This window comes from Providencia sp. PROV174 (genome assembly GCF_028480685.1).
GTDB lineage: Bacteria > Pseudomonadota > Gammaproteobacteria > Enterobacterales > Enterobacteriaceae > Providencia > Providencia rettgeri.
Map to the genome: position 1 here is coordinate 57,672 of NZ_JAMPOT010000010.1, position 57,671 is coordinate 115,342.

Genomic DNA, 57,671 nt, shown 5'->3' on the forward strand with positions numbered 1-57,671 from the left:
TTAAGGATGGGAAAAAAAGTCAATATCAGCTTAATAACTTTCGAGCCAACAACGATATGATGAATAAATTCCATATTAATATTGAACACGATTTAATCCCAATTGAGGCTAAATTGTATATTAATAATAAAATGGTTCACTCAAGACCGATTGAAATTAAAGAGAATCGGTTTCTCACTACGATTAATGGCACTATTGTTGAATAAATAATCCAATCCTGTCACTGGTTATATCCTGCAACCAGTGACATCTTGATGTATCAATAAAAATAGTTGTTTAACGTGCCTTAGCCATTGAATGGCTAGCAAACGATAAACTCGTTTTTCTTGCTATTAGCCCAAACAGACAACCGACTAACATCACTATTGCTAAGGATAATTTTGGGGCAATGGGCAAACCGATTGCACAAAGCCCAAGAGTTGCCCCTCCGGCCATTTGTACAAAACCCACTAAGGCTGATGCGGTACCTGCTTCATTACCAAAGGGTTCTAAAGCATAACTGGTTGCCGTTCCCATCATAAAGGCCAGCCCTGTACAAGCACAGGCGACAGGTAACATATAGACTAACCAATGGCTTTGTATTTCTACCGGCAATACGACAAAACCTAGCAATAATCCTAAGCAACCAAATGCCATCATTAAACTGCCAACTAATAAACAGGTTGGTCGCCCTATTTTATGAATAAAATAATTAGCGATATAACTGGCGAACATAATCCAAAAACCATTAATACCGAATACAATAGAAAACGCTAGCGGAGATAACTGCGCATCCCCCATCAGTACAGTTGGTGCAAGTGACACATAAGTTAATGCCATACCCATCGTGCCTGCGTTCACTAAGGCAAAAATAATAAATTGATAATTTCCTAAAATTCGCCAATAGGTTTTCAGAGGAATAATCTTTGCTTTAGGTAAATTAACTGGGCGTGTTTCCGGTAAAAAAGCAACAATTAGCACTAATATAACCAACGCATACAAAGCAAGAAACCAGAACGGTGCCCGCCAGCCCCATGCCTCTGCCAGCAAACCTCCAAGTAGTGGAGCTAACGCTGGAACAATATTTAATGTCCCATTTAAGAAACCAAAAGCGCGAGCTGCCTCCGTACCATTCATCCGGTCACGTACACAACTAAATGCCACTACCGAAGTACAACAAACCGCAACACCTTGCAATAAACGCGATGCAATAAATACAGTAGGTGTTGTAGCTACAATAGCAACACCTGCACCGATGATGTATAACAGCATACCCGCAATCGCGACAGGTTTTCGTCCATATCTATCGACTAATGGACCCGATATCAATTGCCCTAGCCCCAGAACAAGAATGAACAGTGCTATCGTTGACTGGATCACCGACTCACTGCTACCTAAATCCTTCGCAATATCAGGTATTGTTGGTAAATATAAATCAATCCCTAATGGACCAAGTAATACTAATAAAAGTAATAAGATAAGAAAATTACGCATAAACTATGCCTAGACTCGATAAAATGTAATTTAGAAAATATTCACTGTTATAAATTATAAAAAAGCTAAATTCGCTACCGAATTAACGAGTTACTCATAATTATAAATCCAACATTTTACGGTGCTTAAAAGTCAAAAAAGGCGCTAAACCTAGCGCCTTTTGTGTTATCAAAAATTAATGATAACGAGTTTTATTCCATCCACTCAGTATGGAAAACACCGTCTTTATCCGTACGCTTATAAGTGTGAGCACCGAAGTAGTCGCGCTGCGCTTGGATTAAATTTGCAGGCAATACGGCTGAACGGTAGCTATCATAATAAGAAATAGCGGCTGAGAATGTTGGTGTCGGGATGCCATTTTGTACACCATAGCACACCACATCACGCAGTGCTTGCTGGTATTCGTCAGCAATTTGTTTGAAGTATGGCGCTAACAACAAGTTGGCAATTTTTGCATCTTGGTTATACGCATCGGTGATTTTTTGCAGGAACTGCGCACGAATAATACAACCTGCACGGAAGATTTTTGCGATTTCACCGTAGTTTAAATCCCAATTATATTCTTCTGATGCCGCTTTCAGCTGTTGGAAGCCTTGTGCATAAGACACAATTTTACCTAAATACAATGCACGGCGAACTTTTTCAATGAACTCTTTTTTATCGCCTTCAACCGCTTTGAGGGTTGGACCTGTTAATACTTTAGACGCCGCAACACGCTGATCTTTTAAGAAAGAAATATAACGTGCAAATACAGATTCAGTAATTAACGTCAGAGGGATACCTAAATCCAGCGCACTCTGGCTAGTCCATTTACCGGTACCTTTATTAGCCGCTTCATCAAGAATCACGTCAACCAGATATTTACCATCTTCATCTTTTTTCTTGAAGATATCTGCTGTGATTTCAATTAAATAGCTACTCAGTTCACCTTTATTCCATTCAGCAAAGATGCCTGCTAATTCTTCGTTGCTCAGGTTCAATGAACCTTTTAATAATGAATAGGCTTCTGCGATTAATTGCATATCACCGTATTCAATACCGTTGTGAACCATTTTAACATAGTGGCCCGCACCATCCGCACCAATATAGGTCACACAAGGTTCGCCTTCTGCTTGTGCTGCAATTTCTTTTAAAATTGGAGCAACCAGTTCGTAAGCTTCTTTTTGACCACCAGGCATAATTGAAGGGCCTTTCAGTGCGCCTTCTTCACCACCAGAAACACCTGTTCCAATGAAGTTAAAACCTTGCGCTGATAATTCGCGATTACGACGGATAGTATCAGTAAATAAAGTATTACCACCGTCAATTAAGATATCTCCTTTGTCCAGATGAGGAGTCAGCGAGGCAATTGTTTTGTCCGTTGCTTCACCCGCTTTTACCATCAACAAGATGCGGCGAGGTTTTTCCAGAGAGTCAACAAACTCTTCAATTGTATAGTTGGGAACTAGCTTTTTCCCTGGATTTTCGGCAATCACTTCGTCTGTTTTATCTTTAGAACGATTAAAGATGGACACTGAGTAACCACGGCTTTCAATGTTAAGCGCAAGGTTACGCCCCATGACTGCCATTCCGACAACACCAATCTGCTGCTTTGACATGAACAACTCCTGTCTGATTAGGACCAAGTCAGCCTCGACCGTGCTGACATTCTGTTAACGGGATCACATATTAACCTAGGATTGTGTTGCATGGTAGTTATTGATGCAATCGATGACATATACAAGGCCATTTTTGTCAAGAATTGCCCAACTATACCCCAAATGATTCGAGTTGCAGGTAGGCGACAAGCAAAGATAGACGGGGGCACAGATAAACTAAGTAACTCGGCTAGCTGAGTGCAGTCAACACCGCTGCAACTTGAAGGATTTCGAGTATAAAGTGAATTTTTATTGATATTTCGTTCAATAAACCCCATTATTCACTCGTCGGTATAAGCCGTCATATCAGAAGGTAAAACAAACTGTATGGAATGGATCGCAGATCCTTCGATTTGGGCGGGCCTCGCTACCCTTATCGTTCTAGAAATCGTTCTTGGTATTGATAACCTCGTCTTCATCGCCATTCTGGCCGATAAGCTCCCGCCAAAGCTGCGTGATAGAGCCCGTGTAACTGGACTTTTATTAGCCCTGATTATGCGTGTTGTGCTTCTATTTAGCCTGTCATGGCTCATTACCCTCACGAAACCGATATTAACGCTCTTTGATCACGCTTTTAGTGCTCGAGACCTAATTATGTTGGTGGGTGGTTTATTCCTCTTGTTTAAAGCCACCATGGAGCTAAACGAGCGGTTGGAGGGGAAAGACGAACACACCAATACCCAAAGAAAGACATCTAATTTCTGGGCTGTTGTTGCACAAATTATTGTTCTTGATGCCGTATTCTCACTGGACTCCGTGATCACCGCTGTCGGTATGGTTGACCATATCGGTGTAATGATTGCAGCTGTGACCATTGCAATGGCATTAATGATTTGGGCAAGTAAACCGTTAACGAGCTTTGTTAACCAGCACCCAACCATTGTCATACTGTGTTTGAGCTTCTTACTAATGATTGGTTTCAGCTTAGTTGCCGAAGGGTTTGGCTATGCCATACCGAAAGGTTACTTATACGCTGCAATTGGCTTCTCTATCATGATTGAAGTCCTAAACCAATTTGCACAATTTAATCGACGTAAATTTCTTAAAGGCTCACGCCCACTACGTGAACGTACAGCAGAGGCGGTATTACGTATTCTTAGCGGTAATAACGAGCGTGGAGAATTAGACCCACACACTTCTGATCTTATCGCTGATAATCAATCCGTTTTTGACCCACAAGAGCGTTTAATGATTGCTCGAGTGCTCGGTATGGCGCAGCGTAACGTAGAAAGCATTATGACTTCACGCCATGATGTGGATTACCTCGACATTAATAAATCTTCTGCCGATTTATTGCAATTAATGGAGAAAAATCCACATTCGCGCCTTGTAGTCATTGATGAAACCATTAGTGACGAGCCAGTCGGTGTTGTCCACGTCATGGATTTAGTTAAACAACAATTAAGTGGTCAGCCGCTAAATTTACGAGCGCTAATTACCCAACCGTTGATCTTCCCTGAAGGGTTATCACTGTTAAAAGCGTTAGAGCAATTCCGTAAAGCGCATACCCACTTTGCCTTTGTTGTGGATGAATTTGGTTCTATCGAAGGTATCGTGACATTGACCGACGTAATGGAAACAATAGCAGGTAACTTGCCCGTTGGTGATGAAGAAAATGACTCACGCCACGACATTCAAAAACTGGATGATGGTACTTGGATTGCCAACGGCTTTATGCCACTTGAAGACCTGATCATGTTTATCCCGATGGAATTAGACGATAAACGTGAGTATGAAACGATTGCGGGTCTTTTAATGGAGCACCTGCAACGTGTTCCTGAAGTGGGTGAACAAGTGACAATTAACGGTTGTATATTCCAACCTCTTGAGGTTAACAGCCACCGAGTCAATAAAGTGCTAATCACTCCACCAGCCCCTGAAGGGGATGGTTATGAGTTTGAAGATGACTAACCTTTAGCGCTAATACAAAAATGCCGGCCTCTGCGTCGGTATTTTTTTGTCTTTTTCTTAGAGAAAAATGACGATTTAATAACTGTAAATAAAAAACTGCCATCGTTTTTTAAAAGAAATAAACATTGAAATGCTGAATAATTCATAGCAATTAAATACACCCAAACTCTAATAAAGGTCATGCTATGCGAGTAAATACCCAGCCTCTAAATGTAAATACATTAAAAACATCAAATATTAATAAAAGTGCTGATAAATCATCAGGAAAAATTGCAGTTACAGCAAGTCGCATTCAAAATAATGCGGAGCAATGCCCAGTAACCTCTAAAAAGAAAGTCTGCTTTTCAGACGTCAGCCAAATGAAAGAGTTTTTTAGTAAAGACGCTCCTATTGAAGTTTCAAAAACTCAATCTATGAGTACCCTCACTAGAACAGATGAAAAAACCGTACACAATCAAGATATTAAAAAATTGAGAAATGAAATATCTAAGAATTTATCAACTATCGCAAAAAAAATAAAAAGTATCGGTACCTCAGATGGACGAGGATGTAAGGTCATCTTATCTAAAAATACAATGACTACATTGAATAATCAGCTCTCAAAATTAAAAGGTAACATTCAAAGCTATAGGAATGAATTAAAACGTTCAACTTATCAGCACAATAGTAAAAAAGAAAATGCACTCAATGAATTAGAAGGTAAAATAAATAATACAACAGCAATATTTCATCAAGGTAATGCTAAAAATAGTTTTTTATCTGGAGAATACTCGATTGATAAAACTTCAAGAACCTCTGCAGATATACAGAAAAGAAAAGCAGACTATAAAACAGGAAATGGCTACTATTGATTTTCGGCTGATAACACAAAGCGGGAAAAAACACGCTTTTATCCCGCTTTGTCAACAACCTCAAACGCCCATTTAAGGGCGTTTTGTTGTCTTAAAGGGCATTCAATAAATCATTGAGTCCTTTATTTTCTTCTTTCTTTAAAAAATTACCAAGCGCTTCTTTAGCTTGTGTACGTAACTCATTACGCAGTAATTTTTCGATATCTAATTGGTATTTCAAATTATGCCAATTACCATAAATTCGCAGTGGAATGGTCATTGCTTGCAATTGTTGAACTAAACGTGAATCCCCACCCCAGCCATTGGCAATATTAACCCCTAAATTGACATCAATGGTTTCATTAGGGATATTCATACGGCCTTGCCCACTGATGTTAACTAAGGATGACATCGCATTCATAGAGGAAATGTTCAACGTACCTTTATTTAATTTACCTGCCACAGTGAAAGAATCAACCTCAGTGACGTTCCCCGTATTCACGGGCGCATTAATTTTATTGGTTACTCTGGAAACCGATTGCTGAATTAATAACGGAATATTCAACCCCTGTAGTTTGGCATTTCTTAACTCAAAATTAACAGGCCCTTGCCACTGATTTTTCACTGCATTGTCATCATAACCCACACCCGATAACGCCGCATTTAACGAAATTATTCCACTTAATTTTTGTGGCATATCGAAGGCTTTTAATAGTGGTGTTAAGTCGATATTTTTTAAATCTGGCTTTGCTGAAACATAAGCAGGAGTTGAACTGTAATTAAATGTCACCGGTAATGAAAAATCACCACCAAATGCCTCACCTTGTAGTTTTGAAACAGTCAAACGAGGGGTTTGGTTTTGTGCCTCAAAAACCACGTCACTGACTACCATTCCACGATAAATTAACTGGTTAATGGCTAAATTGAGATTGGCGGAAAATGCCTGCAAGCCTGATAAATCATACTGTTGAGGATTAGCCCCAGAAATAACCGGCTTAACACCAACGCGGTTATTATTCACCTCTGATGAAGCGTTGGTACTGGCAAATGCCGTCCCTAATAGATTATCTAAGTCTAATTTCTCGGCCACTAAACTAACCATAATTTTAGGAGTATCAGATAGTTGGATACTGACATTCCCTGATAGAGCACTGTCATTAGCCGTTATTGCTAAATTGCTTAAACTCGCACTTTCTACTTTCCCTTTGGTGTATAGAAAATCACTCGTTATTTGCCCTTCAATTCCACTTTCAGGTAAATCGACACCACTCAATTTATAATCAAATTGGGTTAAATTCCCGTTAATCTTTTGATTAATATCTGATAAATCGATATCTGCACGTAGATTAAATACAAATTCTTGTTGGTTTTTATTTAGATTTCCACTGAATTTAACTACGACCTGTTTTTTATCACTTTTCTTCAGTGATAAGTCAATGTTACGCAGGTTAAATTCATCTTTAGCTGTTTGCCAAATAACTAAGCTATTAGAAATATTAATTTTTTCTATATCTAATAACCAGTCACTTTTCTCTTGTGCAGAGGTTGATGTTGGTACACCACCGGGTGCTACAGGGGCGTTACGGTGAGTTTGGATTTCGCTATCGGGTGTTTTGCGAATAACAGCACCATCGATAACAATTTGCTCAACAGAAAGCTTATGGGAAATGAGAGGCCATAATTCAACATCTAAGCGCATATTATCTGCACTTAGGATGGGTTTAGCGGCATTCGGTGCAGTAAGGGAAACAGGCCCAGTAATAATGCTTAAGGTTGGCCACACATGCCAACGCATATCACCGTTGAATTCAAGTTGATAACCACTTTTTTTCTCTACTTGTTCAACAATATAATGACGGAAATCATTCGGGTTCACTAACATTACAAGTGTTGTTAACCCTGCAACAATCACCACAAGTAAAATAATCAGTGTCGTCAAAAAACGTTTCATCCTTCCCTCTCTTAAATTCCGCTTGCGCTCGCCACAAAAATGAACTCACACCTATCCCTGAAAATGGGCGGAAATTACCGGTTTAATCTCCATTAAACACAACAACTTCCGCAAAGTTCACCGGTTATCAGTCTTCACTGATACGGCTACCAACAGCACCTTGTTGGTTTTTATATTTAGCATCTTGTCGGCTATTATAAGGGCGATCAGCACTACCTGATAACGGCTCAAAGCTTAATGCACCAATCACCATGCCAGGACGCAATGCTAATGGTAATTTACCTGAATTATAAAATTCTAGCACGATTTGCCCATGCCAACCGGGGTCAATTCGATGTGCGGTTACGTGCACCATCAAACCTAATCTCGCTAATGAAGAGCGCCCGTCCAACCAACCTACAAGGTTATCAGGGAGCGTAACAGACTCAAGCGTCACTGCAAGTGCTAATTCTCCTGGGTGCAGGAAAAATGGCTCATCCTCATCAAGAACAATTTCATCGCTCATGACGCGATCTAATGCGGCATTAACCTCATCTTTAGGGCCACTAAGGTCAATAAATGCAGCCGTGTGTCCTCGAAAAACGCGGAATTGATTTCCCAAACGAACATCTGCAGTTGCACCATTGATTCGTTCAACTGGTGGGCGTGGGCTAATAACTAATTTACCATCATCCATCCATTGAATAATATCGCGGTCACAAAGACGCATGGTTGTTTCCCCCTTCATTATTTTAATTTCTGCGCGGTTTAATCTTGACAGAATTCGCCAATTTTCGCTTTCAAGATATCAATCGCTACACGGTTTTTCCCACCGCGAGGAACAATGATATCGGCATATTGCTTTGATGGCTCAATAAATTGCAAAAACATTGGGCGAACCGTTTTATTATATTGGTCAATAACGGAATCAAGTGTTCTGCCCCTTTCATTTACATCACGTTTAATACGGCGCATCAAGCAAATATCAAGTGGTGTATCAACAAAAATAGAAAAATCCATTTCACCACGTAAGCGTTTATCTGTTAATAACAAAATACCTTCAATGATAATGACTTTTTTAGGTTTGAACGTGATGGTTTTTTGTTTACGTGTATGAGCGACATAGTCGTATTGCGGGATTTCTACTGCTTGGCCACTTTTCAGTGATTTGAGATGTTCATAAAGCAAGCTGTGGTCCATCGAGTTAGGATGGTCATAATTTACTTTAAGGCGTTCTTCCATTGGGACATCGGCTTGGTCTTTATAATAACAATCTTCTGGAATAACACCGATATTATGATCACCGACCTGTTCTCTTAATTCACGGTATAACGTGCTTGCAATTAAGCTTTTGCCAGATGCAGAGGCTCCCGATATACCTACAATGGTACAGTGATGCGCTATGTCAGTCATAAAATGATAACCTGGTTAAATATTTAGAAATGAGATACACAACAGAAAAATGTTATGTTGGCGGAATTATAGGGGGTAATGGCGTGTTGTTCCAGCATACCTCAACAAAGTTCGCTAAAAAAACACCCATTGGATAGGAAATGCCGTAAATCGGAGCGTACAAAATGTCATTTATACACTAAAATTGTTTTTTTCCTTCTAATACCGCAATGCGATTTTCAATCGAAGGGTGAGTAGAAAATACAGAATCGCCTTTATTAAAAATATAAGCGGCCTTGCGGTAAGCTTGCCCTGTGGTACTGTTATCATATTCATGGGTTTCATGATTACCGGAGATTTTTTTCAACGCACTTATCATGGCTTGGTTATCTGAAGTCAAATCCACTGCCGCTGCATCAGCCATATATTCACGGGTACGAGATAAATAAAAATAGAGTATTTGGGTTATCCACGGTAAAACAAAATTTAGAACCAATAGGATCATTTGCGCTTTATTAGCAGCATTATTGCGGCTGCGCCCTGCTGTTCGGATAAAAATCTGACTAAATAAATTCGTTACCGTTAAAATCACGTTTGCCAAAATCCCCACATACAGCGTTAATTTTGAATCGCCGTGAATAATGTGCCCAACTTCATGAGCGAGAACGGCTTGAACTTCTTGCCGATTAAGTGTTTGTAACAAACCTCTGGTTACCCCCACAAGTGCATTACGCTTATTCCACCCTGCTGCAAAAGCATTCGGCTCATCCGTTTCTAAAATATATAAACGGGGAATATAACCTAAACTAGCACTTAAGCTTAATTCTTCAATAATATTAAAAAGTTGCTTTTCTTGAGGGCTACTCGCATTTTCTTGGGTGATTTCTCTGGCATTCATCCCAGCTAACATCATTTTATGGCCTCTAAAATGAATATAAATCAGCCCAAGAAAGGTTAAACCTAAAACAATAAAAGTGGCGATAGGTAATTCATGAAGTGTCACAAACATCATCGCATTATCGACTAAGTCCAATTGCTCATTTGGATGTGTTGCAATATCTGCCAATAAGCCAATAATTAGCATTAAAAAAATATAGCTCATCACCACCAAACGCGTGCGAAGATTATTTTTACGAATGACGTTTCTAAAATCCATAATGTGACCTGCTATCTACCACTCATATAATATCGGAACACCATAAGGCATTCCGATGATTGATAACTTCAAAGGTAAGAGATTTTTAATCAAAATTAATGCGACGTGATTCCTCAGTCTTAATAGTTTCTTCATCAAGACGCCAATATTCCTTTGAAATTTTTAAGCTAGGAATAATGCCAACAATTAGTGCCGCGGGCATAGACGCAATATACGCATTATACGTTTCTAATGAGCGGTTATAACCACGTTTAGCAAATGACAGTTTATTTTCTGAAGAAACGATTTCTTCTTGTAAATTTGCCATAATTGCATCGGATTTTAGCTCAGGATAAGCTTCAACTGCGACATTAATCGCCCCACTGGTCACCATTTTTGATAATGCATCTTCGGCTTCGCGGGCTTTATCTCCTGTCGTATTTTGTGCTTGTGTCCGTAGTTCAGTAATTTTGCTGAACACCTCGGTTTCATGGCTTAAATATTTTTTAACTGTTGCCAATAAGCTATCAAATACTTTTCCACGACGGTCTAATTGAACTGAAATCTCTGTTTCACTCGAAATAACAGCTTCTCGCAATGCAACGATACGGTTATAAAAATAGATAACGATCAGCACCACGACAACAATAAAAATTAAAAATTTCATAGTCACCTTTTCGGGTTACCCGCAGGTAGAAAGAAAACTGATTAAATAACAGATGCGGCTATTCTACGCGAACATGACGCAATAAAGAAATATTCCGAGAACAATTCAGAAAAATAGAAGGTATAGAAGGTTAAAGTAGGCGTGTTTAGTAAAGAAAGGGTTCAACAATAAATAAGGCTATTTAGAGATAATACTAAATAGCCTTTTTGCTCTATAACCGATTAAACTGCACGGAAAGAAATTTCTGTTGGGATTTTATCCCCTTCCCAATACATCAAGGCTGAAATTCCTGAAGCAATTTCACGGTAGATATCGGCAAATTCACCTTCTGGATCACGCATAACAGTAGGCTGGCCACGGTCAAGGTCTTCACGTAAAGAGATATGCAGAGGAACCTGTCCCAATAATTTAGTATGGTATTTTTCTGCTAATTTCTCAGCACCACCGGTACCAAAAATCGGTTCTACATGCCCACAATTGCTGCAAATATGTGCACTCATGTTTTCAACAACACCCAGTACTGGGACATTAACTTTCTTAAACATCACAATGCCTTTCATGGCATCAACCAAGGCAATATCTTGTGGAGTCGTCACCACAACAGCACCGGTTACTGGAATATTTTGAGAAAGCGTCAGCTGGATGTCACCTGTTCCCGGTGGCATATCGATAACTAAGTAATCCAAATCCGGCCATAACGTGTCTTGTAGCATCTGCATCAATGCTTTGCTTGCCATTGGGCCACGCCAAACCATCGCGTTATCATCGGTCACTAAGTAACCGATTGAGTTTGTTGCCAAGCCATACGCCATGATTGGGGCCATATGCTGACCATCTGGGGAGGTTGGGCGCTCTAGTGTTGTGCCTAACATATTTGGAATTGATGGGCCGTAAATATCCGCATCAAGGATCCCCACTTTCGCTCCTTCTTGTGCCAGCGCAAGCGCTAAGTTCACAGAAGTACTGGATTTACCAACACCACCTTTACCCGAACTGACGGCTAAGATATTACGAACACCATTAATACCCGGCAAATCATTTGCACGTTTTAATGTGGTGATGTCATGACGCAGTTTCCATTCAACAGCATGAGCGCCTGTTTGTTGCTTCAATTCAGCGGTTTTTTCGCTAATTAAAGTTTGAAACGGCCCTTTCCAAACGAATGGCATAACTAATTCGACATGCAGCACGTTGTCCAACATTGCGCAATGATGTAACGCTTTGATAGAAATCAAATTACGTTGCAGTGTTGGGTGTGTAAATGAAGCCAAAACTTTGGAGACTTGTTCAGTCAGCAGTTCTGGTTTGTTCTGCTCGGGGGATTTATCGTTCATCCCGGCTCCTTTATTTATATTTTTGAACTAGGTACATCCTGAATAATAAGCTACATAAAATTAAACAGATATACTTTGACTGAGATTAATCATAACAGAGAACACAAAAAATAGTGATTACCCCGCACAGTAAAAACCACAAAGAGGTAAAAATTTCTTTTTCGAACAAATTGCCAATTAATATTTTATACCCCTAGCAGCGATGGTTTTGATCGGTTAACATCAAAGACCCTTTTCAAATAATGGAAGTAAGAAAGTTACTATGTCTCAAGTCGCGAATAAATTACTGGTAACCTGTGCGTTACCCTATGCTAACGGTTCAATCCATCTTGGTCATATCCTGGAACACATTCAGGCTGATATTTGGGTCCGTTATCAGCGAATGCGCGGCAAAGAGGTTCACTTTATCTGTGCCGATGACGCGCACGGAACTCCAATCATGCTTAAAGCTCAACAGCTGGGCGTAACGCCAGAAGAGATGATTGCGGCAGTGAACCAAGAGCATCAGAACGATTTTGCTGGTTTCGCCATTAGTTATGACAACTATCACTCCACACACAGTGAAGAGAACAAAGTATTATCCGAACTAATTTACGGAAAACTGAAAAATAACGGTTTTATTAAAAATCGCACTATTTCACAGCTTTTCGACCCAGAAAAAGGCATGTTCTTACCAGATCGCTTCGTTAAAGGCACTTGTCCAAAATGTAAAGCCGAAGACCAATACGGTGATAACTGCGAAGTGTGTAGCGCAACCTACAGCCCAACAGAGCTGATTAACCCACGTTCAGTGATTTCAGGTGCGACACCTGTCATGCGTGATTCAGAACACTTTTTCTTTGATCTTCCTGCCTTTAGCGACATGCTTCAAGCATGGACTCGCTCAGGTGCACTGCAAGAACAAGTCGCCAATAAAATGCAGGAGTGGTTCGAATCTGGCTTACAACAATGGGATATCACCCGTGATGCGCCTTATTTCGGTTTTGAAATTCCGAATGCGCCGGGTAAATATTTCTATGTCTGGTTAGATGCCCCTATCGGTTATATGGGCTCCTTTAAAAATCTGTGTGATAAACGCGGTGACCTTGACTTTGACGAGTTTTGGAATAAAGATTCGAAAACCGATCTTTACCATTTCATTGGTAAAGATATCGTCTATTTCCACAGCCTGTTCTGGCCTGCCATGTTAGAAGGTAGCCAGTATCGTAAACCAACAAATCTGTTTGTTCATGGTTATGTCACGGTTAATGGGGCAAAAATGTCGAAGTCGCGCGGTACATTTATTACTGCCCGCTCTTACTTAGATCACCTAGATGCCGACTGCTTGCGTTATTATTATGCTGCCAAACTGTCTTCTCGTATCGATGATATCGATTTTAACTTAGAAGATTTCGTACAGCGCGTAAATAGCGATATCGTCAATAAAGTGGTTAACTTGGCATCTCGTAACGCAGGCTTTATTGCTAAACGTTTTGACGGTAAATTGTCGGCAAATCTCGCTGAACCTGAGCTGTACCAACAATTTATTGATGCGGCTAAAGTTATCGGTGAAGATTATAGCAACCGTGAATATAACAAAGCGATCCGTGAAATCATGGCATTAGCCGATATCGCAAACCGCTATGTTGATGAAAAAGCCCCTTGGGTTGTAGCAAAACAAGAAGGTAAAGATCAAGAGCTGCAAGATATTTGCTCGATGGGCATCAATTTGTTCCGCGTTCTGATGACTTACCTGAAACCTGTTTTACCAGGGCTCACTAAGCGTGCTGAAGCTTTCTTAAATAGTGAATTATCATGGGATGCGATTAACACCCCATTATTGAACCACAGCGTCGCACCATTTAAGGCATTGTTTAACCGCATTGAAATGGCAAAAGTGGATGCAATGGTCGAAGCCTCAAAAGAGAGTATCAAACCCGTTCAGCAACTTACGGGGCCGCTAGCCGATGACCCAATTCAAGAAACCATCACCTTTGATGATTTTGCGAAAATTGACCTGCGAATTGCATTAATCAAGCAAGCTGATTTTGTTGAAGGCTCAGACAAGCTACTGAAATTGCGATTGGATATCGGTGGTGAAACACGCCAAGTATTTTCTGGTATTCGCTCCGCTTACCCAGATCCAAAAGCCTTAGAAGGCCGTTTAACCGTGATGGTTGCCAACCTCGCACCTCGTAAAATGCGTTTTGGTGTTTCTGAAGGCATGGTAATGGCTGCTGGCCCTGGTGGTAAAGATATCTTCCTACTCAGCCCTGATAGTGGTGCACAACCCGGTATGCAAGTTAAATAACCCATACTTGCTCTAGTCTGTTATTCATCAAAAGTGGGAAGCTAAATACTTCCCACTTTTTTATTGCCTTTTTATTGTGATCGGTAGCACAATAATAAAGTTAATTGTATGATGAATAGATATTACATTACAGGACCAGTCTCATGTCATTTAAACAGGTACTGATAACGGGATGGCAATATTTGCGAGCTTTCGCAATACTCTACCTTTGCCTGATTATTGGAAACCTTATCTCAACACTACTTCCATTCTCCATCCCTGGCAGCATTGTCGGCATGTTAATTTTATTCATACTGCTTGCGTTACAAATTATCCCCGCGAAGTGGGCACAACCCGGTTGCAGCATTTTGTTGAAAAATATGACCATCCTGTTTGTTCCTATTGGTGTTGGCATAATGAATTACTATGAATTAATCAGCCAACAAATGGTTCCCATCATCGTTTCCTGTGTGGTTAGTACCTTAATCGTTATGGTCGTTGTCGCCATCAGTTCTAACTATATTCATAAGGAACGCCCTGTCGTTGGTGCTCAACCTGATGACGTTCCTTTACCCCCCGAAGAGCCAATTTCTTCGGTCATTAATAATGATAAAACTAAGGGGAATGAATAATGTTAGAACATATTTGGTGGTCATTGCCGCTGACCATTGTGGTGTTTTATTTGGCTCGTAAGCTGTCGACCACATTTAAGTTACCGATTTTAAACCCACTATTAATTACTATTGCGGTATTGATTGCGTTATTGGTCGTGACAAATACTTCTTATGAGCACTATTTTGCAGGTAGCAAAATACTCAATGATTTACTACAACCTGCAGTCGTCGCGCTAGCTTTTCCACTTTACGAACAAATGCACCAAATTCGGGCCCAGTGGAAATCTTTATTAAGCATTTGTTTTGCAGGTAGTTTAGTGGCCATGTTTAGCGGTGCCGCCATCGCACTATGGTTAGGGGCAACCCCTGATATCGCGGGTTCTATTTTGCCTAAATCGGTCACTACCCCTATCGCGATGGCTGTTGCTGATTCGGTTGGTGGGATCCCTGCGATTAGTGCCGCCTGTGTGTTATTTGTTGGGATCTTAGGCGCCATGTTTGGCCATAGCTTATTTGATGTGCTGCGTGTACGAACCCACGCCTCAAGAGGGCTCGCGATGGGAACCGCATCCCACGCCCTAGGAACTGCCCGCTGTGCCGAAGTGAATTACATTGAAGGCGCTTATAGTTCCCTTGCATTGATGACCTGTGGGGTTATCACCTCACTTATTGCCCCATTTATCTTTCCTGTTATTTTACATCTTTTTAGCTAAGCTTAATTCACTAAGCCAATATCCAAGCAAATGAGTAAGAGGAATCCATTAGCCTCTTACTCACTAACACACAGAGAAAACATGAGACACATCTCTCAATTAAAGAATTTGTTTCATATGTTTCATTTAAAATGGTGATTTAAATCACATATTGTTAGGCGCATTATTGAATAGAATAAAAACAATTAATTAGGGAGGTAACACATGCATTCACGATTTAAGGCCGCTTGGGCCGAACTTCCAGAAAAGTTACAGTCGGTACTTAGACCAATCATTGATAATTCTGATTTCCGAGGTATGTTAACAGCGGAACAAGTCAAACAGATTAAAGCTGAAGCAGGTGTAAACGACGCTGAGCTAGCCTTTGCGTTATTGCCTTTCGCTGCGGCTTATGCAATTACTCCAATCTCCCATTTTCACGTTGGTGCAATCGCTTGCGGTGCTAGCGGTAATTTATATTTCGGCGCCAATATGGAATTTAGCCATGTTTCAATGGGGCAAGTGATCCATGCAGAACAGTGTGCAGTGACACACTCTTGGATGAAAGGTGAAACTCAGATTACCTCAATTACCGTGAATTACACACCTTGTGGGCACTGCCGCCAATTTATGAATGAATTGCGTGAAGGCGGTAAAATTATGGTGAACTTACCAGGCCGCACACCCGCAGTACTACACCACTATTTACCCGACTCATTTGGGCCGTCTGACCTCAATATTACTACTTTACTACTCGACCCTGTTGACCATGGCTATAAAAACCAAAGCCGTGACCGGTTATTAAGTGCAGCAATTGAGGCTGCAAACCAATCCCATGCACCTTATAGCCAATCCCATTCAGGAATTGCGTTACAATTAAAAGATGGCTCACTGTTTACCGGACGCTACGCAGAAAATGCCGCATTCAACCCAAGTTTACCGCCACTGCAAGCCGCTTTAATTATGATTAACCTTGCAGGTAAAGATATTCACGCCATCGACCAAGCTAAATTTGTTGAAAAGCAAGATGCGATTATCAAACATTGGTGTGTGACCAAAAATACATTACAGGCACTAGGTTGCCAAAATATTGAATTAGCTTATTTGGATTAATTTGATATTGATTTAAAAGTAACGGTTATTGCTACTAATATGAATAGTCAGCAATAACCGTTTCATGTTATGACAAACCATCATAAATAATTATTTTTATTATTAGCAATTTTATAATACTAATTAAAATTAAAAGAAGCCCCTGACGAATACCCCCTATAACTAAATTCAGGTACACTTGGTATTGAAGGTATTGAGTATCTATCATTAAATGAATTCATTGAGTTATTCATTGATGACATATTGTCTCTTAGCTGACCAACCATGTTCTCGAAATGACGATTATTTTCTATTGTATCCTTAGGAAAGTCTTTAAATCCTGGCGTTCCCGGAAGAACAACGCTTGGGCGTTCTAAATAATGATTTGTTGGTGTTTCATTTTTATCAACTGTTAATCTATCAAACAGATTTGTTGTACGAGGTGCTAATTGTCTATTCGGTTCGACTTTCGGATAAGTGCTTTCCAATATCGATTTCTCTACCCTATTATGTGGATGCTTAATTGGTGGTGTTGATGGCGCTCCTTGATTGATAGGCTGGGTTTTGGTTTGCGATATTTTGCTCTCAACCCCATAAATATCTAAATCGCTTTTAGGGATAACTTTTTTTAATTCATTCACGTAGGCTGCTATATCTTCCTTGAGTGTTATTCCACTTTCTACAAAATAATCACCAAAAACAGCCCCCACTTCTTTTATATTATCAATTGTTAATAATGTCTCCCCCCAATTAACATAATATTTTATCGATTCTATCTTTGGGTTTTTAATTATTTCGAGAAACATTTCGTCACTTAAGAAAATAGAAAACTGAAATTCAGCCTGATCATTACCTGCAGATTTTAACATTTCAAGATGAATTTCTTTATGTCCGCTTTCTGGTAAAATCTGGTAAGGGATTGTTAATGTCCATCCATACCTTGATATACCATTACGTTCAAAAGCATTATAATGAATACGTTGTGTTTCTTGTGATGTTAAATCTCCCTTTATAACCCCATCACTATCACTTCGTGATATAAATGTTAAAATAGTTTCTTCTGCCAAATCCAATTTTAATTTATCCAAAATAATTTTACTTTCATTTATTCCATTTTTTTCCAACTCTGTATCTATAAAATTACTTGCAACCTTTCCAGATAAAGATTGTTCTTTAATCAATCCATTTGCAATAACAGCGTATTTGGAACCTTCACTTTCCAAATAATCATAAATAACTTCAGACTTTTGTATTTTTTTAAACTCCTCATATATTCTAATAGCATCATCTTTTTTCGTAACAAACTCATCAGTATAATTACCAACTGACCTTTTTCTCCTTCTATTTTTAATATCTTTTTCCAACACCTCTAATTTGATTTTATTTTTCAAATCAATCTTATCAGAGTAAAATAATTCATTTTCTTGATAGTTTATTAAATCATACACATTCCCTATTTTAATATCCATTTCATCTTTGTATTTAACATACTTCATATGAACAGTATATATTAAATCACAAAGATATTTATCTTTTAATATTATATCTTTCTGCTCTTCAATTAACTCACACCCCCTTTAATACATAAATAGATTATAGTTATTTTTCAAGTACCACGCTATAGGAGTACCTTTTTTATTAGTATATTTATCATAAATATCCAATAGGGAATTTATAGTTTTAAAATAATGAATCACTTGGCCTTTGAATGAATCACTATTATTTAATTTACTATCCCAATACTCCCCTCTTTCTTCAGTAGTAAAAAATAACATTGCTATATTAGTATCCCAATATCCCATAAACATATTATTTTTTTCTAAAACATGCATATAGTGCTTATAAATATCCTCACTAGATATATTTATAAACCCTCTTTTATCCATATTATTTTTAAACTTACTTTCTATTAACACCATGTACTCTTTAGCTAAATCCTGTTGAACCCTATATAATATTCCTCTTAAATACATGTATTTCAGTTCATCACTATAAACATCTAAACCATAATTAAAGTATAATCGGCTTAAGAAACTATGCTCATTATAACTCCCAGGCGCCGTTAATGAATACCTATCCCCCTTGTCAGCAAGATATCTGTAAAACGCTTCCAAATATCCTTCATTTAAAATAGCCTTCAAATTTACAACATCATTATAATTAATTGAAAAACTAGCCATATCTTTACTCATAATATTCATCCTTAATAAAATCAATCACAAAAACCTTAGTTTCTTTCATTATATCTCTCCATTTTTTATGTTTATCAAAACTAAACCTAACCTCTGCTAGTATTCTCACTTCCAATATTGAAAAACTCATATTACAACTTAAATATTTATTTTCTAATGGTAGCCATAAGCATTCTAAGATAGCAATAACTTCATTTTCATTTTCGAACCAAAAAAAAGTTCTTTTCTTTTGAGTTCTTTCTCCACTATATAGTTTTTCAGATATATTATATTCATCAAAATAGTCAACATATTGAAGTTCGGAATCATCGTCATAAAATATTTGACTTCGCTTTCCTAAATATGATGCATTTAGATAATTTCTCATTTTTTGTGTTAATGAATAATCTTTCTATCGAATTGGTCTCAATATAATTCTTATCGTTTTTTCATCTATTTCAAGGTGGATTTTTTTTTGGAATCAACACTTGTCATATAAGGCCAATGCGTTATTAATGTTAACTCTCTAAAATTAGCATCGCATCCTTCTTTATTTTCAATAAACCTTGGGTCAAAATAGCTATACCCTTCATATTCAGCAAATGGAAAAACATACTCGCTAGGAACTTCTATAATATTCTTATTAAACTGCCCACAGACAAAGCCCGGTCTATTTTCTGCACAAACATTTATAGAAATTAATAATAGAAATACATTAGCAATCAACTTAAATATATACCTGATAAAAACACCAAATTCCATAATTTCGCCTATTGAACTAATTTAATAACAATTAAATTATAAAAACTAGAATAATAAAATATAATTTCTAATCATGATTTAAATGATATAATTACGCGATCGAGTCTATTAAGCCATCTTTTGCTTTTTTCGATCTTATCTAAATCCGATACATCTTTCATTTTATTCCAAAGAAATAAAAATACTTTTTTTTCACTTTCATGGGAATCATTCGCCAATGCATTTAGCATGTCATCCCAAATTTTTTGATTAGTTTCATGATCTAAGACATCAAAAACATCTGCAAAGAACCAAGCATCAAAGGGCATGTCACAGGCTGCAAATGCTTTTTTATTTATTTCAGCAGCCTCTTGATAACTAATATCCCTGCGAGTCGTAGTACTGCCATTTTCAAAACGTTTTAAAAGCACTTCTAGATGAGCTAATGCGTGTTCATAATGGTATTTATTAAAATCTTTATTTGATAATGGTTTATTATATTCAACCATCACTTGCTTCATATATTCTCTAATCAAAATAATAAAAATACCTATTTCTTTCTTACTATTATAAGAATTTTCAATATTATCTGATTTTACTTTCTCTTTTTTGTTTATTAAAAAGCCATTTCCATATGACAGATTGCAAAGAGAAATAATCAATAATATGAATATTATTAATATGTTTTTAATTTTCATCTATGATTTACCCCAAGATTGAAATATAAATTAATAACCCTAAGCTAAAACAGTTAAAAACATGCAGCAATATATGATATTTGAAAATATAATTTCGCTTACAGTAAACTAATTTTTTCACTCACTAACTCATTAAAAATAGAGAAAAAAACATTAAGAAAATTTATCCATAAGGAAGTTAAATCATTGTTTAAAAACCCGTTGAGATAAAAAGAATTCATTCATACTTGGCTAAGCGTGATCTACCCACCGTAATGAGTACACCATTGACGGCTTTCATTCCCTTTCGCGCATAAACTCCTTATCATATGCACAATATTTTTCAGTAAATTTTTTAACGCTTTTTTATCATTATTTACTGTACATATTTGCTGTTTAGCTTAGGATCTACCCTGACTTTGTTGATTAATCGTCCGAAGAGTGATATTTCATGGAACATGAATACGAAACAAAACGCCCTCTCTATATACCCTACGCTGGCCCAATTTTGCTTGAATTCCCTTTACTGAATAAAGGAAGCGCCTTCACTGAAGAAGAGCGCGCAAATTTCAACTTACATGGTTTGCTCCCTGAGCAAGTTGAAACCATCGAAGAGCAAGTTGAACGCGCCTATCGCCAATTGATTGATTTTAAATCAGATATTGATAAACACATTTATCTGCGTAATATTCAAGACACCAACGAAACCTTATTTTATCGCTTGATTGATGCTCACCTCACTGAAGTAATGCCTATTATTTATACCCCAACCGTGGGTGAAGCTTGTGAGCATTTCTCTGACATTTATCGCCGTGCACGTGGTTTATTTATTTCTTATCCAAACCGCGCACATATCGATGACATGCTGCAAAACGCCACTAAACAAAATGTGAAGGTGATTGTGGTCACCGATGGTGAGCGCATTTTAGGTCTCGGTGACCAAGGTATTGGTGGTATGGGTATCCCAATTGGTAAGCTATCCCTGTATACCGCATGTGGGGGTATCAGCCCTGCTTATACCTTACCTATTGTTATTGATGTGGGGACCAATAACCCACAACGTCTGAATGACCCTCTATATATGGGATGGCGTCACCCGCGTATTACCGGTGATGAATACAACGAATTCCTTGATGAATTTGTTCAAGCCGTTAAACGCCGCTGGCCAAACGTATTATTGCAATTTGAAGATTTCGCACAGAAAAATGCGATGCCTTTATTAACCCGTTATCGTGATGAGCTATGCTGTTTCAATGATGATATTCAAGGCACCGCGTCAGTTGCATTAGGTAGCTTAATTGCCGCCAGCCATGCCGCAGGCAGTAAGCTAAGTGACCAACGCGTGACTTTCTTGGGTGCCGGCTCTGCGGGTTGCGGTATTGCAGAACAAATTATCGCCCAAATGAAATCTGAAGGGTTAAGCGACGAAGAAGCGCGTTCGCGCATTTATATGGTTGACCGCTTTGGTTTATTAACCGATAAACTGCCTAACTTACTCGATTTCCAAGCCAAATTAACCCAAAACAGTGGAAACTTAACCGAATGGGATGTTAACAGTGACTCAATTTCACTGTTAGATGTCGTACGCAATGCCAAACCAACCATATTGATTGGTGTGTCTGGCCAAGCTGGGTTATTCACAGAAGAAATCATTAAAGAGATGCATAAGCACTGTGAACGCCCTATTGTGATGCCGTTATCTAACCCAACATCACGTGTTGAAGCTCGCCCTGAAGACATTATCAATTGGACTGATGGCAAGGCCTTAGTCGCAACAGGAAGTCCATTTAGCCCAGTGTCTTACAAAGACCAAGTGTTCCCAATTGCACAATGTAACAACTCCTATATCTTCCCGGGTATTGGTCTTGGTGTGATTGCCTCTGGTGCTAAACGAGTCACTGATGGCATGTTAATGGCCGCCAGCCGTGCTCTCGCCAGCTGTTCACCACTAGCCAAAAATGGCGAAGGTGCGCTATTGCCTCTACTATCTGATATCCAAGATGTTTCACGCATTATTGCTAAACAAGTGGCAAAAGAAGCACAAGTTCAAGGTGTGGCAACGGTCACTTCGGATAGCGCGCTTGATGAAGCTATTGAGCGTAATTTCTGGAAGCCTGAGTACCGTACCTATAAACGAACTTCGTTTTAATTACTCATAATTCCATTGAAAAGAGCTCTTTAGAGCTCCTGAGGTTGTTGACAAAGCGGGATAAAAGCGTGGTTTTTCCCGCTTTGTGTTATCAACCGAAAATCAATAAATTGATTTTCCTCATTTATTTTCAAAACCTATCAGACTTGCCGCTCTTTAGAGCTCTTTTTTTTGTTTTTTATGACCCCTACAAAATGATATTTGCATTCTCAGATAATGATAAATTGCGCTAAACAAATCACTTATTTAAGATAACGGCCATGACTGATTAATAGGATATTGACATGACTGGCGACCTCAATGCTGCTATTCCACAGAAACATAAGTTTTCCCTATGGGCAATAGCCCTAACGCTTTTTATTGCAGTGCTGAATATTGTTGTTTATTTTTACCAGCTCAATTATGCCGCCCCACTCGATTCCCAAGAAAATAATTTATTGCTATTCGGTGCCAATGTTTACCAACTTTCATTAACTGGGGATTGGTGGCGTTATCCAGTCAGTATGGTATTGCACTCAGGCGGTATGCACCTTGCTTTAAATACGTTGGCCTTGTTTGTTATTGGGATTGAATGCGAACGTACCTATGGGAAATTTAGGATGCTTGCGATATACCTATTTTCAGGTATTGGCGCAGCATTTTTTAGTGCTTATTGGCAATATAGCGAAGCCATTAAGGAAGCAGCAAGCCGAGCATCAATGAATACATGGAACAGTTTATATTTACCTGATAATACGGTGTATATCACTGTTGGCATTGGTGCATCTGGCGCCATTATGGGATTAGCTGCAGCTTCTGTCATTGATTTATTAAAAAGAATTAATCACCCCAACCTTTCTCTTGAAGAACGTAACCAATTAAAACGCCCGCTATATAATATTATTGGGATGATTGCGTTAACGCTCATCAATGGATTACAGTCAGGTATTGATAACGCAGCTCATATTGGTGGCGCAATACTCGGTGTGGTTATCAGTGGCGCTTTTGTACTTGCCCCCCATGCAACAGCTCGAGCAAAACTGCTGTCTAGTAGCTTAATTACACTTATAGCCGCCGCCTTACTCGCTATTACACTCAGCCAGTTTTCTTCCTTACAAGACGAAGACCTGAACTATGAGCGCCAGTTTATTTACCAAGAAATGACAAAAGAGCTTAATCAGCGATAAACGCACCGTTTTTAGTGAAGAGTCAATCCTATTATTAACAACATCAATAATAGGACTCATGACCCTAGAAGGTGAATAAATTCATTGTCATCATTACTGCACTACAGGTAATTAATAACAATGTAATGTATTGAAAGGTGCGTTCAGATAAACGGATCAGTAAATATTTAGCCAGTGGCATCACAATCAATGCCCCTGCACACAATATCAGCGCCAATTTTAAATCTGTATAGCCGTCTTGCGCATAGGCTAAAGCAGAGGAACCGGATAACACGGTTGTCACAAAAATCGATGTACCAATTGCTTGCTTAATATTCAGTTGCATATAGCGCAATAACATAGGGAGAACAACCACACCACCACCAACACCCGTTGCTCCAAGTACAACACCTGCCAAGATAGCCGGCACAGCCATGGATTTTAGCTGGTCCCCTTTTGCTGTTTCTTGTTTGATGATCGAAACAAAAAACATTCGCTGAATAAATAAATAGAGAGAAAAGATAATGGCAGCAGCCACTAACAGATTAATACCCCACTCAACTTGTTTTTCATACCCCGGTAATCCCCCTAGCCATGTCACAAACAAACTAGAGAGAAAGGTGCTCGGTAACATAACCGCTAACACAATCATTGCCCCTTTAAAGGGAATATTGCCTAGTCGAAAATGCATATAAGAAGAAGAAACCTTCATTAACATCGAAAGAAAATTCGCAGTGGCTACTGCCGCTAATGCATTTAGCCCAAAAAAATAGGTCAGTATCGGTAATACAATCACACCACCACCGACACCCGTTGTGCTAATAATCAGCCCAATCAGTGCACCTATCGCTAACTCCGTTACAATCATTAACTCTTGCCTTGTATCAGTGCTCGTCGCCCTTTTTGTAATGCTTCATTTGCATCACTATCTGCTAACGTGAGGTATTTAAAAAATAATGTATCGAAAGTAATCATCTGCAACACTTGGGGGGTGATGATGCCTAATTGGGAATGTTGCTCATCATAAAAATAAGGCAAGGCGAAATCCGCTAACTTCATCGCTTCATCTTGGCCAAAACGCGTCAGTGCGACTGTCGGGCATCCGGTTTCTTTTGCAGAGCGAAGCATACTATTGATTTCTTGAGTATTTCCACGTGCCGTTACCGCAATAGCAAGGTCTTCTGGCCCCAAATTTGCCGAGTAACTTAGCTGAACATGCAAATCATAACTAAACAGTGCATGTTTATTAATGCGAATTAATTTATGGAAAATATCACTGGCAACAATAGCTGAAGACCCGACACCAAACAGCACAATACGTTTGGCCTGGTACATTTTTTGCGCAATCGTATCCACAACGGGTGGCTCAAGTAAATCCAGTGATTTTTCAATAGCCGAAATAAACATGTGCCCCGTTTTAGCGATAATCTGAGAAGTATCATCGTGGCGACTCAGATTACCGTATAGACTTTCGGCTTTGTGTTGCTTTTCATCCGACAAATAATCGACTTTAAATTCAGGATAGCCACGGTACCCCATTTGGCGTGAAAAGCGGATAACAGAAGCACTACTGACCCCAGCCGCCTGTGCCAATTCCGCTGCATTCATCGCGATAAGACTTTCGCGGTTATCCAGCAAAAATGTGGCAATACGTTGTTCTGTGCCTTTACCGCGTGTCTGCAAGCTTTCCAGTTTTACCGTCAGTGTCGACATGGCTATTCCTTCTAATTATTTTTCTGGATCAGTGAAGCCTATTATCATACTGGCAATGAACCCGACAATCCATGCACCCGCAACAGCAATTAAAAAATCCAATATTTGGCCATCACCCACTAATGGAATTAATGATAACCCGGCAGTACCAAATGGAATGATGATCCCGACATGGAAGAACGCCATTAGTGCGCCACCAGCTGCACCACCAATACAACCTGCAATGAATGGTTTACCCAATGGCAATGACACACCGAATAATAACGGTTCGCCGACACCAAAAATACCAACAGGTAATGCACCGACTAAGGTTTTCTTCAGGCGTTGGTTTTTGGTTTTTAAATAAACCCAGAAACACGAACCCACTTGCCCCATTCCCCCCATGGCTAAAATTGGGAATAAGTAATTCAAGCCAAAGGTTTGTAAAATTTCAGCATGAATTGGGATCAGGCCTTGGTGTAAACCCGTTAATAATAAGAATAAGAAACTACCGCCTAAAATACCGCCCGTCGCCACGGCGCCACCGCCACTATTTAATAAAGCAACAGAAACGCCTTGCGCTAAAATTTGATTTAAGTAATGCCCTGCGGGTTGGAATACCACAATTGCCACCATCGCTGAGACTAAAATAGTCACAAATGGCGTCACGATGAGGTCTAAACTTTCTTTAATGATACTTCTAAACCACACTTCAAATTTAGAAGAGAAAACGACCACCATAAGCACTGCAAAAATCCCTCCACTACCTGGGACTAACTTCGAGCCAAATAAGGTGATATCCGCTAAACCTGGCATCGAAAGTAACCCAGCCATGACCGCACCAATTGAGGTAGACGCACCAAGCTCTTTCGCGGTATTCACCCCAATCATAATTGAAAGATAAACAAAAACTGCACTGCCAATCAATTTTAATAACTTAAATAATTCAGGGAATTGTTCAACAACGCCGGGTGCCACTAAACGCACAATATTGATCAGCCCCATAATCAAACCACAACCAATCAGTGCAGGAATGGTTGGAACAAAAATGGCGGCCAACGTATTTAGCATACGTCGTATGGAAAACGCTTTTTTCTCTGCTGGTGCTGCACTTTCCGTTATCGCAGAGGTACTACCTTGCATGCGTTTGTTCATCACCGAAAAGACTTTCGCTGCGGTTCCCATTCCAACAATCACTTGTTGTTGCTCACCATTGAAAATAACGCCTTTTACACCCTCAATTTGTTTCAAAGCTTCAGCATCGAATTTACTGTTATCTTTTAAAACTAAACGGATACGCGTCATACAGTGAGTTAATGTTGCCACGTTCTCAAAGCCGCCCGCATATTTTTCTATTTCTCTGGCGAGTACTTCCAGATGTTCTATCTTATTAGCCATATGATTCCCCTGATGTTGACTGAGCCAGTAAACCCGCTCTTCATCACGCTATCCCATTACTTAACGGTGATTGCTAACATGCTGTCCAAGGTGGTATGTGGATGCTGTTGAACAATATCCGTTGCTTGCTGTGCATTAATCTGTAGCTCATGCATTAAAATTGCACGTCGAGGATGATAATCCACTTGTGCCAATAACCCTGCTGCGGTGTGTTCATCTATACCGCAAACTTCACTAACAATCCGTTCTGCGCGGCGCAGTAATTTGATATTACTGGCAACGACATCAACCATTAAATTAGTATGAATACGACCTAATCGCCCCATTACACAGGTACTTAGCATGCCTAAAATCATTTTTTGTGCAGTACCGCTTTTCATGCGAGTTGAACCCGATAACACTTCAGGGCCAACATCGGGTGCAATCGCCAATTTTGCGACATCACTAACTAACCCTCGGCCTCGCGTGGTAATAGCCACCGTTAACGCACCGATTTCATTGGCGTATTCAATACCCGCTAAAGTAAATGGTGTACGTCCGCTGGCAGCGATACCCACCACGACATCTTTTGCACAAAGCTGGCGCTTTTTAAGCTCATCAATCGCTGATTCTGCTGAATCTTCAATATTTTCAACTGCTTTTAGCATTGCATCTTGGCCACCCGCAATAATCGACTGTACCATTTCAGACGAAGTACCAAATGTTGGTGGGCATTCTGCACTGTCTAACACGGCTAGCCTGCCGCTGGTACCTGCCCCAATGTAAAACAAGCGTCCACCTTGCTTTAAGCACTCAGCAACAGCATCAACCACTTGGGCAATCGCAGGTAGAACGGCCTGAATAGCACCTGCAACCGTACTATCTGCTTGGTTAATAACTTTCACCATAGAGAGTGTATCCAAACGTGAAAACTGTTGCGTTTCCTGATTGAATTCATTGTGTAGACAGTCACTCAGAGTATTTTCGGCTAGAGACATTCAAACGCCCTCATGAAATTTAATTTCATTAAAAAATACATTAAATGAATTTTTATTTCAATTTAAATCACTGCGATTTCATACAACTTAATTGCAGGTTATGATCTTTCTCACAATAATACGTTTGTATTGAAAAGCTACCGGTGACAAAAGCCACCGGCGATAATGCTATTTTACGAACTTGCAGGTTCCGAAGGCTGATGGGATGTGAAAATCAGGTTTAACAGAATCAGGCTTGATCCAGCTAATCCATTTACGCACTTGCTTAGGTTCGCCCGCACTGAACTCTCCGCGCAAAATGGCACACATTAGTGTCTGTTTGTCCGCGTCTTGCCATAAATTGAGTTTAGTAAATTCATCTAAATCAATTTTTCCTGTTAATACATAACCATTTGGCGTTATTTCACCCACCGTTTGTAATGTTTCCCAATTCCAACTTGGGTCAACTTCACGATAATAATTAGCTTTTGCATCGAAAGTGCGCCCTTTCGGGTCCATTTCAGCCGTATAATAAGGTTTTAATTCAGGGCTAGTCGTGAAAAAAAGTTCAACACGATCAGAATCTAATACTGCTTGGTCTTTATCTTGGTTATCACCTAGCTGAATATCTTTATCATCTGCAATAAAGCGGAAATATAATGCGTCATCACTCCACAGAGCACGAAAATCTGTTTTGGGAGCCGTTTCCTTTTCCCATGGGTAAGTAAAATCGGTTAATACTTCTGCTTGTTCCCAGACTTCCGTACTTTTCGTCGCATCATTGAGTGATTTTAACTGATTGGTGTGATTGATTTGGTACTCTTTCGCTGCCACACTCGCTGTAACAAGTACGGCACTTGTGGCTAGTAATGTCGTTAGCTTCATACTTTCCTCACCTATCTGATTAAAAATCTGTTATTCACAAAAAACCATTAAAGAAATAATATTTCACCGCAAATATAAAATATAGAATTAAAATTTCATAATATATAGCTTCATTCTATAAAAACTATCATGATGTGAAGCTGCTCACTCTTTAATAAGAATGTGATTTATCTTTTTCATCCAATTTCTGATTAATTTTGATTCAATTATTAGGCTTAATATTAGTCAACCCCGATTGTAATGTAGACATTGACATGATTTTACGTTACGCGACTTGCGTCACTAATTTAAGTCAAGTAGCCTAGAGACACTGGCCTATTGAGGCCAACAATTTCAAAATTATGACTCTTTATTATCAAGGCTAGGACATGAGGAAACGTCTGTTTTTTGGTCTTATTATTCTTGCAGGGATCGCATTTACGACCATAATGTTGCTTGATCGCTGGATAAGCTGGGATACCGCCCCCTATATCTATGAAGATGTAGAAAAATTGCCTGCGCGCGATGTCGGCATGGTACTTGGCACATCCAAATATTATGCCTCTGGTGTTAATAACCTCTACTATACCTATCGCATTAAAGGCGCAGCTGAGGCATACCACAGTGGAAAAGTTAAATATTTACTTCTCAGTGGTGATAATGGCGCACATAATTACAATGAGCCAATCAACATGCGCAAAGATTTAATTAAAGAAGGGGTTCCAGCCTCTAAAATTGTGCTCGATTTCGCTGGCTTTAGGACATTAGACTCAGTGGTACGTACTAAAAAAGTGTTTGATACCGATAATTTTACGATTATTACCCAGCGTTTTCATTGTGAACGAGCGGTCTTTATCGCCAAACATAAAGGTATTGATGCACAGTGTTTAGCGGTTCCGACACCTTCTGGAATGTATAAAGTGAGAGTACGCGAAGTGTTTGCACGGCTAGGAGCTTTGGCGGATTTATATATTTTAAAACGCGAACCTAAATTTTTAGGTGAGCAAGAATCTATCCCTGCTCCTATTAAAATGCCTGAAGGAATTAAAGGCTATCCAGCGGTTTCACCGGATGAAGTCAATAAATTGAATTAGATCTATAAGTAGATGAACCTTCATCTACTTATTAATTTTCCGGTCAATTTACGCCAACACCATTCAAGCGGCCCCTGCCTAAAAAACATTAACCAATAATAAGAAAACAATAAATTTGCCCCCCAAATAATGGGAACCAAAACAAGTAATTCAACCCGTGTAAATTGCCCAAAATAGCCTAAGTGGTAAAACAATGTGGTACAAATTAGCGTTTGCAAAATATAATTACTCAACGCCATACGGCCCACATATTGCAGCCCATGGATTACTTTATTGTTTACCACTATTCCCCAAAAGCCATACACCAGAGCTATGTATCCTATAGATTGAAATGGAATAACTAGCTCATTAATAATATAACCAATGATTGAAGTTGAAAAATAACTCCAATTGAATTGGCTTTGCATGTATAGCGAAACTATTTGAATCAATAAGGATGGCAAGATAAATATGCAGGCTATTTTGCGGTAATGTTGAGCACTAAATTGCCCTCGTAACCAACCATTTTTCATTAACAATGCGCCAATAATCATCAACGCAGATAATTGCCAGCCATATTGGATAACCAGCATTTCAACCATCTTGAGCATCTCTGATGCTCGATAATACACACCATCCATTCCCCCCGAGGTATGTATAGTATATTCAAATGCCAATTGCTTATCCGAGGTTTGCCAAAAACCAGAGGGATCTACACCGCTTCCCAACACGAGCAAGATGACTAGCCCAATCAAATATAGTGACAATGCTATTTTCAATAAAAAACCATCATCATATTGATTAAGCAAATAGGCTACCAACAAGCCCGTTAATGCATAGGCCAAAAGAATATCACCGTCCCAAAAGCCAACCCCATGAATCACCCCGAATAGGGCTAAAACAAATAAACGGCACCGGTTCCAACCAAGAGAACGAGGCTGTAGCAATACAAGTGTTGCCCCAAATAGGATGGAAAAAATAGCGAGAACTTTACCTTGAAAAAGGACATTGAAAACACCCCAGAGGTAAGCCTCTGACTCGGGTGTTGTATTGGTGTAATAAGGGTTTAAATACGCCGCTTGTGGTAAAGCAAAAGCAAAGATATTCATTAAAAGAATACCTAAAATCGCTATACCACGGACGGCGTCAAGTGCGTCAATACGACTTGACGGTGTCGTTGTTGTCATAAATTATAAATGGCGAACTGCACGTAAAAATTCTTGTCGTGTGTTTTGGCTTGATTTAAACAACCCGCCTAATGACGTTGTTGTTGTTGCACTTGTCGCGTCACGAATACCACGTGCTTTCACGCAATAATGCACTGCATCTATGCAAACAGCCACATTCGTTGTTCCCAGTAATGTTTGCAAAGCAACCAAAATTTGCTGTGTTAAACGTTCTTGCACTTGTGGGCGTTGTGAGAAAAATTGCACAATTCGGTTAATTTTCGATAAACCAATGACTTTATCTTTTGGAATATAGGCAACTGTCGCTTTGCCATCGATCGTAACAAAGTGGTGTTCGCAGGTGCTTGTTAGCGTAATATCACGCACAGTGACCATTTCATCCACTTTCATTTTATTTTCAATCAGAGTGATTTTTGGAAAGTTTGCGTAATCTAGCCCTGAAAAAATTTCATCAACATACATTTTTGCGATGCGACGAGGGGTATCAGCTAAACTGTCATCGGTTAAATCCAAATTCAGCAGCGTCATGATCTCTGTCATGTGCCCTTCAATCAGTTTCTTGCGTTCGTCGCCTGATTTTGGCTGGATACGCAAAGGCGTTTCTAAGCCTCTTGCCTCCAGTGCGGCATGAACTAACTCGGCCTCTTTACTCAGAGATGACATGTGATCCTCCACAAATGGTATAACTATTTTTATAAAATGCAGGTGTGCGGTACTCTAAAACAGCAGGTACAGATAATCCAGCATAACATGGATAATTACCGTGAAATATTTGCACTTATTCATGCAATTCATTCACCCTGTTAATCTATCCTTTAAAAGGTTTTACACCTTACATACGGTGATTAATAGCACATTTTTTATTGATACATTAATTTTAAAAGATAAATATAGAGTGCCTAACTATTTAACATGATTATAGCAACAACCGTTTTGTTATTTTGTGCATAATTTTCTCTGTGCTAATGCCAGCTAATTGTCTAAATCTCACTAAAAGCTATCTGTAATCAATTTCTATTCATTCACCCACTAATGGATTTCTGCCATAATATGCATTACGAACACATTTTAAGCCTCAAGGCAGATAACAATAATGAGGGTCATTATTTATGGATCAGTGTCATACTAACGATTTGATTTCTCTAGATGTTGCATTGGAAAAATTACTATCTCAAACGAAAACCGTCACAGATACCGAAATCATTCCACTGACCTCCTCTGCACAGCGCATCATTGCGACAGACCTGATTTCCCCTATCAATGTCCCACCATTCGATAATTCTGCTATGGATGGCTATGGCTTGCGTTTTGCCGATTGGGATGGAAAAACACCAATGCCAGTGGCTGGTAAATCATTTGCCGGCAATCCTATGGAAGGCGAATTAAAAGCAGGTTGCTGCGTGCGTATTATGACCGGTGCCCCAATTCCACAAGGCGTGGATACGGTTGTGATGCAAGAATCTACAGAGCAAACGAGCCAAGGCATTGTATTTACCCAACCTATCAAACAAGGTAGTAACGTTCGTAAAGCAGGGGAAGATATTGCCCAAGGCAATGCTGTGTTCCCTGCAGGAACGTTACTCACAACAGCCCAACTGCCGTTAATTGCTTCACTGGGGATTGCAGATGTCACCGTTTATCGTCGCCTTAAAGTTGCCGTTTTTTCAACAGGTGATGAACTACAAGCCGTCGGCCTTCCTTTAGCAGATGGGCAAATTTATGATACTAACCGTTTCACCGTTCGCCTGATGCTTGAAAAACTTAACTGCGAAGTACTTGATCTAGGTGTGATACCGGACTCGCCAGAAAAACTCAAACAAACCTTTATCGAAGCTAACCAACACGCTGATTTAGTTATCAGTAGTGGCGGTGTTTCCGTGGGTGAAGCTGACTATACCAAACAAATTTTGGATGAATTAGGCACGATTGGTTTTTGGAAGTTGGCCATTAAACCAGGAAAACCCTTTGCATTTGGTAAGTTAAGTGATGCTTGGTTTTGTGGACTACCGGGGAACCCTGTTTCTGCTGCACTCACCTTTTACCAATTAGTTCAACCACTGATTGCGCGCCTTTCAGGGCACAGCCAATGGCGTGCCCCGCTACGCTTCAAAGTTCCAGTTACCACCGCGTTGAAGAAAAGCCCGGGTCGTTTAGATTTTCAGCGAGGAATTCTAAGCACCAATGAACAAGGACAATTACAAGTCTCCACAACGGGTCACCAAGGCTCACACGTGTTTAGTTCATTTAGTTTAGCTAACTGCTTTATTGTCCTTGAAAGAGAACGTGGCCGTGTTGAAGCGGGTGAAATGGTTGAAGTCGAAATGTTTAACTATTTATTAAAAAGTGAATAATAACTGTGCAAGAGCTTAGCGATCCGGAAATGTTGCGGTACAACCGCCAAATTATCCTCCGTGGGTTTGATTTCGATGGGCAAGAAAAGCTTAAAGCTGGCAAAGTGTTGGTTATTGGCCTTGGTGGTTTAGGCTGCGCTGCCACTCAATACCTTGCCGCAGCAGGTGTCGGTCACCTGACATTGGTGGATTTCGACACCGTGTCATTATCTAACTTACAACGGCAAGTGTTGCATCGTGATGCAACCATTGATATGCCAAAAGTTGATTCCGCGAAAACACAGCTTGCAGCCATTAACCCACATATCCAAATTGATACCGTCAATGCACAGCTAGATGATGCACAACTTGATGAATTAATCACACATCATGATGTGATCTTAGATTGCACTGATAACGTCGCCATTCGTGAACAGCTCAACCGGTTGTGTTTACCGCATAAAAAGCCATTGGTTTCAGGTGCAGCTATTCGCATGGAAGGACAATTATCTGTTTTCACTTATGAAGAAAATACCCCTTGCTATCACTGTTTAAGCCGTTTATTTGGTGACAATAACTTAACTTGCGTTGAAGCCGGAGTCATGTCTCCTTTAGTCGGGACCATTGGTACGCTAGAGGCGATGGAAGCAATTAAATTATTAGCTAATTATGGGAAGGTTAATTCAGGAAAAGTATTGCTATTTGATGCAATGACCATGGACTTCCGCCAATTTAAACTTAGCAAAGACCCGCATTGTGAAGTCTGTGCTAAAGGCTAACGGCTAAATTTTCGAGCAAGTTGACTTTTTTCATCATTCAGGCGAGGCTTTTCTCGCCTTTTTCCTATTTCAATCACACTAAAATTAAGAATAATCCGAAAAAATAATTTAATTGCCCTTTCACCTTATACTATCTCTCTTTTGTGGTGCTTGATGGTTTAAATATCACCACTGTTTATTCTTTTGATAAAGTTACTGAGAGTATGAATATGCAATTCCCTCCTTGCCCGAAATGCCAGTCTGAATACACCTATACTGATAACGATATGTATATCTGCCCTGAGTGCGCGCATGAATGGAATGATGCCGAGCCTGTAGCTGATATTGATGAATTAATTGTAAAAGATGCCAATGGTAACCTGCTAGCTGATGGCGATACCATCACCGTGATTAAAGATCTCAAAGTCAAAGGCAGCTCTTCAATGCTAAAAATCGGTACCCGCGTTAAAGGTATCCGTTTGGTCGAGGGCGACCACAATATCGACTGTAAGATTGATGGCTTCGGTCAAATGAAATTGAAATCTGAGTTTGTGAAGAAAAACTAAGTTTACTTCGCCCATTAAAAAGCCCTCAATCAAAATTGAGGGCTTTTTGTTTCTAATCCAAAACGATATTTAAAGCACTACACCTTGGCTTGTCAGGTATTCATCATAACTACCTTTGAAATCAATTACTTTATCTTCTTTGATTTCTAAAATACGGCTCGCTAACGAGCTAACAAACTCACGGTCATGAGAAACGAAAATTAACGTTCCTTTGTATAATTCGAGGGCTAAGTTTAATGACTCGATGGATTCCATATCCAAGTGGTTGGTTGGTTCATCCATAATCAAAATATTTGGCTGTTGCATCATTAACTTACCAAATAACATGCGCCCTTGTTCACCACCAGATAACACTTTAACTTTCTTTTTAATGTCATCTTGAGAAAACAGTAAACGGCCTAAAATACTGCGCACCGCTTGCTCGTCATCTCCTTCATTTTTCCACTGACTCATCCAGTCAAACACGGTTAAATCTGTTTCAAAATCTTCTGCATGGTCTTGAGCATAGTAACCAATGCTACTGTTTTCTGACCATTTAACCATTCCGCTAGTTGCAGGCTGTTCACCCACCAGCGTTTTTAAGAATGTCGTTTTACCGATACCATTAGCACCAATAACGGCCATTTTTTCGCCAACTTCTAGTAATAAATTGACATTTTTGAATAATGGCCCTTGGTCATAACCATTGGTTACTGCTTCTAACTCAAGTGCATTTCGGAACAGTTTTTTCTCTTGTTCAAAACGAATAAATGGGTTTTGACGGCTAGACGCTTTCACCTCATCCAATTGAATTTTATCAATTTGACGTGCACGAGAAGTCGCTTGTTTCGACTTAGAGGCATTCGCGCTGAAGCGGCTAACGAAAGACTGTAACTCAGCAATTTGCGCTTTTTTCTTCGCGTTATCCGATAATAAACGCTCACGTGCTTGGGTTGCCGCAATCATATATTCATCATAGTTACCTGTGAATAAACGCAATTCACCGTAATCTAGGTCAGCCATGTGCGTACATACGGTATTTAAAAAGTGCCTATCATGGGAAATAATGATCATGGTACAACTGCGGTCATTCAAAACTTGCTCTAACCAACGAATGGTATCGATATCCAAGTTGTTCGTCGGTTCATCAAGTAACAAGATATCTGGGTTAGAGAATAGTGCTTGTGCCAGAAGTACACGGAGTTTCCAGCCAGGTGCCACTTCACTCATTGGGCCATAATGCTGTTCGACAGGAATACCTACACCCAACAATAATTCACCGGCACGAGCTTCCGCACTATAGCCGTCCATTTCACCATAAGCGACCTCTAAATCAGCCACACGGTAGCCATCTTCTTCGCTCATTTCAGGTAAAGCGTAGATTCTATCGCGCTCTTGTTTTACATCCCACAGTTCGCTATGGCCCATAATCACGGTATCAAGTACCGTAAATTCTTCAAATGCGAACTGATCTTGGCGAAGTTTACCAATACGCTCATTTGGATCAGTCGTGCTCACATTTCCAGCTGTAGGGGTTAAATCTCCCCCTAAGATCTTCATAAATGTGGATTTACCCGCGCCATTTGCGCCGATCAAACCATAACGGTTGCCTGTGCCAAATTTAACTGAAATGTTTTCAAACAGTGGCTTACTGCCAAACTGCATAGTGATATTGTTCGTTGTTAACACTGCTATGCCTTAAATTAAACGGTGTAAAATAGCCTGCGATGATTAGAGGCCCATGACTACGGCGTGCAAAATAACCCAAAATAATCATTTGAGCAGTAAAATGCATTCCATGCATGGTCATTAGAGTACGGCAGGTATAAATAGCGGCGCATTATGCCATATTACGCCGCTTAGATCTTGTGCTGTTTTCAGCAAATTGATTAACACGAAAGGAAAGACCGATTATATTGCCAAACTAAAGTGTGATCCCCATAGTACGACTGATTTCTGTAAGCCCTTCTCGTTCATAAAACTTAATCGCTTGATGATTTTGCGCTAATACTGATAGCTCCAAGTGGCTCAGTTGTCGACTTTTCGCCCATGCTTTCATCGCAGTTAGTAATTTTTGCCCTGCTTTTTCTCCACGGAAATTAGGATCAACCACAAGGTCAAAAATATAACCAAAATTTCGAGGAACAATGCAGCTATAAGGGTCAGCGGCTTGCTGTTGTGCGATACAAAACCCTTTAATCTCACCGTTGAATTCAGCAACTAACACATAAAATTTATCGTCAATAATTGCATTTTCAATAAATTCCTTAGCCTGTTCAGCGGGTTGTAAGCGCTCAGGGTCAAGTAATGCCATCTCCGAAAACAAAATTTGGTAAAGTGAAAGAATAGAGTCCACATCATTTTTGATAGCTTCCCTTATCATGCATTCCTCTCTGTTATTTCAGTATTGATGCTAGTCGTACGTTTTAATTGATGGGGCAATATAAGATTCAAAACTTTCTAATAATTCAGCAGGTGAATCATTTACAATCGCCATATGACGATATTTTTCATGTAGGAAACCTTCATCTGCCATTTTATTTGTCATATCAATCAATGGCTGCCAATAATTATTAATATTAAACAAGGCACACGGCTTAGCATGCAAACCAATTTGGCTCCAAGTAAATACTTCTGCGTACTCTTCAAGTGTGCCATACCCGCCAGGTAAAGCGACAAAGGCATCGGCAAGTTCGATCATTTTACTTTTACGCTGATGCATCGTTTCAACTTTATATAGCTCGGTTAAATTCTTATGAGAAATTTCGCGTTCTTCTAGCAATGATGGGATAACTCCAATCGCTTTTCCCCCTAATGACAAAACGGTATCAGCAATTGTCCCCATAATTCCCACACTAGCACCGCCATAAACTAATGTAATGTCGCGCTTAACCATTTCTTTGGCAAATTCAATGGCTTTTTGCTGATAGATCTCATTATTTCCCATACTGGAACCACAATACACTGCAATACTTTTAATCTTTCCCATCTGTTCCTCATTTTCCATTTTTATTGTGACTTTTTAGAGAATTGAATTATACGAGCCTAATACAGAAGCTCAAGCTTCGCCCTCTGTCACAATAAAATGAGACTAATTCATGTTTATAGCACTACAATTCACCTAAACCAACATATTGACAGCCAATAGAGCACATTTACCCCCTTATGAGCGATAGCTAAACCATAAAGAAATATAAAGCCGCGCAGTTTTATGAGATAATCTTTAAGAAATTATTTTTCATCACTAAATACTTATTTTCTAAATATTTATTATCAATTAAGTTACGTTTTCCGAGGTTTACTTATTTATGTCTGCCGACACTAAAAAGAGCGCATTTCCGCTATTACCTATAGGGTTATTATTGCTTGCAATGACCTCTATTCAAAGCGGAGCTTCTTTAGCTAAAACTTTATTTCCTGTTATCGGCGCTCCCGGTGTTACTGGTTTACGTTTATTGCTTGCTACGATTATATTATTTGTTATTTTTAAACCTTGGCGTTTAAAATTCAGAAGAAACTCGCTTGTTCCCCTGCTAGCCTATGGTTTATCCCTAGGTACAATGAATTATTTATTTTACCTTTCCCTTGAACGCATTCCATTAGGAATAGCCGTTGCACTTGAGTTTACTGGCCCTTTAGCCGTCGCGATGTTTTCCTCTCGCCGCCCAATTGATTTTCTGTGGATAGCGCTGGTTATTGTTGGGTTATTATTTTTACTTCCTATTGGCGATAATATTGAATCCATTGATACCCTCGGTGCCATCTATGCTCTCGGAGCCGGTGTCTGTTGGGGATTGTATATTATATTCGGCCAACGCGCGGGAGCCGGTTATGGCGCAGCCACCGTGGCTATCGGTTCATTTATTTCTGCGATGATTTTCTTTCCTATCGGTTTAATGCAAACTGGGGTCGAGGTGATGTTTGACCCATCAATCTTACCTCTTGCGCTAGCTGTTGCGATTTTATCAACCGCATTCCCTTATACATTAGAAATGATCGCGCTAACCCGCTTGCCTGCTCGAACTTTTGGTACATTGATGAGCCTTGAACCTTGTATGGGCGCATTTTTGGGGATAGTTTTCCTACATGAACACTTAACAATGACTCAATGGTTAGCATTGTTGTGTATTGTCTGTGCTTCTATTGGTTCAACCTCAACAGCGGTACCAAAGTCAAAAATAGAAAAAGTGTCCTAGCCACAAAATCTAACTGTAAACAAAGACAATTAAGGTTAATAAATTCGATATGTTGATATTTATTAACCTTTTTTCGTGTAAAGATTTATTCATCAATTTGAAATAATCATTTTTTATTTTTATTTTATTATTTAATAAGCGTTATAGCACTTATTGCTAAAAACTATCGGTATTCAAGATCCACAATAAATTAACAGTTAATAAAACCTATCGAATAGGCCTATTAAACTAATCGTTTATTACATTATGACAAAGTCGTTTTATTATTTTATATTTATTGACAGATGAGGTTACTAAACAAATTCATATTTAAGAGAGGATGAATCATGAGTACAGCTAAATTATTTAAAGCATCTTCAAGTGAACTTTTATATACCCGCAATGATATGGAAGACAGCGTAAAATTGGAAACCATTGGAATACTTAATGTTATGGTAGTCCATTTTACCGATCTCTCTCTAATGACTAAACAAGCCCACTGGAATATGCGTGGTCGCAATTTTATCGCCGTACATGAAATGTTAGATGGCTTTAGAACCACGTTAGTTGAACACTTAGATGAATTCGCTGAACGTGCAGTTCAATTGGGAGGCGTTGCTATTGGTACAACCCAAGAGGTTAGCCGCTTCACTTCGTTAGAGGCTTACCCAATTAATATTCACAGTGTACAAGATCATTTGAAAGCATTAGCAGACCGTTATGCGGTTGTCGCGAATGATATTCGAAAAGCGATTGATGAAGTGGAAGACGAAGATACCGCAGATATGTTTACCGCGGCTTCCCGCGATATGGATAAATTCCTCTGGTTTTTAGAAGCTAATATTGAGTAATGTCGTAAATAGAGTCAATTCAAATTGACCAATGGCCACTGCAAAGTGGCCATTTCATTTATTAACAATTAGCTATATAAATCAAACTATTATTGACATTTAAATACCTTAAAACAAAATACGTTAACTTAATTATTTACTGTTTTTAGATATTTCAGGCTGTTCTATCGGAAATACCGGTAATGCATTTAATAACCTTTTGCCATAATTTTTAGTTAATAACCGTTTATCATAAATAATAATTTCACCATAACATTCATGACTGCGAATTAACCTGCCTGCTTGCTGTATCAAATTAAATGAAGCACTCGGTAAACTTTGAACTTCAAATGGGTATCGCTTCAACGACTTCAACCAATCACCTTCCGTGATAATTACAGGGTTTGTTACTGGTGGAAATGCGATTTTATGAATATGGACCTGAGTTAAATATTCCCCTTTTAGGTCTAACCCCTCTGCAAACGATTGTAAGCCAATTAAGGCACTAGATTGCCCTTGGTTAATTCTTTCACAATGTGTTTCGACTAACCGATAACGTGGTTGATCTCCTTGAACTAAAAGCTGCAAACGCAAATCTTTTACGTGCTCAAGAAAACCTTCCATTGCTCTTTGGCTACTAAATAAAACCAACACGCCACGGTGAGTATTTTTAATAAATTGCTCACGGAAAAATACCGCCATTTCCGCTAAGTGTTCCGCTTCATTGTTTATCGTTGGCTCGTATTCCATTTTAGGAATAATAATTTTTCCCTGCTCAACATGGTTAAAAGGGGAGGACAATGTCACAAAGCGATCATCACTTTTTTCAGATAGCCCAGTAAGTTCCATAAAACGTGAATAACTGTTCAACGACCTCAGCGTTGCTGAGGTAATCACAATATGAGGAACATTTCGCCATAACAAATGTTGTAATTGCTCACTCACTCGGATCCCCGCACAATGCATAAAGAAACGAGATTGGTTTTTCTCATAACGCCGACTTAACCATTTTGACACAGGGGCACCTGAACTTTGCTCTAATGCCGCCAGCCGCCAAAGCTTCGACATATTTTCAAAGTAGCCCATAGCCCTACTAGTCACAATAATCGACCGATGTAAGCGAACAATATCTTGCTTCGCAGTTTGTTCCGTCAAATCATTTAAGATAGCTTCCGCTAACCCATGTAGCGCATCTGTCTGCTTAAATAACACCTGACAGCTTAATTGCATTGCTTCAGGCAATACACCTAGAGGAAATAAATATTCAGTTTCTTTTGACGTTTCTGGCAATAAGGCATTTGCTAGTAATGAGAAATCACGAAATGTTTCCCGTAATTTTTCTGCATGTTGCTGTAATCGTTCAGAGTTAGCTAACTTTGGTGGCTTAGCTGGACGAAATTGCCCCATATATTGCCCAACATGCTGAATAAAGCTATCAAGCTGTGCTGTTAATTGAACTAACGTAATTTCGCCTTCAACTTCAAGGGCATCCCTTGCAACGTCTGGAACATGGTGACCTTCATCAAGTACTAATAATAAATTTTTCGGGTCAGGTAATACCGATTCACTCTCCATTGCCGCCATTACCAACGCATGGTTGGCAACCACTACATCTGCATCTTCGATTTCTCGCCTAGCAATAAAAAATGGACACCGCTGATAAAATTGGCAATTACGGCCTAAACAGTTCATTTTATCTGTGCTGACTTTACGCCATAAGCTATCGCTAAATGCCCGTTTGTGGTGATCCCTTAACCCATCCCATGCAAAGCTTTGAAAATCATGCCGCAGTTGCTGACAAATTGCCCGTTCTTCACTATTCGCAATTTCCGTTTTGTCTTCCACCAATAACATTAAATCTATTTGCTCACCTTCTGCTGCACAAATAGCTTCTAAATTACGGGGGCAAACATAACGAGCACGCCCAAATGCACCTGTATATTTTAGATCAGGAATAATTTTGCTTAATAACGGTAAATCCTTACTATAAATTTGGTCTTGTAATGCCACATTCGCCGTACTGACCACTAAGGTTTTTCCTTCTTCCCTACCAACTGCTATCCCCGGTATTAAATAAGACAGTGTCTTCCCTACTCCAGTAGGCGCTTCTATGACCAAATGGCGGCCGTCATCATCCGCTAAATTTTTTGCGACTTGCGCTATCATCTGCCGCTGCGGGGCTCGGGAAACAAACCCATCAATTTGTACGGACAACCCTTTATACCACTGAGTTATTTGTTCTTTAGTTTTATTTGACAGGGACATAAATTATGCAGGTGACCAAAGTTAAAATGAAAGATAACGAAACTGACAACAATACGAAATATGAAAAAAACTCTTTTGCCAACCGCTTCGCAAAACTACTGTATTAATACCCATTATACATAAAAATTGGGAAGCTTTTTGCAAAACGCCCATTATGCAACAGAAAAAATAGCTTTTAACTTGTTTGCAACACTCATCCGGTTATACTTTGAGTTCTTACACTATTTAGATTTTTATCACTAGGCAGGCTATAGAAAATGAAAAAGGTTGTTATCGCACTTTGCGCATTATGTGCTTTTGGTTCTGTAGGCGGTATTGTTTTAGCTGGTATGAACATTTATACGCGTTCAACAACACCACTTGAGCAAGGACAACCGCAATCCCCTTCAGCACTGCCAGCACCAAATCAAATTCAGTAATTTTAAAATAATTTAGCAACCCAGGATGGAGATAGCTTATGTACAACGATTATTTCGTAACCCCACAATGGTTAAATTCACATCTATTTGATGATAACATCATTGTGCTCGATGCTTCTTCTCCACCACCAACCGCACCTTATGATTGCCGCCAGCAATATTTACAAGAACATATTCCTAACGCTCAATTCTTTCACCAAGATGAAATTGCAGACAAAAGCTGTGATTTACCCCATATGCTGCCAAGTGCTGAAGTTTTTAGCCAAGCAGTTAGTACCATGGGTATTGGCAATGACACCCAAGTTATTATTTATTCGCAGAATAACTTATTTTCATCCCCAAGAGCATGGTGGACTTTCACCACGATGGGCTGCAAAAACGTTAAAATTTTAGCCGGTGGCATCGATGCTTGGAAAGCTGCTGGGTTTGATGTTCAGTCAGGGGAAGTCACTCCACCAGCTGCGAAGCAATTCCATGCCACACGTAAAGACAGTAACGCACTGAATCAAGAGCAAGTACTTGAGATTGTAAATCAAGGCAAAATTCAAATTATTGATGCTCGCGCAGAGCCACGCTTTCTTGCCCGAGCGCCAGAACCGCGTCCGGGTTTGCGTATGGGGCATATTCCAGGGAGCAAAAACGTCCCATGGGATCTTCTGGTGGAAAATGGTACATTCAAATCACCAGAGCAACTTAAAGCTATCTTTGCTAAGCAAGGTGTAGATATCCATGCACCCTCTGTGACTACCTGTGGTTCAGGAATGACCGCTGCTGTGGTATTAATGGCATTAACGTTATTAGGTAATCAAAACCTGCGTTTGTATGATGGTTCATGGGCCCAATGGGGGCAAGATAACGGCCTGCCAATCGAGTCGTAATCTTCTCCCATAAAAATATAAGCCACTCGATATTTAAGTGGCTTATAGAATGAGCATTTACCAAGTAGAGAAAATGGCTATTTGGCAAATATCCCGGCTAAGAACAGTACGACAATCGCACCGATGACCGCGACAACAAAACTCCCAAAGTTGAAGCCATCAACTTTTCCTTTACCAAAGAAAGTACTGATGTAACCACCCACAACGGCACCAACAATCCCCAGCACGGTGGTCATAATGAACCCCATGTGATAAGTACCTGGCATCAGCCACTTAGCTAAAACACCTGCAATTAGACCAAAAATAATCCAAGCAATTACACCCATCTTACGCCTCCCAGACTCGGTAATTTCACTATAATGTCAAAATTTTCTCATATAATAGTAGAGCTTTAAGTAAATTAAATCGCTCTCCTACCAATTAAGTAAAGACCCTATAAGTTAATTTCGCAACTATAAATTCTTGCTAATTAACATTATTCATAATTAATTGTTCACTATTTCAGTTATCTCTTGTGAAATCTGTTGGGCATTTTTTAACGATCTAACTTGAGAAAATAGTTCATCTGCCTGATGATATTCTTTGCGTAAATAGCCTAGCCATTGTTTAATTCGGGCAGCATGGTAATGGCCTGTATCCCCTTGTTTTTCAAGTTCCGTATACTTTAATAACAACTTGCCAACTTGATCCCAAGGCATTTTAGACTCATTAAATTTGACCACCCGGCTAAGGTTTGGCGTATTGAGTGCTCCACGGCCAATCATCACAGCATCACATCCTGTGATTTCAAGGCAGCGCTGTGCACTTGTATAATCCCAAATCTCACCATTAGCAATCACTGGGATCGACAATTTACGACGGATTTCGCCAATGGCAGACCAATTAATGCACTCTGCTTTATAACCGTCTTCTTTGGTTCTACCATGGACAGTAAGTTCTGTTGCTCCTGCTTGTTGAACTGCATCTGCAATTTCATAAGCAAATTCAGAACTATCCCATCCCAAACGAACCTTAACCGAAATAGGTAACTCTTTTGGAACTGCTTCTCGCATTGCTTTAGCGGCTCGATAGATTAAATCGGGTTGCTTTAATAAAGTCGCACCATCACCATGACCATTGACTGTTTTTGATGGACAGGCAAAGTTTATGTAGGATACATATTTAAGATCTATGGGAAGTGGAGCTAATTGGCTTTATTGCCACCTTTCACTATTCCTATCATTACAAAAACTTTTCTGTTATCTAGATAATTGCAAAATACCTCCTATATTATTTTTAGATCAACCAAGTCAAGTTTATTTTCCTAGTATTGATAACTCTGATGTTAAATTCGAACCTGAAAACTTGTCTTATAAGGATAGTGATTCACTAAACCATGATATTAATGCGGTAGAAAATTTTTTCAATGTAATTATAGATTTTTGCAATACAACATTAGCTGAGACAAAGTGTATTCCTCAGATAATAATATCCGACCATGCCGATAATTTAAAGCTTTCTGATGATAAAATTTTTGAGAAATACGTAGTCGCACGATGGAGAGATAGAGGATTTATTCATCCCAAAATTGACGACTAGAGTTATATAAAATTTGGTATAAAAAGTTCATTTTTTAATTATAAAAATGAACCTTTTTGGTATAAGTTTAAAATTAATGTATTATTTTTATTATAAAATATAGCCTTTTAATATTAGTTAAAATTCAGGATGTAACCATTTTGTATCCTGAATTATTTTTGTAATTCGTCCCTCATAACAAAAATGCGAGCTTGCTCGCCGCACCTCGTGCGTCAATCAAACTCTTGGCGTGGCAATGTTTTGCCCTCGTTAACCGGTTTATTAAAATAACGGCTAGCGCCGTTGGGCTGAAGCCCAAATCTATTTTATAACCAGTATAAATATTAGTAACTAATAACTAATAACTAATAACTAATAAGGCTTTTTTATGTTAATTAAAAAAATCCAAGTTCTAATCCTGAAATCAAAATTAATTACAATCTAACTAGTTTTTATGTAGAAGACAGGAATACTGAAACTAGAACTCACCAAAAGAAAATTGAAATAGTATATGCTAAATCCTATAACGAAATACCATCTATTCATAGAAAATCTATAGACTTTAACTCTCAACAAAAAATAATAAGTAAAATGGAAATAATCTCTCCAAAGTTTTGGATAATTATTAAAGATAAATATAAAAATGCCATAATTGCTGTTGGTGAGCATTATGCTACTATCTCTTGGTTGAAAACCACTCGATCAAGACAGTTGATTTTTTCTAAAATTAAACGAGCAAATAAATTTGAATTCACTGTTTCTTTTAAAAATGGAATTTTAAATGCACCTAAAATAGTTTCAGATAAGAATGAAATAATAAATTCTACAATTGAAGATTTAAGTAAAAAATTTGGTTATACAGAGGTATACAGTCAGTTTATGAAGTTTTTTGATAATTACTCATAATGATTTATTTTTAATAACAATCAGACTAAAAAATAGAATCATAATATATTATTGTTTAGTCTGAGTAATATAAAAAATCTCTCACTAAACAATTAAAATTTCCTCCAAATTATTTGGCACCAATTCCAAATGATCATTTAATAGGCACCATTCAATATCAAAGCCCATTACCTCTTCAAATTTTGTTCTTATTGAGTTCATTATATTTTCCTTAAAGGGAATAATGAACTCATATGTACTGCCTTCAGAAGTTCTTCTTCTTTTTTTCTTAAAACCTAATTTAGTTAATAGTTTTCCTAAAGCTATATTATTTATTAGTTCTTTTTTTACGCCATAAATTTGTGCTAAACTCAGGGTTTGTTTATAAATCATACCCCAATCTTTATTTTGAATGAAAACCTCATTAAATGAGTTTTCATCATTTAATATGTGATATAAAATTTGTTCAGAACCACTAAATGAATACATTTTTATACTATTTAACTCATTTGTTTTTGGTGCCACTCTTGGATTAAAATTTTCAATATTTAAATTTTTTAAATAGCCAAATAGCTTTTCTGCACCACCATTTTTTTCCCAAGTATAGTATTTATCAAATTTGTCAATAGATTGCTTATTACTTTCAGGCACATCAATATATAAGTACCTCCGTTTATATTTTTCAAACCGAATAATATTTTCTCTATTTGACGCCATAACAATTCTAATATAATTATCCACAAAATAAGTATCGAAACCTTTTCTTTCTACTCTTAATTTATCTTCAGTGATTAAACCTTTTAAAATATCAGTCGCTTGGTTTGTACCTGCAAATGCCTCATCAAAAAAAACCATCAATTTATTTTCTAATACCGCATTAAAATTACTACTAATATCTTTGCTATTTGTAGAATGCATGTAATGAGCACCAAATATTGATGAAAAAGGCTTCATCAATGATCCTTTTCCATAACCTTGACCAGACCTCATAACTATTGCAACGCCAGGTTTTTCTTCTGGTTTTTGTATTGAATGAGCAAGCCAATTAATTAAGTAATCTATTTTAGCTTTGTCGTTATTACAAATCACTGTAACTAGTTCTAGCCATGGTGATATATCACTTTTTTGACTAGGCTCGGGCTTTATTCCGAACCCTTGATAGATACTGAAAACTTGATTATTAATACTTAACGGATCTTTTTTAGGATCAAACTCTATACCATTAAGTGCCGCTCTTTTTCTCTGAGAACCTAACCAAACTTTTGTATATTATTTTAAAAATTCCCCACCATTCTTCATTGTAATAACACAATTTATATGAGAATAAAGCCGCTCAAAATCGCGATGAGGGTGATATTCGATCTCTTTTTGGTTGTTTTTATCGAAAACTCTTAATATTGCGCTTTTTCCACTCAACGATATTGTAACTGATTGATGTATACTTTTAACGTAATATTCTAAAGAATCGATGTTTTGTTCGTTCTTAACCTCAATAAATATAGGATAAATCGAATTATCAATTATTACTCTATTATCTTCCATATCAACCCTACTCATAACATTCTCATTTATTCATACGTGTATGTTAGAACAATAGTGCCACTCAATTATAAGAGTTATTAAACTCAATGTAATCTATGGATCGGTGGAAAATCACAAAAAACAAAAAAACAAAAAAACAAAAAAACAAAAAAACAAAAAAACAATCATTAAAATCAATTAGTTAAACATCCATAGATGAAAAATAATATATTGAATTCAACTGGAACTTGAAGGTATCTATGGAAATTTGATATCCAAATTGTTTTTCTCATATAGATTGGATGATTTGTGCTATATCTTTTGACGTTTTTAATTGTCTAATTTCTGTAAAAAGGTCCGAAGCCTCACTATACTCTTTGCGTAAATAACCTAACCATTGTTTGATGCGAGCAACATGATACAGCCCAGTATCCCCTTGCTTTTCTAACTGTACGTATTTTTGCAATAACTTAACTACATCAAACCAATTCATTTTAGGCTCATTATATTTCACTACTCGACTAAGGTTTGGAATGTTTAATGCCCCTCTTCCTAACATTACGGCATCACAACCTGTAATTTCTAGACACTTTTGAGAACTTGAGTAATCCCATATTTCGCCATTTGCAATAACAGGAATTGATAACCTTTTACGAATTTCGCATATAGCTTGCCAATTAATACGTTCAGCTTTGTAACCATCTTCTTTTGTTCGCCCATGAATCGTAATTTCCGTTGCACCAGCCTGCTCAACAGCATCTGCTATTTCAAACTTTTGTTCATTAGAATCCCATCCTAAACGTATCTTTACTGTTACAGGGAGATCACTAGGAACAGCCTCACGTATTGCTTTAGTCGCTTTGTATATTAGCTCAGGGTCTTTGAGTAATGTAGCTCCACCACCACTTCCATTCACCACTTTTGACGGACAGCCGCAATTCAAATCGACACCATATGAACCTAATTCTATAGCTCTAGCCGCATTTTCAGCCAACCATTCAGGAAACTGCCCAAGTAACTGAATACGCACTAACGTTCCTGATAGTGTACAGCTTTTATTATCTAGTTCAGGACAAATCCGATAAAAGGATTTTACTGGAAGTAACTGATCTACAACACGTAAAAATTCAGTAATACATAAGTCATAGTCATTTACTTCACTTAAAATTTCTCTAACTAAAGAATCAAGGACACCTTCCATTGGGGCTAGTAATACACGCATAGATCTCTCATAACACACTACATATTTAAAATTTTAATTATTCGGTAAAATTATATTTTCTTAACATCAAATAGTTCAAATTAGCGCACAAAATTACTGGTTTACTACTTGTTGCAAGCCTTCATAAATACCATCTTTGATGATAATTTCTTAGTCTGAATAATATAATTTACCTGAACGAATTAGCTTATATAACACACCTTTCAAATATTATATGAGCAAAAAAACTTAGTCCACCGCCATTTTTACTTGTTGGCTCGTACGTTGCTAACCAGTAGTAATATGTTCTTCCAGACCTCAGAATTCACTTCATTAAGCCAGCATATGCAAAGCAATCAGGTATTTTTCGCCCCAGAGCTACTCCCTAGTTTTTCTGCAATGTTATAGTCTATTTATACTCAGATACAACTATGAAATGGCTTCAGAATATTTCAATGTTCCGAAAATAGTTGACCGTCTTTTCCGTCTCTGAATAACAAAATCATACTGAAAATAAAAGCAAATTTCCTAGTTCACATAGCATTCTATATGGGGTTTAGACTATCAAAAAGCATTCGGTTTATAACGTAAAGAACCAACAATTCGATCCCAAATTTCAACCATCTCAGCTTCACTGTATGTTGAAAATTTATTGATGTTATTTATAACAATCTCTACCTTTGGAATGCTTAATGTTCCCTTAGTTTCATTAGCAAAGAACAAAAAATTATAATACGGTAAATGGGGTATTCTTTTGTTTTCCACTTCAGAATAGACCTCTTGTTCACCTTTTACTAACCATTCTTGTGAAGGAATATTATTAGGCGATAAACTTCCGTTCTTGATCGTTTCTCTATTCTGTTTACGTATAACCGCATTTATCTCAGCACTTCGGCTTAATAAGGTATCATTAGAGCCAGCAAAACGATTATCGGATTCAACGGAAAGCAATAATTCATCATTTTCATAAATAAATGAAATTTGCTGCTTAGGTTTTTCATTATTATCTAAAATAAAACCATTCGGGATACAAGCCCCTTTTTCCGTCGGAATTTCGTGATCTAAACGACCTTGTAATCGAGAGATTAATGATTGCATTGCGATTAATTTTGTTGGTTTTTCATTTGACTGAACCTCTGTAAATCCTCTAGCTAAAAACACCAATTTCTTTTTTTCGTACTTTTTATCAGAAAAATCCCTGATGTTTGTAGTAATAACAAATGCGATATGATTCACATACACATGAGCTTCTAATATTCGATACGCATCATTTGATGTTGGTTTGTTTCTATCAAAAATAACACCTTTACCATCCGGTAATTGAATAACCTCTTTCAGCATCGGTGCATTGTCTGCGCTAGTTTTCCATTCCCGTAATTCTGCTTCACGTAACGTGATACGTTGCTTAAATGCAGGTGGATAGATAAACTTGCTTTCAATTTTAAAATCATCAATATACACACTATCGCGTAGCCGATTATTGAATGAATCAGGGACATCAATAATTTAAGTCGACTCCCCAAGATCCTAATTCAGCCGCTCGGTTTGCATTTTCTGCCAACCACTGAGGATGCTGCCCTAATAGTTGCACACGAACTAATGTCCCTTAAGGGGTGCGGCTTCCATACTTTAGTTCAGGGCATAAACGGTAAAATGTTTTTGCAGGTAAAAGGGTATCAACCACGCGAACAAACTCGGTTATGCACAGGTCATAGTTATTAACTTCACTTAATAAACAACGAACTAGGGGGTCTAAAACTCCTTCCATAGGAGCTAACAAAACGAGCATAAATGGCTCACAAAAAACGTAATAATTCCTGCTTATCATACCGTTTATTTAATTGATAAGCAGGAAAAATTCTAAGACAGGAGTGACCAGAGACTGGCTTGAAATGGTTTTTCAAATAGCTCTAGCCAATGCTATTAACATTAAAAAGAGCTACAAGATTATGGGAGGTTAACTGTCACTACGCCCCTGTTTGACTTTTTTCTGTGCGTTTTTCCATGGGGAGCCTGCCCCCTTCCCTGAACTTGGCTTTGACGATGGTGCATTGCTACGACGTGGTGCTTTACTTTGATTCCTATCACCTGAAGCGCCTGAACGACGTTCATTGCGTTGTGGTGTTTTTTGAATAGGCTCCGCTTTGATGGATGGGTCGGGCTCATAGCCTTCAATCGCCATCAATGGAATCGATTTTTTCAATAATTTTTCAATATCCTTAAGTAACTTAGCCTCATCGATACATACTAAGGAAACGGCCATTCCAGTTGCTTCTGCACGGCCTGTACGACCAATACGGTGAACATAATCTTCTGCAACATTAGGTAGCTCAAAATTCACTACATAAGGAAGCTGTTCAATATCGAGACCACGAGCGGCGATATCCGTTGCTACTAAAACACGAATATCCCCAGATTTAAAGTCAGCTAATGCACGAGTACGCGCCCCTTGGCTCTTGTTGCCATGAATAGCCGCAGCTTTAACACCATCTTTATTTAAATGCTCAGCAAGACGATTTGCACCATGTTTTGTACGAGTAAAAACAAGGACTTGTTGCCAATTTTCACGGCCAATCATAAACGAAAGCAATTCCGCTTTTCGTTTTTTATCAACCAAATGTACATATTGAGTTACTTGCTCAGAAGCTGAGTTTCGCGGAGCAACTTCAATAGTTACCGGGTTATTGAGTAATTTATTCGCCAGTTGTTTGATTTCGTCAGAAAACGTTGCTGAGAACAATAAGTTTTGGCGTTTTTTAGGTAACTTATTAATCACCCTACGAATATCATGAATGAACCCCATGTCTAACATACGGTCAGCTTCATCCAGTACAAAAACTTCGACCTGAGAAAGGTCTACTGCATTTTGATGCGCTAAATCTAATAAACGCCCCGGAGTTGCAATTAGGACATCAACCCCGCCACGTAACTTCATCATTTGCGGGTTAATACTCACCCCACCAAAAACCACAAAAGAACGAATACGTAAATGACGGCTATATTCTTTTACATTTTCAGCAACTTGCGCTGCAAGCTCCCTTGTTGGCGTCAGAATTAACGCGCGAATAGGCTTGCGATCCTTTCCTGCTCGAGGAGTTGTAATAAGCTTTTGTAAAATTGGTAATGTAAAACCTGCTGTTTTACCTGTACCTGTTTGAGCGCTAGCTAAAAGGTCGTTTCCTGCAAGCACGGCTGGGATAGCTTGTTGTTGAATAGGCGTAGGGCTTTCATAACCTAATTCATTAATGGCAAGCAAAATTTCCTCGTTTAACGCGAGGTCTGAAAAAGTAGTCAAATTAAATTACTCCGGGCTTCACCGCTTCAAATTGAATGTGGCAGTTATGGGGGAAGTGAGTCAGAAGAAAAAGCGCAAACTGCCGTGCGACACTGTGTAAAATTCTAACATTATTTGCAGATGATAAATATATTAATTTAGTTTGCTTAATAAATTAATATAAAATCTCATTCGTATAGTATATATACTTACATGGTACTATGAGATGTCGTTTTTTACTTTTTATTAACATGAAAAGCCATTAAGAGCTAATTAGGTGTTATTTAATTCTGAATTTTTAAAGGAATGGTTATGAATACAAGTTCATCGTCAACATTGCGAGGAGAAAATGCAAAAATGCAATTGCTTCTTACTGCTGCTGATGTATATGGAGAACAAGGGCTTGATGGCGCTACTACACGCAAAATCGCACAGGCATCAGGGCAAAATATTGCCGCAATTTCTTATTATTTTGGATCAAAAGAAGGGCTTTACTTAGCTGTTGCTCAGCTTATCGCAAAAACAATCAGGGACGATTTCCATGATGTTTTTCAAGCAATTGACAATTTTCTAAATCAACCTTTGTCAGTACAGGTAACTGATAATGCACTTGATTTACTACAAAAAACAGTCATTGCTTATAATCATTTTCAGTTGGAAAAGAAAAATTTAAGCTTTTCTCGCATATTAGCACGTGAACAACTCAACCCCACCGAAGCCTATACGATAATCCATGAACAAGCTTTAGGCCCAATACATTCGCGCCTAAACCGCTTGATTGCGATTTATATTGGCGCTGACCCCAATCATTTAACAACGTTAATTCATACACACGCAATCCTTGGCGAAACGCTTTCATTTCGTATTGCTCGAGAAACGTTATTACGCCAAACTGGTTGGAAACATATTAATGAAAATGAATTTAAAATTATTAATCAAGTTCTTATTGAACATACAAATATATTATTAGCAGGCTTACGCCATCGCAAACAATATGAAAAGTGATATGATAAAAATATTAAAGTGATTCATTCACATTGATAATAACTAGAGGCTGATGATTTTATTGCAACTTGAGCCACATTTCTCCATTAAAAACAGCGGCCTCTAACAACATAATTTGTTTTCATATCGTGGATTCTTTAAGTAAGGTTAGCTATGAGCAATAAAAACCGTTCTGTTGTTGTTTTCATTATTCTCATATTAATCGGTGCTGCAATTGGCGGTTATTACTACTATCAATCACAGCAAGACAAAATATTAACTCTCTACGGCAATGTAGATGTCCGGACAGTAAATCTTGGTTTTCGAGTGTCAGGTAAGCTCAAATCCCTAAACGTTGATGAAGGCGCAAAAATTATTGCAGGCGAGCAACTTGGTCAACTGGATGATGCCCCCTACATCAATGCCTTAAATAAAGCCAAAGGGGTACGTGACAGCGCCAAAGCTCAACTTGCTTTGAAAGAAAGTGGTTACCGAACTCAAGAGATTGCACAAGTTGAAGCTGAAGTTGCGCAAAGACAAGCTGCTTGGCAGTATGCCGACAACTTCTATAAACGTCAGCAAGGGCTTGCTGCGTCTCGCGTGATTTCAGCTAATGACTTAGACAACGCGAAGAACAATCGAAACCAAGCATTTGCCGCCCTTCAAGCAGCACAAGATAAACTGAACCAATACCAAAGTGGCTTTCGCCAAGAAGAAATAGCCGCTGCGCGAGGCGAATGGCTACAAGCCGAAGCTGCTGTTGCTCAAGCTGAACTCGACTTACAAGATACCGTTTTAACTGCACCTTCCTCTGGAACTGTTTTAACCCGAGCAATAGAGCCGGGCACGATCATCGGTGCAGGTAATACCGTCTTTAGCGTCACTTTAACTAATCCAGTTTGGGTTCGAGCCTATGTGAGTGAACCGCACCTCGGTGATGCCATCCCCGGTAAAGAAGTCTTACTGTATACAGATAGCCGCCCAAATCAGCCTTACCATGGCACCATCGGTTTTGTTTCCCCTACAGCCGAATTTACTCCTAAAAGCGTACAAACACCGGATTTAAGAACCGACTTAGTCTATCGACTACGTATCGTCGTCAATGATGCTGATGATGCTTTACGTCAAGGAATGCCAGTAACTATTCAATTTGCTGATAATAAACAGTAAGAGTTTGCTATGAGTGATGATTACAGTATCCGCCTATCCAATGTCGAGAAAACATTTGTTGGCTTGGATACTCCAGCCGTTGAAAGCTTAACAATTGATATTCATGGGGGTTCTGTAACTGGCCTTGTCGGTCCTGATGGTGCAGGAAAGACAACCTTAATGCGTATGATTGCAGGACTATTAAAGCCAGATGCAGGGAAAATTAGCGTGATGGGGCTTGACCCTATCGACGACAGCATTGCTATGCGAGCCGACCTTGGCTATATGCCCCAAAAATTTGGTTTATATGAAGACCTGACCGTACAAGAAAATTTAAATTTATACGCAGATTTGCGTGGGGTACTCGGCGAAGAGCGGCAAAAAACCTACCAACAACTGCTTTCTTTCACCAGCCTAGCTCCTTTTACCGATAGGCTAGCTGGTAAGTTATCGGGAGGAATGAAGCAAAAACTCGGATTGGCCTGTACATTATTAGGAAAACCCAAAGTTCTTTTACTCGACGAACCCGGTGTTGGTGTTGACCCCATCGCTCGACGCGAATTATGGCAAATGGTTCATACTCTTGCCGATGATGGAATGCTAATTCTTTGGAGTACTTCTTATTTAGATGAAGCTCAGCAATGTAAAAATGTGCTGCTGTTAAATAAAGGCAAACAGCTTTATGCAGGAAAACCCGAATTATTGACTCAAAAAATGGCCGGACGTTCGTTTTTACTTGATGTACCTGCCTCACAAAAACGCACGGTATTGCAAAATGCACTCGTATTACCTGAAACCACCGATGGCGTGATCCAAGGACGCTATATTCGCTTAATTTTGAAACCTAATGCTTCACAAGCGAATTTATTAACTGCATTAAATATGGCAGATGGAAAACTCATTGAGGCACAGCCACGTTTTGAAGATGCGTTTATTGACTTGTTAGGTGGAGGTCCATCTCATCGTTCAGAATTAGCCGCTATCGTACCGCAAATTCCGCCTAATCCTGAAGAAACCGTCATAGAAGCGCGTAATTTAACCAAAAAATTTGGCCAATTTGCGGCAACTGATACCGTAAATTTTCAAGTTAAACGTGGAGAAATTTTTGGTTTATTGGGACCAAATGGTGCAGGAAAATCGACGACTTTTAAAATGATGTGTGCGTTAATGAAGCCAACAGATGGGCAAGCACTCGTTCTTGGAATGGATTTAAAAACAAGTTCAAACAAAGTCAGACAGCACCTTGGTTATATGGCACAAAAGTTCTCGCTGTACGGCAACCTAAAAGTAGGGCAAAACCTGAAATTTTTTTCAGGTGTTTATGGTTTGCATCATCAACAACAAACCAAAAAAATCCAAGAAATGGTTGAGGCTTTTAATTTCAAACCGATTATCAATCAGGTTACTGAATCCCTCCCTTTGGGTTATAAACAACGTTTAGCCCTCGCCTGCTCATTGATGCATGAGCCTGATATCTTATTTTTAGATGAGCCAACCTCAGGCGTTGATCCACTAACCCGTAGAGAATTTTGGTTACATATCAATGGCATGGTTGATAAAGGCGTTACCGTTATGGTCACGACTCACTTTATGGATGAGGCAGAATATTGTGACCGTATCGGGCTGGTTTACCATGGAAAAATTATTGCGGCGGGAACCCCTGATGAACTGAAACAGCAAGTCGCCAGCACTGAAAACCCTGACCCATCCATGGAAGATGCATTTATTGAGCTTATCATGAATTATGATAAGCAACAGGAGGCTCAATGACTCGCTCCGCTTCCCATTTTTCATGGCGTAGGCTTAAAGCGCTGTGCTGGAAAGAAAGTAAACAAATTGTTCGCGATCCTAGCAGCGCCCTTATCGCTGTAGTTATCCCATTGATGTTGTTATTTATTTTTGGTTACGGTATCAATTTAGATTCAAGTAAATTACGTGTCGGTATTTTACTTGAGCAACAAAGTTCGCCAGCACGTGAATTGGTTGATACCTTCACGGGTTCACCATTTATTGATGCCACCATTAGTGATAACCGCCATTTATTAATCGATAAAATGCAAGCAGGGGAAATTCGCGGCATTATCGTCATTCCAGTGAATTTCTCAGCCCAATTACTGCAAAATCAAGGCTATGCCGCAATTCAAGTCATTACTGATGGTAGCGAACCGAATACCGCTAACTTTGTACAAGCTTATACCCAAGGTGTGTGGCAAACGTGGCTAATTCAACAAGGGGAAAATAAAGGCTACTCAACAGAACCCTTAATTGAGCTCAATATGCGCTATTGGTTTAATGAAGCTGCAATTAGTCAGCATTTTATTATTCCAGGGGCAATTAGTATCATTATTACCGTAGTTGGTGCTATTTTGACCTCCTTAGTTATCGCAAGAGAATGGGAACGTGGCACGATGGAAGCATTACTGTCAACTCAGATTACTAAAACTGAATTATTGCTTTCAAAATTATTGCCTTACCAAGTTCTCGGTACTTTTGTGATGGTGTTATGCATGTTTGTCACCATATTTATCTTAGAGGTACCTTATCGCGGCTCTCTATTGGTCTTATTTGTCATTACCAGTCTTTATTTGGCAACCGCACTGGGAATGGGGTTATTGATTTCAACAATTACTCGTAACCAATTTAATGCAGCGATGGTCGCTCTGAATGCCGCCTTCTTACCTGCCATTATGTTATCTGGGTTTATTTTTGAAATTGATAGCATGCCAGCCATTATTCAGGCTGTGACTTATTTTATCCCTGCCCGGTATTTTGTCAGTAGCTTACAAACACTCTTTCTTGCCGGTGATATCTATATTGTTTTATTGATAGATTTCCTGCTATTAATCGCATCTGCAATACTATTTATTGGACTGACGGCGCTAAAAACTCGCCGTCGTTTGGATTGAGGTGACGTTATGTTTTATCGTCTATACACTTTAATTATGAAAGAACTTCAATCATTACTTCAAGAACCGCAAACACGGGTTATCCTCATTTTGCCCGTGATATTTCAGATGATTTTATTTCCTCTGGCCGCCACACTTGAGGTGACTAACACAACTATTGCTATTTTTGACCAAGACAATGGTGAGCATTCTATCGAGCTGACGCAACGTCTCGCCAAAGCCAGTGCATTTTCTCACGTTTTATTATTGAAGAATGAATACGATATTCGTGAAACGCTTGATAATCGCAAAGCACTGCTGGTTGTCCGTTTTGGGCAAAATTTTAGTGCTGATATTGCGAGTCGCCATAATGCTAATATGCTGTTACTTCTTGATGGACGTAATTCAAATAGTGCGCAAATTGCAGCAAACTATGTTGCACAAATTGTCACTCAATACCAACATGAGTTAACTCAATCACAGCCTGTACCAAACAACAGTGAATTAATCGTTCGTAATTGGTACAACCCAAATTTAGATTATAAATGGTTTATTGTGCCTTCATTGGTAGCTTTAATAACAACGATTGGGGTATTGATTGTGACATCGCTTTCTATCGCGAGGGAAAGAGAACAAGGCACCCTTGACCAATTACTCGTTTCTCCCCTAACCACTTGGCAAATATTTATTGGTAAGGCGGTACCTGCGTTGATCGTTGCGACTGCACAGGCGAGTTTAGTCCTAGTTATTGGGATATTTTGCTATCAAATTCCTTTTGCTGGCTCCTTGCTCCTCTTTTATGCCACCATGTTATTTTACGGATTGTCATTGGTAGGGTTTGGTTTACTCATTTCAGCACTGTGTTCAACTCAGCAACAAGCATTCATTGGGGTATTTGTCTTTATGATGCCAGCGGTGCTGTTATCAGGTTATATTTCCCCAGTCGAGAACATGCCAGTTTGGCTGCAACAAATTACTTGGATTAA

Annotated in this window: 53 protein-coding genes and 3 pseudogenes (2 of these 56 cut by a window edge); 24 read left to right on the forward strand and 32 right to left on the reverse strand. The window is 38.8% G+C overall.

The window, feature by feature from the left end; translation table 11 throughout:
* On the forward strand, positions 1-206 hold the 3' portion of the coding sequence (locus PSE60_RS10400) for a M66 family metalloprotease (RefSeq protein ID WP_272665363.1). The gene continues 3,028 nt to the left of window position 1, outside the view; only the last 206 of its 3,234 coding nucleotides appear in the window; its start codon lies beyond the left edge, outside the window; its stop codon occupies positions 204-206.
* 70 nt (positions 207-276) lie between these two features.
* Here the strand turns inward: PSE60_RS10400 and PSE60_RS10405 are convergent, their stop codons facing one another.
* Both PSE60_RS10405 and gndA read right to left on the reverse strand, forming a co-directional pair.
* Positions 277-1,473, reverse strand: coding sequence for a multidrug effflux MFS transporter (locus PSE60_RS10405; protein WP_272665365.1), 1,197 nt, complete (start codon positions 1,471-1,473; stop codon positions 277-279).
* A gap of 191 nt (positions 1,474-1,664) precedes the next feature.
* The gene (gene gndA, locus PSE60_RS10410; RefSeq protein WP_272665366.1) at positions 1,665-3,071 is read right to left on the reverse strand and encodes an NADP-dependent phosphogluconate dehydrogenase; all 1,407 of its coding nucleotides are present in this window, start codon (positions 3,069-3,071) and stop codon (positions 1,665-1,667) included.
* Positions 3,072-3,437: 366 nt separating this feature from the next.
* Here gndA and PSE60_RS10415 point away from each other — a divergent pair, with 366 nt between their 5' ends.
* Entirely contained in the window at positions 3,438-5,021 is a 1,584-nt protein-coding gene (locus PSE60_RS10415; RefSeq protein ID WP_272665367.1) for a TerC family protein, read from the forward strand.
* A gap of 185 nt (positions 5,022-5,206) precedes the next feature.
* Positions 5,207-5,872 carry a hypothetical protein gene (locus PSE60_RS10420; protein WP_272665368.1) on the forward strand — a complete coding sequence of 222 codons (666 nt, stop codon included), beginning with the start codon at positions 5,207-5,209 and terminating at the stop codon, positions 5,870-5,872.
* A 91-nt stretch (positions 5,873-5,963) separates the two neighbouring features.
* Here PSE60_RS10420 and asmA read toward each other — a convergent pair whose 3' ends face one another.
* From asmA to apbC, 6 genes are all read right to left on the reverse strand, one after another.
* Positions 5,964-7,802: an outer membrane assembly protein AsmA gene (asmA, locus tag PSE60_RS10425; protein ID WP_272665369.1), complete on the reverse strand. Its 1,839-nt coding sequence runs from the start codon at positions 7,800-7,802 to the stop codon at positions 5,964-5,966.
* A 127-nt stretch (positions 7,803-7,929) separates the two neighbouring features.
* Entirely contained in the window at positions 7,930-8,511 is a 582-nt protein-coding gene (gene dcd, locus PSE60_RS10430) for a dCTP deaminase (RefSeq protein ID WP_004909269.1), read from the reverse strand.
* Between the two features lie 38 nt (positions 8,512-8,549).
* Positions 8,550-9,194: a uridine kinase gene (udk, locus tag PSE60_RS10435; RefSeq protein WP_004256495.1), complete on the reverse strand. Its 645-nt coding sequence runs from the start codon at positions 9,192-9,194 to the stop codon at positions 8,550-8,552.
* Between the two features lie 178 nt (positions 9,195-9,372).
* Positions 9,373-10,329 carry a zinc metalloprotease HtpX gene (gene htpX / locus PSE60_RS10440; protein WP_210838962.1) on the reverse strand — a complete coding sequence of 319 codons (957 nt, stop codon included), beginning with the start codon at positions 10,327-10,329 and terminating at the stop codon, positions 9,373-9,375.
* Between the two features lie 85 nt (positions 10,330-10,414).
* Positions 10,415-10,975: a LemA family protein gene (locus PSE60_RS10445; RefSeq protein ID WP_210838964.1), complete on the reverse strand. Its 561-nt coding sequence runs from the start codon at positions 10,973-10,975 to the stop codon at positions 10,415-10,417.
* A gap of 221 nt (positions 10,976-11,196) precedes the next feature.
* Positions 11,197-12,309, reverse strand: coding sequence for an iron-sulfur cluster carrier protein ApbC (apbC, locus tag PSE60_RS10450; RefSeq protein WP_004256506.1), 1,113 nt, complete (start codon positions 12,307-12,309; stop codon positions 11,197-11,199).
* Positions 12,310-12,571: 262 nt separating this feature from the next.
* Between apbC and metG the strand changes: the two genes are divergently transcribed.
* The 4 genes from metG to cdd all read left to right on the forward strand — a co-directional run bounded on the left by metG (position 12,572) and on the right by cdd (position 16,997).
* Positions 12,572-14,599 carry a methionine--tRNA ligase gene (gene metG, locus PSE60_RS10455; RefSeq protein WP_272665371.1) on the forward strand — a complete coding sequence of 676 codons (2,028 nt, stop codon included), beginning with the start codon at positions 12,572-12,574 and terminating at the stop codon, positions 14,597-14,599.
* A gap of 143 nt (positions 14,600-14,742) precedes the next feature.
* Positions 14,743-15,210: a CidA/LrgA family protein gene (locus PSE60_RS10460; RefSeq protein ID WP_125893324.1), complete on the forward strand. Its 468-nt coding sequence runs from the start codon at positions 14,743-14,745 to the stop codon at positions 15,208-15,210.
* Positions 15,210-15,905: a CidB/LrgB family autolysis modulator gene (locus PSE60_RS10465; protein WP_102138398.1), complete on the forward strand. Its 696-nt coding sequence runs from the start codon at positions 15,210-15,212 to the stop codon at positions 15,903-15,905. Before PSE60_RS10460 ends, PSE60_RS10465 begins: the two co-directional genes overlap by 1 nt.
* A gap of 204 nt (positions 15,906-16,109) precedes the next feature.
* On the forward strand, positions 16,110-16,997 hold the full coding sequence (cdd, locus tag PSE60_RS10470) for a cytidine deaminase (RefSeq protein ID WP_272665373.1): 888 nt from the start codon (positions 16,110-16,112) through the stop codon (positions 16,995-16,997).
* 119 nt (positions 16,998-17,116) lie between these two features.
* Here the strand turns inward: cdd and PSE60_RS10475 are convergent, their stop codons facing one another.
* The 5 genes from PSE60_RS10475 to PSE60_RS10495 form a co-directional block, all read right to left on the reverse strand.
* A complete protein-coding gene (locus tag PSE60_RS10475) occupies positions 17,117-18,445 on the reverse strand; it encodes a hypothetical protein (RefSeq protein ID WP_272665374.1) in 1,329 nt (442 codons plus the stop codon).
* Positions 18,446-18,553: 108 nt separating this feature from the next.
* The gene (locus PSE60_RS10480; protein WP_272575598.1) at positions 18,554-19,168 is read right to left on the reverse strand and encodes a hypothetical protein; all 615 of its coding nucleotides are present in this window, start codon (positions 19,166-19,168) and stop codon (positions 18,554-18,556) included.
* A complete protein-coding gene (locus tag PSE60_RS10485) occupies positions 19,161-19,535 on the reverse strand; it encodes a hypothetical protein (protein ID WP_272665375.1) in 375 nt (124 codons plus the stop codon). Before PSE60_RS10485 ends, PSE60_RS10480 begins: the two co-directional genes overlap by 8 nt.
* Positions 19,536-19,600: 65 nt before the next feature.
* Positions 19,601-19,909 carry a hypothetical protein gene (locus PSE60_RS10490; RefSeq protein WP_272665376.1) on the reverse strand — a complete coding sequence of 103 codons (309 nt, stop codon included), beginning with the start codon at positions 19,907-19,909 and terminating at the stop codon, positions 19,601-19,603.
* Positions 19,910-19,980: 71 nt separating this feature from the next.
* Positions 19,981-20,586: a hypothetical protein gene (locus PSE60_RS10495; RefSeq protein WP_272665377.1), complete on the reverse strand. Its 606-nt coding sequence runs from the start codon at positions 20,584-20,586 to the stop codon at positions 19,981-19,983.
* Between the two features lie 430 nt (positions 20,587-21,016).
* On the opposite strand from PSE60_RS10495, the gene PSE60_RS10500 reads away from it, so the two are divergent.
* Positions 21,017-22,714, forward strand: coding sequence for an NAD-dependent malic enzyme (locus tag PSE60_RS10500; protein ID WP_272665378.1), 1,698 nt, complete (start codon positions 21,017-21,019; stop codon positions 22,712-22,714).
* A 284-nt stretch (positions 22,715-22,998) separates the two neighbouring features.
* The gene (locus PSE60_RS10505; protein WP_272665379.1) at positions 22,999-23,880 is read left to right on the forward strand and encodes a rhomboid family intramembrane serine protease; all 882 of its coding nucleotides are present in this window, start codon (positions 22,999-23,001) and stop codon (positions 23,878-23,880) included.
* A 64-nt stretch (positions 23,881-23,944) separates the two neighbouring features.
* Here PSE60_RS10505 and PSE60_RS10510 read toward each other — a convergent pair whose 3' ends face one another.
* The 5 genes from PSE60_RS10510 to PSE60_RS10530 form a co-directional block, all read right to left on the reverse strand.
* On the reverse strand, positions 23,945-24,727 hold the full coding sequence (locus PSE60_RS10510) for a sulfite exporter TauE/SafE family protein (RefSeq protein WP_272665380.1): 783 nt from the start codon (positions 24,725-24,727) through the stop codon (positions 23,945-23,947).
* Entirely contained in the window at positions 24,727-25,572 is an 846-nt protein-coding gene (locus PSE60_RS10515; RefSeq protein ID WP_004909230.1) for a MurR/RpiR family transcriptional regulator, read from the reverse strand. The genes PSE60_RS10510 and PSE60_RS10515 overlap by 1 nt, the downstream gene beginning before the upstream one ends.
* A gap of 15 nt (positions 25,573-25,587) precedes the next feature.
* Positions 25,588-26,949: a PTS transporter subunit EIIC gene (locus PSE60_RS10520; protein ID WP_272665381.1), complete on the reverse strand. Its 1,362-nt coding sequence runs from the start codon at positions 26,947-26,949 to the stop codon at positions 25,588-25,590.
* Positions 26,950-27,005: 56 nt separating this feature from the next.
* Positions 27,006-27,926 (reverse strand): N-acetylmuramic acid 6-phosphate etherase, encoded by a 921-nt coding sequence (gene murQ, locus PSE60_RS10525; RefSeq protein ID WP_272665382.1) that lies wholly within the window; start codon positions 27,924-27,926, stop codon positions 27,006-27,008.
* A gap of 168 nt (positions 27,927-28,094) precedes the next feature.
* Positions 28,095-28,790 (reverse strand): carbohydrate-binding family 9-like protein, encoded by a 696-nt coding sequence (locus tag PSE60_RS10530; protein ID WP_210836107.1) that lies wholly within the window; start codon positions 28,788-28,790, stop codon positions 28,095-28,097.
* Positions 28,791-29,158: 368 nt separating this feature from the next.
* Here PSE60_RS10530 and sanA point away from each other — a divergent pair, with 368 nt between their 5' ends.
* Positions 29,159-29,863 (forward strand): outer membrane permeability protein SanA, encoded by a 705-nt coding sequence (gene sanA, locus PSE60_RS10535; protein ID WP_272665383.1) that lies wholly within the window; start codon positions 29,159-29,161, stop codon positions 29,861-29,863.
* A 20-nt stretch (positions 29,864-29,883) separates the two neighbouring features.
* On the opposite strand, the gene yeiB is transcribed toward sanA, so the two are convergent.
* Both yeiB and folE read right to left on the reverse strand, forming a co-directional pair.
* Entirely contained in the window at positions 29,884-31,029 is a 1,146-nt protein-coding gene (gene yeiB, locus PSE60_RS10540) for a DUF418 domain-containing protein YeiB (RefSeq protein WP_272665384.1), read from the reverse strand.
* Positions 31,030-31,032: 3 nt separating this feature from the next.
* Complete coding sequence (gene folE, locus PSE60_RS10545) at positions 31,033-31,692, reverse strand: GTP cyclohydrolase I FolE (protein ID WP_004256561.1); 660 nt, start codon at positions 31,690-31,692, stop codon at positions 31,033-31,035.
* A gap of 446 nt (positions 31,693-32,138) precedes the next feature.
* Here folE and moeA point away from each other — a divergent pair, with 446 nt between their 5' ends.
* From moeA to PSE60_RS10560, 3 genes are all read left to right on the forward strand, one after another.
* On the forward strand, positions 32,139-33,380 hold the full coding sequence (gene moeA / locus PSE60_RS10550; protein WP_272665385.1) for a molybdopterin molybdotransferase MoeA: 1,242 nt from the start codon (positions 32,139-32,141) through the stop codon (positions 33,378-33,380).
* A gap of 5 nt (positions 33,381-33,385) precedes the next feature.
* Positions 33,386-34,138: a molybdopterin-synthase adenylyltransferase MoeB gene (gene moeB, locus PSE60_RS10555; RefSeq protein ID WP_272665386.1), complete on the forward strand. Its 753-nt coding sequence runs from the start codon at positions 33,386-33,388 to the stop codon at positions 34,136-34,138.
* A 209-nt stretch (positions 34,139-34,347) separates the two neighbouring features.
* On the forward strand, positions 34,348-34,683 hold the full coding sequence (locus PSE60_RS10560; RefSeq protein ID WP_004909208.1) for a zinc ribbon domain-containing protein YjdM: 336 nt from the start codon (positions 34,348-34,350) through the stop codon (positions 34,681-34,683).
* Positions 34,684-34,752: 69 nt separating this feature from the next.
* Here PSE60_RS10560 and PSE60_RS10565 read toward each other — a convergent pair whose 3' ends face one another.
* The 3 genes from PSE60_RS10565 to PSE60_RS10575 form a co-directional block, all read right to left on the reverse strand.
* Positions 34,753-36,351, reverse strand: a complete 1,599-nt coding sequence (locus PSE60_RS10565) for an ABC-F family ATPase (RefSeq protein ID WP_272665387.1) — start codon at positions 36,349-36,351, stop codon at positions 34,753-34,755.
* Between the two features lie 235 nt (positions 36,352-36,586).
* Positions 36,587-37,045, reverse strand: coding sequence for a GNAT family N-acetyltransferase (locus tag PSE60_RS10570; protein ID WP_210836090.1), 459 nt, complete (start codon positions 37,043-37,045; stop codon positions 36,587-36,589).
* Between the two features lie 30 nt (positions 37,046-37,075).
* A complete protein-coding gene (locus tag PSE60_RS10575; protein WP_210836088.1) occupies positions 37,076-37,651 on the reverse strand; it encodes a TIGR00730 family Rossman fold protein in 576 nt (191 codons plus the stop codon).
* Between the two features lie 319 nt (positions 37,652-37,970).
* On the opposite strand from PSE60_RS10575, the gene rhtA reads away from it, so the two are divergent.
* Both rhtA and dps read left to right on the forward strand, forming a co-directional pair.
* Positions 37,971-38,858 carry a threonine/homoserine exporter RhtA gene (rhtA, locus tag PSE60_RS10580; protein ID WP_210836081.1) on the forward strand — a complete coding sequence of 296 codons (888 nt, stop codon included), beginning with the start codon at positions 37,971-37,973 and terminating at the stop codon, positions 38,856-38,858.
* 326 nt (positions 38,859-39,184) lie between these two features.
* The gene (gene dps, locus PSE60_RS10585) at positions 39,185-39,688 is read left to right on the forward strand and encodes a DNA starvation/stationary phase protection protein Dps (protein WP_210836079.1); all 504 of its coding nucleotides are present in this window, start codon (positions 39,185-39,187) and stop codon (positions 39,686-39,688) included.
* A gap of 132 nt (positions 39,689-39,820) precedes the next feature.
* Here dps and dinG read toward each other — a convergent pair whose 3' ends face one another.
* Positions 39,821-41,932, reverse strand: coding sequence for an ATP-dependent DNA helicase DinG (gene dinG / locus PSE60_RS10590; RefSeq protein WP_272665389.1), 2,112 nt, complete (start codon positions 41,930-41,932; stop codon positions 39,821-39,823).
* A 257-nt stretch (positions 41,933-42,189) separates the two neighbouring features.
* On the opposite strand from dinG, the gene PSE60_RS10595 reads away from it, so the two are divergent.
* Together PSE60_RS10595 and sseA are read left to right on the forward strand one after the other, a co-directional pair.
* The gene (locus PSE60_RS10595) at positions 42,190-42,351 is read left to right on the forward strand and encodes a hypothetical protein (RefSeq protein WP_004256593.1); all 162 of its coding nucleotides are present in this window, start codon (positions 42,190-42,192) and stop codon (positions 42,349-42,351) included.
* A gap of 38 nt (positions 42,352-42,389) precedes the next feature.
* On the forward strand, positions 42,390-43,229 hold the full coding sequence (gene sseA / locus PSE60_RS10600; RefSeq protein ID WP_272665390.1) for a 3-mercaptopyruvate sulfurtransferase: 840 nt from the start codon (positions 42,390-42,392) through the stop codon (positions 43,227-43,229).
* A gap of 77 nt (positions 43,230-43,306) precedes the next feature.
* Here sseA and PSE60_RS10605 read toward each other — a convergent pair whose 3' ends face one another.
* Complete coding sequence (locus PSE60_RS10605) at positions 43,307-43,555, reverse strand: GlsB/YeaQ/YmgE family stress response membrane protein (RefSeq protein WP_004256598.1); 249 nt, start codon at positions 43,553-43,555, stop codon at positions 43,307-43,309.
* A 159-nt stretch (positions 43,556-43,714) separates the two neighbouring features.
* A pseudogene (locus PSE60_RS10610) lies at positions 43,715-44,377 on the reverse strand (tRNA-dihydrouridine synthase); the annotation flags it as partial.
* A 19-nt stretch (positions 44,378-44,396) separates the two neighbouring features.
* Between PSE60_RS10610 and PSE60_RS20630 the strand changes: the two are divergent.
* A pseudogene (locus PSE60_RS20630) lies at positions 44,397-44,807 on the forward strand (DUF3732 domain-containing protein); the annotation flags it as partial.
* A 570-nt stretch (positions 44,808-45,377) separates the two neighbouring features.
* Positions 45,378-45,692, forward strand: a complete 315-nt coding sequence (locus tag PSE60_RS10615; RefSeq protein ID WP_272665391.1) for a hypothetical protein — start codon at positions 45,378-45,380, stop codon at positions 45,690-45,692.
* Between the two features lie 84 nt (positions 45,693-45,776).
* Here PSE60_RS10615 and PSE60_RS10620 read toward each other — a convergent pair whose 3' ends face one another.
* From PSE60_RS10620 to rhlE, 6 genes and pseudogenes are all read right to left on the reverse strand, one after another.
* Positions 45,777-46,760, reverse strand: a complete 984-nt coding sequence (locus tag PSE60_RS10620; RefSeq protein ID WP_272665392.1) for a primase-helicase family protein — start codon at positions 46,758-46,760, stop codon at positions 45,777-45,779.
* A gap of 180 nt (positions 46,761-46,940) precedes the next feature.
* Positions 46,941-47,213 carry a hypothetical protein gene (locus tag PSE60_RS10625; RefSeq protein WP_272665393.1) on the reverse strand — a complete coding sequence of 91 codons (273 nt, stop codon included), beginning with the start codon at positions 47,211-47,213 and terminating at the stop codon, positions 46,941-46,943.
* Positions 47,214-47,481: 268 nt separating this feature from the next.
* Positions 47,482-48,414, reverse strand: coding sequence for a tRNA dihydrouridine(16) synthase DusC (gene dusC, locus PSE60_RS10630; protein ID WP_272665394.1), 933 nt, complete (start codon positions 48,412-48,414; stop codon positions 47,482-47,484).
* Positions 48,415-48,957: 543 nt separating this feature from the next.
* Complete coding sequence (locus PSE60_RS10635; RefSeq protein WP_272665395.1) at positions 48,958-49,854, reverse strand: T6SS immunity protein Tli4 family protein; 897 nt, start codon at positions 49,852-49,854, stop codon at positions 48,958-48,960.
* 43 nt (positions 49,855-49,897) lie between these two features.
* Positions 49,898-50,182, reverse strand: a pseudogene (locus PSE60_RS10640) (tRNA-dihydrouridine synthase); the annotation flags it as partial.
* Positions 50,183-50,350: 168 nt separating this feature from the next.
* On the reverse strand, positions 50,351-51,688 hold the full coding sequence (gene rhlE, locus PSE60_RS10645) for an ATP-dependent RNA helicase RhlE (protein WP_272665396.1): 1,338 nt from the start codon (positions 51,686-51,688) through the stop codon (positions 50,351-50,353).
* 285 nt (positions 51,689-51,973) lie between these two features.
* On the opposite strand from rhlE, the gene cecR reads away from it, so the two are divergent.
* From cecR to PSE60_RS10670, 5 genes are all read left to right on the forward strand, one after another.
* Complete coding sequence (gene cecR / locus PSE60_RS10650; protein WP_272665397.1) at positions 51,974-52,672, forward strand: transcriptional regulator CecR; 699 nt, start codon at positions 51,974-51,976, stop codon at positions 52,670-52,672.
* 153 nt (positions 52,673-52,825) lie between these two features.
* Entirely contained in the window at positions 52,826-53,821 is a 996-nt protein-coding gene (gene hlyD / locus PSE60_RS10655; protein ID WP_272665398.1) for a secretion protein HlyD, read from the forward strand.
* A 9-nt stretch (positions 53,822-53,830) separates the two neighbouring features.
* Positions 53,831-55,570 (forward strand): ATP-binding cassette domain-containing protein, encoded by a 1,740-nt coding sequence (locus tag PSE60_RS10660; RefSeq protein ID WP_272665399.1) that lies wholly within the window; start codon positions 53,831-53,833, stop codon positions 55,568-55,570.
* Positions 55,567-56,706: an ABC transporter permease gene (locus tag PSE60_RS10665; RefSeq protein ID WP_272665400.1), complete on the forward strand. Its 1,140-nt coding sequence runs from the start codon at positions 55,567-55,569 to the stop codon at positions 56,704-56,706. The genes PSE60_RS10660 and PSE60_RS10665 overlap by 4 nt, the downstream gene beginning before the upstream one ends.
* Before the next feature lie 9 nt (positions 56,707-56,715).
* Positions 56,716-57,671: the 5' portion of an ABC transporter permease gene (locus PSE60_RS10670; RefSeq protein ID WP_272665401.1), read on the forward strand. The gene runs 151 nt beyond the window's last position; only the first 956 of its 1,107 coding nucleotides appear in the window; the start codon lies at positions 56,716-56,718; its stop codon lies beyond the right edge, outside the window.

Bases quoted from the DNA above. Each gene is read 5' to 3' on its own strand.
- sseA (WP_272665390.1), top strand. From the start codon at position 42,390: ATGTACAACGATTATTTCGTAACCCCACAATGGTTAAATTCACATCTA.
- PSE60_RS10445 (WP_210838964.1), bottom strand. From the start codon at position 10,975: ATGAAATTTTTAATTTTTATTGTTGTCGTGGTGCTGATCGTTATCTAT.
- PSE60_RS10405 (WP_272665365.1), bottom strand. From the start codon at position 1,473: ATGCGTAATTTTCTTATCTTATTACTTTTATTAGTATTACTTGGTCCA.
- rhtA (WP_210836081.1), top strand. From the start codon at position 37,971: ATGTCTGCCGACACTAAAAAGAGCGCATTTCCGCTATTACCTATAGGG.
- moeA (WP_272665385.1), top strand. From the start codon at position 32,139: ATGGATCAGTGTCATACTAACGATTTGATTTCTCTAGATGTTGCATTG.
- PSE60_RS10660 (WP_272665399.1), top strand. From the start codon at position 53,831: ATGAGTGATGATTACAGTATCCGCCTATCCAATGTCGAGAAAACATTT.
- PSE60_RS10510 (WP_272665380.1), bottom strand. From the start codon at position 24,727: ATGATTGTAACGGAGTTAGCGATAGGTGCACTGATTGGGCTGATTATT.
- murQ (WP_272665382.1), bottom strand. From the start codon at position 27,926: ATGTCTCTAGCCGAAAATACTCTGAGTGACTGTCTACACAATGAATTC.
- PSE60_RS10520 (WP_272665381.1), bottom strand. From the start codon at position 26,949: ATGGCTAATAAGATAGAACATCTGGAAGTACTCGCCAGAGAAATAGAA.
- PSE60_RS10505 (WP_272665379.1), top strand. From the start codon at position 22,999: ATGACTGGCGACCTCAATGCTGCTATTCCACAGAAACATAAGTTTTCC.
- PSE60_RS10460 (WP_125893324.1), top strand. From the start codon at position 14,743: ATGTCATTTAAACAGGTACTGATAACGGGATGGCAATATTTGCGAGCT.
- PSE60_RS10595 (WP_004256593.1), top strand. From the start codon at position 42,190: ATGAAAAAGGTTGTTATCGCACTTTGCGCATTATGTGCTTTTGGTTCT.
- PSE60_RS10605 (WP_004256598.1), bottom strand. From the start codon at position 43,555: ATGGGTGTAATTGCTTGGATTATTTTTGGTCTAATTGCAGGTGTTTTA.
- PSE60_RS10500 (WP_272665378.1), top strand. From the start codon at position 21,017: ATGGAACATGAATACGAAACAAAACGCCCTCTCTATATACCCTACGCT.
- PSE60_RS10415 (WP_272665367.1), top strand. From the start codon at position 3,438: ATGGAATGGATCGCAGATCCTTCGATTTGGGCGGGCCTCGCTACCCTT.
- PSE60_RS10530 (WP_210836107.1), bottom strand. From the start codon at position 28,790: ATGAAGCTAACGACATTACTAGCCACAAGTGCCGTACTTGTTACAGCG.
- PSE60_RS10560 (WP_004909208.1), top strand. From the start codon at position 34,348: ATGCAATTCCCTCCTTGCCCGAAATGCCAGTCTGAATACACCTATACT.
- cdd (WP_272665373.1), top strand. From the start codon at position 16,110: ATGCATTCACGATTTAAGGCCGCTTGGGCCGAACTTCCAGAAAAGTTA.
- PSE60_RS10615 (WP_272665391.1), top strand. From the start codon at position 45,378: ATGGAAATAATCTCTCCAAAGTTTTGGATAATTATTAAAGATAAATAT.
- PSE60_RS10515 (WP_004909230.1), bottom strand. From the start codon at position 25,572: ATGTCGACACTGACGGTAAAACTGGAAAGCTTGCAGACACGCGGTAAA.
- dcd (WP_004909269.1), bottom strand. From the start codon at position 8,511: ATGCGTCTTTGTGACCGCGATATTATTCAATGGATGGATGATGGTAAA.
- PSE60_RS10665 (WP_272665400.1), top strand. From the start codon at position 55,567: ATGACTCGCTCCGCTTCCCATTTTTCATGGCGTAGGCTTAAAGCGCTG.
- sanA (WP_272665383.1), top strand. From the start codon at position 29,159: ATGAGGAAACGTCTGTTTTTTGGTCTTATTATTCTTGCAGGGATCGCA.
- dusC (WP_272665394.1), bottom strand. From the start codon at position 48,414: ATGCGTGTATTACTAGCCCCAATGGAAGGTGTCCTTGATTCTTTAGTT.
- folE (WP_004256561.1), bottom strand. From the start codon at position 31,692: ATGTCATCTCTGAGTAAAGAGGCCGAGTTAGTTCATGCCGCACTGGAG.
- PSE60_RS10575 (WP_210836088.1), bottom strand. From the start codon at position 37,651: ATGGGAAAGATTAAAAGTATTGCAGTGTATTGTGGTTCCAGTATGGGA.
- PSE60_RS10570 (WP_210836090.1), bottom strand. From the start codon at position 37,045: ATGATAAGGGAAGCTATCAAAAATGATGTGGACTCTATTCTTTCACTT.
- PSE60_RS10485 (WP_272665375.1), bottom strand. From the start codon at position 19,535: ATGAGAAATTATCTAAATGCATCATATTTAGGAAAGCGAAGTCAAATA.
- dps (WP_210836079.1), top strand. From the start codon at position 39,185: ATGAGTACAGCTAAATTATTTAAAGCATCTTCAAGTGAACTTTTATAT.
- PSE60_RS10625 (WP_272665393.1), bottom strand. From the start codon at position 47,213: ATGGAAGATAATAGAGTAATAATTGATAATTCGATTTATCCTATATTT.
- apbC (WP_004256506.1), bottom strand. From the start codon at position 12,309: ATGAACGATAAATCCCCCGAGCAGAACAAACCAGAACTGCTGACTGAA.
- htpX (WP_210838962.1), bottom strand. From the start codon at position 10,329: ATGGATTTTAGAAACGTCATTCGTAAAAATAATCTTCGCACGCGTTTG.
- hlyD (WP_272665398.1), top strand. From the start codon at position 52,826: ATGAGCAATAAAAACCGTTCTGTTGTTGTTTTCATTATTCTCATATTA.
- PSE60_RS10465 (WP_102138398.1), top strand. From the start codon at position 15,210: ATGTTAGAACATATTTGGTGGTCATTGCCGCTGACCATTGTGGTGTTT.
- asmA (WP_272665369.1), bottom strand. From the start codon at position 7,802: ATGAAACGTTTTTTGACGACACTGATTATTTTACTTGTGGTGATTGTT.
- PSE60_RS10495 (WP_272665377.1), bottom strand. From the start codon at position 20,586: ATGAAAATTAAAAACATATTAATAATATTCATATTATTGATTATTTCT.
- PSE60_RS10420 (WP_272665368.1), top strand. From the start codon at position 5,207: ATGCGAGTAAATACCCAGCCTCTAAATGTAAATACATTAAAAACATCA.
- yeiB (WP_272665384.1), bottom strand. From the start codon at position 31,029: ATGACAACAACGACACCGTCAAGTCGTATTGACGCACTTGACGCCGTC.
- PSE60_RS10475 (WP_272665374.1), bottom strand. From the start codon at position 18,445: ATGGATATTAAAATAGGGAATGTGTATGATTTAATAAACTATCAAGAA.
- PSE60_RS10490 (WP_272665376.1), bottom strand. From the start codon at position 19,909: ATGGAATTTGGTGTTTTTATCAGGTATATATTTAAGTTGATTGCTAAT.
- udk (WP_004256495.1), bottom strand. From the start codon at position 9,194: ATGACTGACATAGCGCATCACTGTACCATTGTAGGTATATCGGGAGCC.
- dinG (WP_272665389.1), bottom strand. From the start codon at position 41,932: ATGTCCCTGTCAAATAAAACTAAAGAACAAATAACTCAGTGGTATAAA.
- cecR (WP_272665397.1), top strand. From the start codon at position 51,974: ATGGTTATGAATACAAGTTCATCGTCAACATTGCGAGGAGAAAATGCA.
- metG (WP_272665371.1), top strand. From the start codon at position 12,572: ATGTCTCAAGTCGCGAATAAATTACTGGTAACCTGTGCGTTACCCTAT.
- gndA (WP_272665366.1), bottom strand. From the start codon at position 3,071: ATGTCAAAGCAGCAGATTGGTGTTGTCGGAATGGCAGTCATGGGGCGT.
- PSE60_RS10480 (WP_272575598.1), bottom strand. From the start codon at position 19,168: ATGAGTAAAGATATGGCTAGTTTTTCAATTAATTATAATGATGTTGTA.